The organism is Mesorhizobium sp. M0601 (assembly GCF_040320845.1).
Lineage (GTDB): Bacteria > Pseudomonadota > Alphaproteobacteria > Rhizobiales > Rhizobiaceae > Mesorhizobium.
The window spans coordinates 1-54,414 of record NZ_JAMYQK010000020.1; the positions used below are offsets into that span (position 1 = coordinate 1).

Here is a 54,414-nt window from a genome sequence, read left to right on the forward strand (position 1 = left end):
AACCGCTAATCCTGCAATCCAAAAGCCGCTATCCGCCTCAATCAACATGCCAGATCAACGGCTTGCGGATAGTTCACGGTCGACTGCGGTGCCATCAAAAAAGGCGGCAAGGCGCAATTGCGCGACTGCCTCAACATCGCGCTCGCGCATCGGTTCGACTGTCGGCTGCATCTGCGTCCCCGGGGGGTTGATGGTTCACCGGCGTTTGCCAAAACAAAACCGCCGGGACCACGCCCGGCGGTTCGCAATCAGTGCCGGCGGATCAATACGGGCAGGCATTGTCCGACATGTAGTCGTGCACCTTGATGGTGCCGGCGATGATGTCGGCCTTGGCTTTTTCGACCGCCGCTTTCATCGCATCGTCGACAAGCGCCTTGTTGTTGTCGTCCATGGCGTAGTCGACGCCGCCTTCCTTGAGGCCGAGATCGTTGACGCCCGCCGTGAACTTGTCGTTCTTGGCATCCATGAAGGTGTTGTAGACGGCAACGTCGACGCGCTTGACCATCGAGGTCAGCACCTTGCCGGGCTGCAGGCCGTTCTGGTTGGAATCAACGCCGATGCCGAGCTTGCCGGCGTCGGCCGCTGCCTGCAGCACACCGACACCGGTGCCGCCCGCCGCTGCGTAGATTACGTCGGCGCCCTGGTCGATTTGCGTCTTGGCGATCTCGCCGCCCTTGGCCGGATCGTTCCAGGCTGCCGGCGTATCGCCGGTCATGTTCTGGATGACGTCGGTGGCCCCGGCCGCCTTGGCGCCGCCGACATAGCCGCAGCCGAACCTGCGGATCAGCGGAATATCCATGCCGCCGACGAAGCCGACCTTCTTGGTCTTGGAAGCCATCGCCGCCATCACGCCGACGAGGTACGAGCCTTCCTGCTCCTTATAGACCAGGGAGCGGACATTGGGCTTGTCGACGACCATGTCGATGATGGCGAATTTGGTGTCGGGGAACTCGGTGGCGATCTTGTCAAGCGCGTCAGCCCACGAGAAGCCCGCCATGACGATCGGGTTGCGGCCGTCCTCGGCGAAACGGCGCAGCGCCTGCTCGCGCTGGGTGGCGTTGCTGACCTCGAATTCCACATAGGGGATGCCGGTCTCGGTCTTGAACTTTTCAGCGCCGTGGAAGGATGCCTCGTTGAACGACTTGTCAAACTTGCCGCCGAGATCATAGAGGATCGCGGGTTGAATGTCCGCGGCGAAGGCCGGAAGAACCATTGCAGCTGCGGCCATGAGGCCGAGAACGATACGTTTCATGTGATCCACACCCCTGTCGGTTATTTGTCCATTATGCACCGCATGCCGGCCCGGTTCTCCGGCAGGCATACGGTGTCGGGCAGGAGTGTCTTCCTCCCGCTTCGGGTCAATCTGGCACGGCCCGAAACAAAATTCACGTGGAATTTTGACCCTTTGGAAAAGCATGGCGCCGCATCGCGGCGCCACAGCATATTCCTTGCGTCAGGGGCATAAAATCAGGCGGAGACGGCGGCCGGAATGGCGCAGGTGACGCCGGTTCCGTGCAGGCCGCAATAGCCGTAAGGGTTCTTCGCCAGATATTGCTGGTGGTCTTCCTCGGCGAAGTAGAATTCCGGCGCCGGCGCGATCTCGGTGGTGATCTTGCCGCGTCCGGCACCGCGCAGCGAAGCCTCGTAGGCATCGCGCGAGGCGAGCGCCGCCTGGTACTGCGCGTCGTTGAACGTATAGATCGCCGAACGGTAGGTGGTGCCGACATCATTGCCCTGGCGCATGCCTTGCGTCGGGTCGTGGCTTTCCCAGAACAGCTTCAAGAGCTCGGCATAGGACACGATCTTGGGATCGTAGACGACGAGCACGACTTCGGCATGGCCTGTCAGGCCCGTGCAGGTTTCCTGATAGGTCGGGTTGGGCGTGACGCCGCCGGCATAGCCGGCCGCCGTGACCCATACGCCCTTGACTTGCCAGAACAGGCGCTCGGCGCCCCAGAAGCAGCCCAGCCCGAACATCGCCATTTCCATCCCTTCGGGATAAGGACCCTTGAGCGGCCTGTTCGAGACAAAGTGCTTCGATGCCGTCGGGATCGGCCGGTCGCGGCCGGGCAACGCCTCGGAGGGTTTCGGCAGGTTGAGCTTCTTGTTCAGCATGTCGCTGAGAAACATGTGTGGCTTCCTTTTCTTCTTGGTTGAGCCTTCCTGGTACGGGATCACCGGGTCAGGCTGGAAATGTCAGGTTGCGGCGAACCGCCCGCTGGGGCGCTGCCGCCTGTAACCGATGGCATAAAGAATGAACGCCAGCACCGCGAACACGGCAAAGCCGGGCTGGCTGAGCACCCAGGCGATGGCACCGTCCCACAGCAGCGGGTTGACCTTGTCGCGGACGAAGCTTTCGAAGGCGCTGCGCGTATCCGGCGAAACCGCGAGCCAGCTGGTGTTGAGCGGAGTCATCACCAGCGCCGAAGCCGCCACCGAGCGGGTCGCATCGAGCACGGCCATGATGACCGAAACCGACAGCGCGATCATTGCGGCAAGACGGAAGATAAAGCGGAACATCCGGACCCTTCCTCCCCAGGAGTTTATCAGAATGTCGTGTGGACTGTTAAATAGGATCTGCGTGCTTTATCCGCAATCGCGACACGCGAAGTTGAACCTGCGGCCGCCGGTTCGCCGGGACCGGTGGCGCGCCGGGGACGGCAAGCACACCTCCGCCGCTCCTTTCGATAGGCTCCCAACGGGTGCCCCAGCGGCATGGGCTGAGCATCCGTATCCGGCAAAGCGAATAGACTGCCGTTATGTCTTGGCATTCGGCACCGGATCGACTAGATGAGCCCCGCGCCTGTTGCTTTGACGGCTCAGGTGCGGGGAAAGGGTATCCGCTGGTTGACGGCGCCCACGGCCGGAATTCCGGCACCGGAATCCCAAAGGAGATGCATCTCCCCAACCCGCGCGGCGAAACCGGCCGCGTCGAAAATGCTAAAGAGACGGAGAGGTGGCCGAGTGGTTGAAGGCGCACGCCTGGAAAGTGTGTTTACGGGAAACCGTAACGCGGGTTCGAATCCCGCTCTCTCCGCCAGTTAAATCTCACCGGCTCGCCGAGTCTGAAGGGACGCTGGACGGCGACTGCCGCTGCGATGCAGTATCTTGAGGCAGGCAGGCAGAGGGGGCGCGAAGGCTGCTGAGCGGCTTTCATCTTCGCCGCACCCTTACTTCAGATCAGCCTACAACCAATCGGCCCGCGCTTCACCAGAAGCGCGGGCTTGGTCGACTCGGCACCATCGCCCGCCCCGTCTAGCGCGGGACCGCTTGTATCCCCGAGACTGAGCGCTCTGTTTCGGCGGAGAAAACCACGAAGGCAAAGATAAGCACGGCGACAGCGACGATCATTGAGCCGGTGGCGACGATCGGCTCGAGCGCCGGATTTCCCTGCAGCATCAGGTAAAGAGCCGGCAGCATCACGACCAGGCCGAGATTGTAGACGCCATAGTGGATCATCGCGCTCCTGCGGGCAGCCTTCGCCGGGTTCAGCGCATAATAGCCGCCGAATATTGCACTGGTGACCCACCCCAGCAGGTTGATGTGCGCGTGAGCCGGAAACGCGCCGTGATCGCCTGAAATTGCCATCTGCAGGCCAGCTGCAATTCCCAGAATAAGAAAGATGATGGCTGTCTTGAAAAAGAGTTCCGAAACCTTAGGCATGTCATTCTCCCAAACCCGTTTTGCCGCCGCATCATGCTGTGGTTCCGGCGATCTTGCCAAGGGACCGTCGAGCCTGCGGAGCCATTTGTCGCCGGCCTGACAGCCCGTTGGCGGCCGGCCGCCGGGCCTGGCCGGTTGCGAGTCCAGCCAGCAAAAAAATATGCACTCACGCTAATTTAATTGCAACATTACCGGCCAGGCTTCCATGTCGTTCTCGCCAGGGAAGTGTCCTGCACGATGGTGGTGCCATACGCGCCAAAGGTCTGCCCGTCAGTGTTGCAGCAAGGCCTCGCCGAACTTCTCCCACAGCTGTGCGCAATCTGTTGCTCTGAGGCTGGGGGTTCCGACTGGGCCATATCTGATGACGGCGGCGTGAACATCATAGCCAACGATAGGTGCATTGGCGACAAAGTGGATAGCCTCGCCCAATCGGCGGGGGCCAATTGGCGCATCGGTTTTGTTGGTGATATCGAAGACACCACGAATATCCGCTTCCTGATTCCTGGCTGCCAACGCAGCCGCCATTACCCTTTCTTGCATCATCGAAATCTCTCCTATCGGTCTAAGTCTAAGAACCGCGGCTTGTGCCGGTCCGGCAGCTGACAACCGGCAAATCGAAGTGCCTTTTGCAGCATCTCGATTGGCTCTTGCTGCGAGCCACTCCGCCCGCTCCCGCGGCAAGCCGATAAGGCAACTGCCAGCGAAATCCGCAGGCACATCCACGGTCGCATCAAACACGGCCCACGTGCCAGTCGGCTCCTGAACGGGCAAAAACCTCATAACAGCGCCTGCTAATATACTATGCCGACTGTGAGGACGAGACTTTTTCCTGCATCAACTAAACGAATGAGAGCTGGTGTCGAAGTGCCGGGCGACGCTCGTCGAAAACAAATCGTCGGCGACATCGCCTGGATCGAAGGTGGGCCTGAGCAGCGATCCGGCCGCATTCGAGGTTCGCCGACAGGGACAAGCACAAGACGCAGCGCCGGCACGCCTCGTCAAATGTTACTTTCTGCCCTGCGGATAGATCGTCTCGCCGCGCTTCAGCATCTCCACGAACGCCGCGATCTTCTTCTTGCGTCCGGCTTCGGTTTTCATGTTGTGGATGCGGAAGGCGAGTGCGAAGCGGTTTTGCCCGCTGAGCTTTGCCAGCATCTCTTTCGCCGTGGGCTCGGCGTCTATTGCCGCCTGGAGGTCGTCGGGGATCTTCATCTCCTTGCCGCTCTTGTAGGCGCGCGCCCAGCGGCCGTCGGCCTTGGCCGCATCGACCTGCCTCAGCCCGTGCTCGGTCATCCGGCCCTCCTCGATCAGCCGGGCGACATTGTCGACATTGATCTGGCTCCAGGTGCTCTTCCTGCCGCGCGGGGTGTAGCGCTGCAGGTAGCTTTTGCCGTCCAAGGCCTTGCGCACTGCATCGATCCAGCCCCAGCACAACGCCGCGTCGATGGCTTGCTTCGGCGTGATCGACGGCAGTCCCGAATCGAGCTTATGGATCTTGATCCAGACTTCGTCCTCGCTGTCGTGATGCTCGCCAAGCCAGGCATGGAAGCTTTCGGCATCCCTGAACTCGCGCACCTTGGCGGGGTCGACCTTGACGGGCGCCATCAGCCGGTCCGCCCATGACGCGAGCGCGTAACGACGCCAAACCGCTTGCCGGCCGCGCGCGCGCTCACCTCAGCTCCGAGTTCGCAATCCGCAGGCCTGGTGATTCTCGCCGGCACGCATTCAGCCCGCACGATTGGGCGTTCCGAGGACATGGGATTTCGGCGGCAGCATGACGTTGTCGAATGTCTGCGTGAACATCGCCGCCGCAAAGAAAGCGACGGCGCGCAGGGTTTCGGTGCCGGTGTTGACGAGGTCGTGCCTGACCGGCGTCGGAAGTACCAGGACGCTGCCCGGCCCGACCGGGTGGGTGGTGCCGCCCTCAATGTGTAGCTCGCCGGTGCCGGCGATGATGTATTGCGTCTCTTCGGTGGCGTCGCTGTGCCAGCCGAGCCGCTTGCCGGGCTCGATCTCGTAGACAATGACCGAGGACTGGGTGGTGCCGTGCCCGCCGTAAACCGCGAAAGCGCCGGCCCATTTGACCGACGGATCGTCCTCTGCCCAAACCAGCGAACGTTCGAGCCTGTCCGATGCGACGACTGCTGTCATGGCTTCGTTCCTCTCAGCGAATTGCGAACACGAATCTAGATGATTTTTCTGGTCTGCGTCAGCAAAACTGGCTGCTGACCGTTCCCTCGTGCATTGCGCGTGACGATTTGTCGGGCCGCGATCCGACCTATTCTACTCTCGGGCCGGATCACTGAGCCGATACCCCAATGCAACCAAGCCTTTACCTTTTAGTCAGTTTTGAGTTGCCCCTGCGTTGCGTTCGTGGTCCGGTACAACCAGGGCGCTCAATGCGGCATTCGGCAACGGTCGCCTCACCGACCGTCAGGGCAACACACCGTCGAGCCAATACAGGAGATAGCAATGGGCATTTTCGACAGTATCAAAGGTGCGATTTTCGGAAACGCGGTTGCGGGCGAAGCGCCGCCGGCGCAACCGTCTCCCGCGCCTGCTTCGAGCACGGCCACCCAGCCGACGGCGCCTACTCGATCCGCCCCGGCTGCAACCCCGGCTCCGGCCGCGCCGGCCGCGCCGTCCTCTGCCCCTGACATCGCTGCCATTCTCGACAAGGCGGTGGCCGCGAGGGGGCAGAAACTCAACTGGAAGAATTCGATCGTCGACCTGATGAAGGCTCTGAATATCGACAGCAGCCTCGGCGCCCGCAAGGAGCTTGCCCACGAGCTGAACTACACCGGCGATATGAACGACACTGTAACGATGAATCTGTGGCTGCACGACGCACTGATGAAAAAGCTGGCCGAGAACGGCGGCAAGCTTCCGAGCGACCTGGCCGCCTAGAGTCACAAGACAAGCAATTCCAGGAAAACGTGTGAACGGTTTTCCGTCCGGAATTGCGTCAAACAAAAAAGACAGACCGGTTCTGCCCGCACCGTGGTTCTTGCTGCGCCGGCTTCGGCCGCAACCGAGCAGACGACACTGCCAAGCATCAGACTGCCCGTAAATAAAACTGAGACCGATCCCGGCCGCCGGGATTGGGTCCATGGCGAAGTCGCATGGCACAAAAGCGCTGCCCTCGCGCCCGGATTGCCTCCCGCAAAACCGACGATTTCGGTCGCTGCCCACGCGCTGGTAGGACCACCATTTTGCTGGCGAAACGCGACGTTCGGCGTATCATTCTCTCGGGAGAGGGTTCATGGTGGGAGGAAGCCAATGAACGTGGTGAAGCGGGTGACGGTCGCCGACTTGACAGCCCAAGAGCTTGTTTCATCTGCGCTTTCACGGTTCGGTGCCGGCGACACCATATCGACGAGGGCGATGCTGGACATCGTTCGCAGGACGGCTCCGGCCTGCGGCAACAGTGACGACGATCTGGTCGAGCTTATCGTCATGACGGCGGTTGGTAGGACCATGGGCGTCGTGTTCGACCATCGCTCCCATTAAAACAATCTGGAACGAACATCAGGCTGCGCCCAGGAGCAGTGGCGGGCGGTGGCAGCGCCGCCAAAGAGGCCGGCCTGTTTGTGCGTGAAGGTCGGCCTGGCACCAAGCCATTGCTTTGAGCAAAACCGCTGCTCATGCCGGGTCATGCCCGAAGCCGGTAGTTGGGCGACACGCTCGAAGGAACTCGCTGAAATCTTGCCCGTTATGCTCTCGTTGAGATGAGGAGAGCTGCCATGGCCGACGACAAAACCAAGACCGACAGTCGCGACCGCTCACGAGTGGCGGGCGGCGAAGACTACGAGGTACGTCACTTCGCCGAGGAAGCGGGCATTACCCCTGAGCAGGCGCGCACGCTGATCAAGCGCCACGGCACCGACCGCAAGGTGCTGAACGAAATCGCCGAGAGCATAAGAGCGTCGTAATGGCTGACAAGAAAACCGCAATGGCCGACCGCAAGACGCGCGATCTGGACGAAAAGGAGGCTCTGCGCCTGGCCGAAACCACCGACGTTTCGCCGAAGCAGGCGAAGGATCTGATGCGCAAGCACGGCAAGGACAGCCCGAAGGTCGAGAAGGAAGCCAAGAACTTCAAGGCCGAGGGCTGAGCCGCCCAGCCGGTTGGACGCGCGGCATGGGGCCGCGATCCTGCGGCTTATCGGTTTTCTAACAAATTCGGCCTATCCCTTCCGCTATCGCGGCTCAGGGATGCCATATGCGCGGGATATCTGGTGGGGCGAGGCCGTCGATAGACGACATACGGCATGTGAGGCTGATGTTTTGCCTGGTGGCGGCGGTCGTGATGGCGGCGGCGCTCCTCGCCTTTGCCCACTCCCTCCTGCAGGATCCCGATAGCTGGTGGCACATCAAGGTCGGCATGGATATGCTGGCACGCCGCACATTCCCCACCGTCGACATCTATTCCTATACTTTTGCCGGCCAGCCATGGATCGCCAAGGAATGGCTTAGCCAGGTCCTCCTTGCAATTGCCTTTCAAGCCGGCGGCTGGAACGGCGTGGTGCTGCTGGCGACTGCAGTAATCGCGCTTACGGCCTTCTTGACGTCGTGGTATCTCAGCGCGTGGTTGAAGCCGACGCTGGCGATAGGACTGACGCTGGTTCTCGCGCTCTTGATCGGGCCAATCTATGTCGCCCGGCCGCACATCTTTACCTTGCCCATCATCGTCGTCTGGACCGCCGGTCTTTTCCAGGCCGCACGCAACGAGAAAGCACCGCCCTTATGGCTGCTGGCGCTGCTTTGCCTCTGGGCCAATCTCCATGCCACCTTCACCTTCGGTTTCGTCATCGCCGCCTTCGCCGGCCTCGATCTCGTCATGCGCACACGCTTGTCGAACCCCCGGCTGCTGGCCAAGTGGATCCTTTTCGGGCTGCTTTGCCCACTGGTCAGCCTGCTCAATCCCTATGGCGTCAAGGCCATACTCGCGACATTCACCGTGGCCTATGGCAATGAGGCGGTGCCTTACATTGCGGAGTGGCAGCCCTTCGACGCCGCGCGGCACACCCTCCAGGAGGTGGCCCTGCTGGTGGCGCTTTTCGGGCTGCTCGTGTCGAGATTGCGCATTGGCTGGGCCAAGGCGCTGTTCCTTGTCTTCACGTTGCACGTCTATCTCACCCACATACGGTTCATGTACCTGTTCTTTCTTCTCGTGCCGGTGGTCCTTGCCGTCGAGGTCGCGCAACAATATCCAGCGCTTTCAGCCGAGAAATGGGCGGCGGAAAAGCGTGACGGACTTGAACAATTTTTCACACGGCAATTTTCCAGGATTTGTGCTGGACTTGCCGTTTTGCTGGTTTTGGCGGCTGCCGCCTTCACGAGCTATCCGATCGCGCCGAGCCAGAAGACCTCGGCGAGGGACGCACTGGCCTTTGCCCAAACCCATAATCTGTCGGGCAATCTGCTGAACTCCTACGATTTCGGCGGCACGCTAATTTTTCATGGCATCAGGACGTTTATTGACGGCCGCGCGGATCAGCTCTTCCTGAATGGCTTTACGGAAACGGATGAGCAGACTGGGCACAGCCGGGGCAAGCCGATCCTGAAAGCCCAACTCGACAAATATACGATAGGCTGGGCATTGTTGACCGCCGACGACAGCCGCATTCCGTTCTTCGACCAACTGGGCTGGAAGCGGGCCTATGCGGACGATTACGCGGTGATCTACACCCGCGCGGACTGAGCCCCGGCAGCTTCGCGCGCCGGTGCGCACCTCCCCCCTGAAGCTTCGGCCAGCGCCGAGGCGGCGAAATCCTTATGGGATTTTGATTTCTTTGCTCCGCGTCCCGTCTCGAACCTTTATGGCACTTTGATCCATATTCACGGGAGCGGTGTATCCAGCCGCCGATATGATGCGGCGACGGGTTTGGATAGTTTGTTAAAGTAAACAAACAAATACAACATGAGGAAAACGCGCGGTGGACATAGTTTTTGTCGCGATTGGAATCGCGTTCTTTGCTCTATGCTTCGGCTACATCAAAGCTTGCGACAAGCTGTAAGTTTAGGGGGATCGTAACATGCTTTTCGACTATATCCTCGGCGGCGCCGTGACCTTGTTTCTTCTCGCCTACCTGACATACGCCCTCGTTCGCCCGGAACGCTTCTGATCTCCGCTGGCAAGGAGCCAACCCCATGACAATCAACGGATGGCTGCAGATCCTCGTCTATTGCGGGATCGTCGTTCTGCTGGCCAAGCCGCTCGGCGGCTACATGCATCGCGTTTTCAGCGGCGAGCGCACATTCCTGTCGTCAATTCTGGCCCCGCTCGAGCTCGGGCTCTACCGCATATCAGGGACCAGCGAGCGCGAGGAGCAGCACTGGACCTCCTACGCGGCGGCCCTGCTGTTCTTTAACCTGGCCGGCTTCCTGGTGCTCTATTCGCTGCAACGGCTGCAAGGCGGCCTGCCCTACAATCCGGCCGGCATGACCGCCGTCGAACCTGGGCTGGCCTTCAACACCGCCGCCAGCTTCATGACCAACACCAACTGGCAGAACTACGGCGGCGAAAGCACGATGTCCTATCTCGTGCAGATGGCCGGCTTGACCGTGCAGAATTTTCTGTCGGCGGCGACTGGCGTCGCCATTGCGGTCGCATTGATCCGCGGCTTTGCCAGGGCCTCAGGCAAATCGATCGGCAATTTCTGGGTCGATATGACCCGCGGCACGCTCTACCTGCTTTTGCCCTTTTGCATCGTGTTGACTCTCGTCTATGTCTATCTCGGCATGCCGCAAACGCTCGCTGCCTACGTCAACGCGACGACGCTCGAAGGCGCGCAACAGACTATCGCGGTCGGGCCGGTCGCTTCCCAGGTTGCCATCAAGATGCTCGGCACCAATGGCGGCGGTTTCTTTAACGCCAATGCAGCGCATCCCTTCGAAAATCCCGATGCAATCTCCAACCTGATCCAGATGGTGACGATCTTCGCCCTCGGCGCGGCGTTGACCAATGTCTTCGGCCGCATGGTAGGCAACCAGCGCCAGGGCTGGGCAATTCTGTCGGCTATGGGCGTGCTGTTCATCGCCGGCGTTGCCGTCTGCTACTGGGCGGAAGCCGCCGGCAATCCGCTCGTCCATGCGCTGGGCGTCGACGGCGGCAACATGGAGGGCAAGGAGAGCCGCTTCGGCATCGCCCTGTCGGCACTGTTTGCCGTCATCACCACGGCCGCATCCTGCGGCGCGGTCAACGCCATGCATGACAGCTTCACCGCACTCGGCGGCATGATCCCCATCATCAACATGCAACTCGGCGAGGTTATTGTCGGCGGCGTCGGCGCCGGCTTCTACGGTATCCTGATGTTCATCGTCATTGCCGTTTTCGTCGCCGGGCTGATGGTCGGACGCACGCCCGAATATCTCGGCAAGAAGATCGAGGCCAAGGAGGTCAAGATGGCTATGCTGGGCGTGCTCTGCCTGCCGCTTGCAATGCTGATCTTCACCGCTATCGCGGTGGTGCTGCCGACCGGCGTTGCTTCCATCGCCAATGCCGGCCCGCACGGCTTCTCCGAGGTTCTCTATGCCTACACCTCGGCCGCGGCGAACAATGGCTCCGCCTTTGGCGGCCTCAGCGGCAACACGCCCTGGTACAACGTAACGCTCGGCATCGGCATGCTGATGGGCCGGTTCCTGGTCATTATTCCGGCGTTGGCGATTGCTGGCTCGCTGGTTGCAAAGAAGACCGTCCCTGCCTCCGCCGGCACCTTCCCGACCGACGGTCCGCTGTTCGTCGGGCTGCTGGCCGGTGTCATCCTGATCGTCGGCGGCCTGACCTTCTTCCCGGCCCTGGCGGTCGGACCGATCGTCGAGCACCTGGCGATGATTCACGGTCAGACATTCTGAAACGGCGATGCCCTGGTTCAAGATCATACCTCGAAAGGTCCGGCATCGCCCCGAGCCGGAGGGGGAGAAAACGCCCCCTCCTTTCCCGACGCTGTCCACATTCCTCGCTATTGCGGCAGCCTTGATCATGATCTGGCTGCTGGCTTACGGGCCGCCGCACCTTCGTTCGGCACACGATCGACCGGTCAACAACATCGACACTGGAGCTACCAAATGAGCCCGTCGAAATCCGTGAGCATCATGGATACCCGCATTCTGTGGCCCGCTATCGGCGGTTCCTTCAGAAAACTGAACCCGCGCACCTTGATGCGAAACCCGGTGATGTTCGTCGTCGCCGTCGTCTCGGCGCTCACCACCGTGCTGTTCGTCAAGGATCTCGTTACCAGCGGCGGCGATCTTGGCTTCACGCTGCAGATCATCATCTGGCTGTGGTTCACCGTGCTCTTCGCCAATTTCGCCGAAGCGGTGGCCGAAGGCCGCGGCAAGGCGCAAGCTGACTCGCTGCGTCGGGCGCGAACCGAGACGCAGGCCAAGCTGTTGAACGGTGGCGACCGCAGCAAGTTCAAACTGGTGCCCGGCACCAGCCTGAAGGTCGGCGACATCGTGCTTGTCGAAGCCGGCGACATCATCCCCTCGGACGGCGAGGTGGTCGAAGGCGTGGCGTCGGTCAACGAGGCGGCCATCACCGGCGAATCCGCACCGGTCATCCGCGAATCCGGAGGCGATCGTTCGGCGGTGACCGGCGGCACGCAGGTCTTGTCCGACTGGATCCGCGTGCGCATCATTGCGGCTGCCGGTCATACGTTCCTCGACCGCATGATCTCGCTGGTCGAGGGCGCCGAGCGCCAGAAGACACCCAACGAGATCGCGCTCAACATCCTGCTCGTCGGCATGACGCTGATCTTCGTGCTGGCGACGGCGACGATCCCGAGCTTCGCCTCGTATTCGGGCGGCTATATCTCGGTGACCGTGCTGGTCGCCCTGTTCGTTACCCTGATCCCGACCACAATTGGCGCCCTGCTGTCGGCTATCGGCATTGCCGGCATGGACCGCCTGGTGCGCTTCAACGTGCTCGCCATGTCGGGCCGCGCCGTCGAGGCGGCCGGCGATGTCGACACGCTGCTGCTCGACAAGACCGGAACCATCACGCTGGGCAACCGTCAGGCGACGGCATTTCGTCCGGTCAAGCGCGTCACCGAACAGGAACTGGCCGACGCGGCTCAGCTTGCCTCGCTTGCCGACGAAACGCCGGAAGGCCGCTCGATCGTCGTCCTGGCGAAGGAAAAATACGCTATCCGCGCCCGCGACATGGCAAGCCTGCACGCGACTTTCGTGCCCTTCACCGCGCAAACCCGCATGAGCGGTGTCGATCTGGAAGGCTCCTCGGTCCGCAAGGGCGCAGTCGATGCGGTACTTGCCCACGTCAACCTCTCGACCGTTGCCACAGGCAGTATGCGCCCCGGCAGCGACACCGTCCGCGACCTTCAGGCGATCGCCGACGAGATCGCCAAATCGGGTGGCACTCCACTCGCGGTCGAGCGCGACGGGCGCCTGCTCGGCGTCGTCCATCTGAAGGACATCGTCAAGGGCGGCATCGCAGAACGCTTTGCCGAATTGCGCCGCATGGGCATCCGCACGGTGATGATCACCGGCGATAATCCGATGACCGCGGCGGCGATCGCGGCGGAAGCCGGCGTCGACGACTTCCTTGCCCAGGCGACGCCCGAGGACAAGTTGAAGCTGATCCGCGACGAGCAGGCCAAAGGCAAACTGGTCGCGATGTGCGGCGATGGCACCAACGATGCGCCGGCCCTTGCGCAGGCCGATGTCGGCGTTGCCATGAACACCGGCACGGTCGCGGCGCGCGAGGCCGGCAACATGGTCGATCTCGACAGCGATCCGACCAAGCTGATCGAGATCGTCGAAATCGGCAAGGCGCTGCTGATGACGCGTGGCTCGCTGACCACCTTCTCCATCGCCAACGACGTGGCCAAGTATTTTGCCATCATCCCGGCAATATTCGCCGTCTTCTACATCGCCCCGGGCCAGACCGCCGGGCCGCTGCAAGCGCTCAATGTCATGCATCTGGCGACGCCGCAGAGCGCTATCCTCTCGGCCATCATCTTCAACGCGCTGATCATCATTGCGCTGATCCCGCTGTCGCTGAGGGGCGTCAAATACCGCGCGGTCGGCGCCGGTGCGCTGCTCAGCCGCAATCTCATTGTCTATGGCCTTGGCGGCGTCGTAGTGCCCTTCGTCGGCATCAAGATGATCGACATGGCCATCACCGCTCTCGGTCTCGCCTAAGGAACCACGTCGATGCTCAATCAAATCAGGCCCGCGATCGTCATGATCGTCTTCTTCACCATTCTGACGGGTTTGGTCTATCCGATCGGCATGACCGGCATTGCCCAGGCGCTGTTTTCGCGCCAGGCCAATGGCAGCCTGATCGAGAAGGACGGCAAGCTCGTCGGTTCCGAGCTGATCGGCCAGGCTTTCGAAAGCGACCGCTACTTCCATGGCCGCCCGTCGGCTGCCGGCGACGGCTACAATGCCGCCGCCTCGGGCGGCTCGAATCTCGGCCCGACCAACCCGAAGCTCATCGACAGGATCAAGAGCGACGCCGAAAAGCTGAGAGCCGAAAACCCGAGCCAGCCGGTACCGACGAATCTGGTCACCACGTCCGGCAGCGGCCTCGATCCGCATATCAGCCCCGATGCGGCCTATTTTCAGGTTGCCAGGGTGGCCAAGGCCAGGGGCGTCGATGAATCCAGGATCAAATCGCTTGTCGACAGCCATGTCGAAGATCGCGAATTGGGATTCATCGGCGAGCCGGTAGTCAATGTGCTGGCCCTCAACCTTGCGCTGGACGATGCCATGAAACAGTGAAGGACCGGCGCCGGGATCGACACCGAAGCCGGCGCCGTTCATGATTGACCCGTATGCCAGACGACAGACGCACCGCCGAAACCAGGCCCTCTCCCGACGCGCTGCTCGAGCATGCCGAGCGGGAGGAGCGCGGCCGCCTGAGGATATTTCTCGGCGCCGCCCCCGGTGTCGGCAAGACCTACGAGATGCTGATGTCGGGCCGCGCCAGGCTGGCCGACGGGGTCGACGTGGTGATCGGCATCGTCGAGACGCACGGCCGCAAGGAAACCCAGACGCTGGTCGAAGGCTACGAGGTCATTCCTCGCCTTGAGATCGATTACAAGGGGCGGATCCTTGAGGAGATGAATCTCGACGCCATCCTCGCCCGGCACCCGGCGCTAGTTCTGGTCGACGAACTCGCCCACACCAATGTCGCCGGCAGCCGTCACCCCAAGCGCTATCTCGACGTCCAGGAAATCCTGACGCACGGCATCGATGTCTACACGACGCTGAATATCCAGCACGTCGAGAGCCTGAACGATGTCGTGGCGCAGATCACCCGCGTCAGGGTGCGGGAAACTGTCCCCGACTCCATAATCGACCAGGCCGACGACATCGAGATCATCGACCTCACCCCCGACGATCTGATCAAACGGCTTGAGGAAGGCAAGGTCTACATCCCCAGCACCGCCCAGCGCGCCATCGAGAACTATTTCTCGCCGGGCAATCTGACGGCGCTCCGGGAATTGGCGCTCCGCCGCACTGCCCAGCGGGTCGACGAGCAGTTGCTGACCCACATGCAGGCCCACGCGATACCCGGGCCTTGGGCGGCGGGGGAAAGGGTTCTCGTCTGCGTCGATGCGCGTCCGGGCGGGGCGGCCCGTGTACGTTATGCGCGGAGGTTGGCCGACCGGCTCCGCGCCCCTTGGACGGCGCTTCATGTCGATACCCCTCGTTCAGCTGCCATGCCCGAGGAGGACAAGGATCGGCTGGCGACGCAGCTGCGCCTTGCCGAGCAGCTCGGTGCCGAGGTGACGACCATTCCGGGTCAGAACGTCGCGCAAGACATCGTTCGGCATGCGACGGCGAACAACTTCACCCATATCGTGATCGGCAGGCCGACCCGATCGCGTTGGCGGGAATTGATCGAAGGCTCGCTCACTTACGATCTCATCCGCAATGCCGGCGACATCAGCGTCCATGTCATTTCGGGAAACGAACGCAACGCCGAGGCGACGTCGAGGACCGTCAAGGCGGCGGACGAGCAGTGGCAGTTCGAGATCTGGCCCTATCTCAGGGCCACGGCCTATGTTGTTGGCTCGCTCGCCTTCGCCGTCCTTCTCGACCAGTTTCTCGACGTCCGCAATCTGGCGATCATCTTTCTCATTGGGGTCCTGACGTCGGCGGTGACCGGCGGTCTCTGGCCGGCTTTGTATGCCTGCCTCATCAGCGCCATTGCCTTCAACTATTTCTTCCTGGAACCACGCTACACGCTGACGATCGAGGATCCGGAGAGCATCGTTGCGCTGGCTGTCTTCCTGGTTGTTGCGGTCATTGGCAGCAATCTAACAGCGCGCGTGCAGCGTCAGGCGGTCGCCGCGCGCTCGCGGGCACGCGCCACAGAAGATATTTATCTCTTCTCAAAGAAGCTCGCCGGCGCTGGGACGCTTGATGACGTTCTCTGGGCAACTGCCTTCCAGATCGCCTCGATGCTGAAGCTGCGCGTGGTGCTGCTTCTGCCGGAGAACGGCACGATTGCGGTCAAGGCCGGCTACCCACCCGACGACACGCTGGCCGAGGCCGACATCGCAGCAGCCCGTTGGGCGTGGGAGCATAACCGCGCCGCCGGGCGCGGCGCCGACACGCTGCCCGGAGCAAAGCGCCTCTATCTGCCCCTGCGGACCGGACGCACGGCGGTGGGCGTCGTTGGCCTCGACAACGACAAGCAAGGTCCGCTGCTGACACCCGAGCAGCAGCGTCTGCTCGATGCGCTCGCCGACCAGGCGGCGGTCGCCATCGAACGCATCCAGCTCGTCGCCGATGTTGACCGGGCCAAGCTCGCGGCCGAGGCAGACCGTCTGCGCTCGGCCTTGCTCACCTCCATTTCCCACGATTTGAAAACGCCGCTTGCCGCCATCATGGGCGCAGCCGGAACACTCAGGGACTTCGAGGCCGCACTTCCCGAGCAGGACCGGGCGGAACTGCTGTCGACCGTGCTCGATGAAGCGGAGAGGCTTAACCGCTTCATCGCCAACCTACTCGATATGACCAAGATCGAATCCGGCACTATGGAGCCGAACTATGCGTTTCACTATCTCGGCGACATTGTCGGCTCAGCCCTGCATCGGGCCCGCAAAATCGTCGGCGAGCATAAGACCGAGATCGACATTCCATCGGATCTGCCGATGTTGCGGGTCGACCCCGTTCTGTTCGAACAGGTGCTGTTCAACCTCCTCGACAATGCTGCAAAATACGCGCCGCCAGGTTCGACGATCCGCCTGCAAGCCTGGGCCGACAACGGCTTCGTCATCCTGCAGATCATGGATGAGGGACCAGGCATTCCGCCAGCGGATCTAGAGCGCGTTTTCGACACTTTCTACCGTGTGCGCAAGGGTGACCAGGTGCGTGCCGGCACCGGGCTCGGCCTGTCGATTTGCCGCGGCTTCATCGAAGCGATGGGCGGGACGCTCTTGGCGGCAAACAGGTCCGACCGCTCGGGGGCGGTTTTCACGATCAAGATGCAACTGGTGCCGGCGGAACTGCCCAATCTCGGCGAACCCGAGACGGGCCATCAAAATATGGACGATCTGGCATGACGAGCCTGGACGTCAGGATATTGGTGGTGGACGACGAACCGCCGATCCGGAAACTGCTTCGCGTCGGGCTTGGCAGCCAAGGCTATGCGATCAGCGAGGCGCCGAACGCCAGGGCGGCGATTGAACTCATCGCGACGGAAAAGCCGGACCTTGTGCTGCTCGATCTCGGCCTGCCCGGCATGAGCGGGCATGAGTTGCTCCGCAAATGGCGGGATGATGGCCTGGACATTCCCGTGGTTATTCTTTCCAGCCGCACCGACGAGGCCGGCATCGTCTCGGCCCTCGAACTCGGCGCCGACGATTATGTCACCAAGCCATTCGGTATGAACGAGCTTGTCGCACGCATCCGCGTCGCGCTTCGCCACAAGTTCCAGCAGCAGGGTGAGAGACCGGTGTTCCAGACCGGCGACCTCTCCGTCGATCTGGTGAAGCGCATCGTCAAGGTCGAGGACAAGGAGATAAAGCTCTCGCCGAAGGAATACGACATTCTTCGCACCTTGGTGCAGCACGCCGGCAAGGTTCTCACCCACCAGTTCCTGCTGAAGCAGGTCTGGGGCGATTCCACCGACGTTCAATATCTCAGAGTCTATGTCCGGCAACTCAGGCTAAAGATTGAGAAGACGCCCGACCAGCCCCGCTATATCACGACCGAGACCGGCGTCGGATACCGGCTGCGCGAAGTCGATTGACGGGACGAGCATCCGAAGCGGAAATGCCCCTTCCAATCCGCTTCAAATCAGCGGCGGCCATGGCGTCGCCGGACAAAAGCCCTATATTAAGCGAAGATTGGTTTTGTGCGGGAATGAACGAATGCCACGGCTTCGTCTATTGACGTTTCTAGGGTCGGCAATGCTGACTGCGGCGATGCTGTCGGGCGTAAATCCAGCTGCATCGGCACAGGTCGGCAGTCCCGCCGATCGCAACGTGTTGATCCAGCAAGACCAGTTGCAGATGTTGGAGAACAGGCTGCGGCGGCAGCAATACCAGCAGCAGCAACAGCAGTACCGTGCCCTGGATCGCCAAATCCCAATACCGCAACGGCAGGAGGTGCCGCAGATGAGGCCAACTTGCCAGTTGCTGCCGTCAGGGAGCGGCTTTGTCAGCACCTGCCGCTGACGACCGGTCCCTTTCATTTATTTAGCCGACTTATATACTGGGGAAACCGCTCCGCCTGCGCCCCATTGAAAGCGGGCGAGTTTGCAACGCTGCCCTTGCCGTCTGGGCACCGATTCGACTGGATTATCGAATGGCAGCCAGCAAGAAGAAGGTTGTACGCAAGGCAAGGAAGGGCGACGGGGTTCGCCAGGTCGCGGCGATTCCCTTTCGGCTGAACGAGCATGGCGATGTCGAGGTGATGCTGGTCACATCGCGAACGACGAGGCGCTTCATCGTACCGAAGGGCTGGCCGATGAAGGGCAAGAGCGGCCGCAAGGCAGCCACCATCGAAGCACAGGAAGAAGCCGGTGTTCTCGGCAAGACACTGAAACAGCCTGCCGGCACCTACCACTACTGGAAGCGGCTGGCGAACCGCTTCGTTCGCGTCGATGTCGTCGTCTATTTGCTTGAGGTAACCGAGGAACTTGCCAAGTGGCAAGAAGCCAAGAGACGGCAGCGGGCATGGCTGACGCCGACCGACGCGGCGTTGCTGATCGACGAGCCGGATCTTTCGACGCTGGTGAGGAACATCAGGATTGCCGAACTGGAGCATAATCCCAAAAAGCAGAGTCCGGCGTTCGGAAAAGATCCCGCTCAATAGAAGATGGAGGCATGCCCCGACTGTGTCGGGATGGAATTGGTTTCCAGCGCCCGCCGCCCCCGTCTCTTGAACCGATGCCTCACTGACTGCCATCGTCTTCCTCGGGCAGAGGCCGCGCCGGCGTGCCGGTATAGGCCCACAGCCATTCGCGCGGCAGTGGCCCTTTGTTGCGTTCGCTCTCCTGCGACTGTTCCCATGCATGTGCGAGGATGCCGACGGAGCGCGACAGCACGAAAAGGCCCCGCGTCAGCGGCGGCGGGAAGCCGAGCTCGCCGTAGATGACGGCCGTGGCGCCGTCGATATTGAGCGGGATTTTTTTGCCCTTGCGCCGCGAAAGCTCGGCCTCGACCATCTCGGCGATATCGGCGAAGCGCCCGCTGACGACGCCGCGCGCGGCAAAGTCACGGGTCAGCTCGATGAGGCGGGGCGCCCGCGGGTCGACCGGGTGGAAGCGATGGCCGAGCCCGGGCACATATCCGTCCTCCCCAGCAAGGAAATGATCAACCCGCAGCGACACGGCGCCCGTGAGGGGCACGCCGGCGTCCACTTCAGCGGCGATGTCGCCGTAGAAGGAAAGCGCCTGTTCGCCGGCGCCGCCATGCACATCGCCAAGCACGTTGATGGCAGATGCCATGGCGCTGTTGATGCCGACGCCGCACGTGATCGCCATGCGGGCGATGGCGATCGACGGCGCCTGCGGCCCATGGTCGACGGCAGCACCCAGCGCGATGCCGAGCAGCGCCGCCTGCTCCTCGCTCGGCAGTTCGCCGCGCAGCATGAGCCAGATCATTGCCGGAAAGCTGACGCGACCGATCAGATCCTGGATTTCATAGCCGCGCAGCCGGATGACGCCGGGGCGCATCTCGATGATGCCGGTCTGCCACCATTCCTCGCCGCGCGCGCGGCCAGCCTTGTTTTCCGTGTCGCTCATGGCTTCTTTTCCGTGCCGCTCATGCCTTCGCTCTTTTCTTGGCGCGTGGCGGCAGGTTGGCAAAAACTTCGTCCATATGCTCGCCCAGCCCCGGCGGCGGCCTGCTCGGCAAAGGTGCCTCGCCATCGACCATGAAGCCGCCGCGCACCACGGTCAGCGGCCTAGCCATCCCGGACACGGCCTGGAAGCGTACCGTCATGCCGCGCTCGATCACCTGTCGCTCCTGCAGTACCTGCGGGATTGTCAGCACCCGGCCTGCCGGCACGCCGGCGCGATTGAACGTCTCCTCCCAGGCGGCGGCCGAGCCGCTCGCCAAGGCATCCTCGATCAGCGCTTTCAATGCAATGCGGTTCTGCTTGCGCGTTTCGCGCTCGGCAAAGCGGACATCCGACGCCAACTCCGGCCGACCGATCAACCGGCACAGTGTGACGAACTGCTCTTGCTTGTTGGCGGCGATGTTGAGCAAGCCGTCGCCGGTGCGAAACGCGCCAGACGGTGCGGCCGTCATGTTTTCATTGCCCATCGGCTGCGGCTCGACGTCCGCCGTCAGATAGTTCGACACCGGCCAGCCGAGCGCAGAAAGCGTTCATTCGAGCATCGACACGTCGAGGAACGCGCCCTCGCCAGTCGTCTTCTGCTTGACCAGTGCGGCGGTAATGGCGAAGGCTCCGACCAGCCCGCCAAGCGTATCGGCGACGGGATAGCCGACACGCAGCGGCGCCGTTTCCGGTGTACCGGTGATGCTCATGATGCCGGAAAGACCCTGGATAATCTGGTCGTAGGCTGGATTGTCGCGCATCGGCCCGGTCTGGCCGAAGCCCGATATCGCACAGTAGACAAGGCTTGGCCGGACCTCCTTCAGCCTGGCATGGCCAAGCCCCAGCCGGTCCATTACGCCGGGGCGGAAATTCTCGACCAGCGCGTCGGCCGAAGCGACCAGATCGAGGAAGCGTTCGCGGTCGGCCTCCTGCTTGAGATCGAGCGCCACCGAGCGTTTGCCGGCATTCTGCGCCAGGAACGAAGCGCCCATGCCCGCCCGGTTGAGCTCCGGCGAGGCGCCGAGCTGGCGCGCCAGATCACCACCTTGCGGCGTCTCGACCTTGATGACGTCGGCCCCGAGCAACGCCAGCTGGTAGGCGCAATAGGGGCCGGCCAGCACATTGGTCAGGTCAAGGACGCGGATGCCGGAAAGCAGGTCTGTCATGACGTCACGAACAGCTCAGGCATCGCCCGGCACGTGCTCCGGTCCACGCATGCGCCTGTGCTCGATGTAGGCCCAGATATGCGGTCCAACCAGGCCGATGAAGGCCAGCGTCAGCAGCGTCAGCGACAGCGGATGCTTGTAGAACACCGTCCAATCGCCGTTGGAGATGGTCATCGCGCGGCGGAACTGCGTTTCGGCAAGCGGCCCGAGAATCATGCCGATGATGACCGGCGCGGTCGGGAAATCGAAACGCCTCATCAGGAAGCCGGCGGCACCGAGCAGATAGAGGATGACGAGGTCGATCGGCGATTGCGAGATGCCGTAGGTGCCGACCGTGGCGAACACCAGGATGCCGGCATAGAGCTGCGGCGCCGGGATCTTCAGCAATCGCACCCAGAGCCCGATCAGCGGCAGGTTGAGGACGACGAGGATGACATTGGCGATGAACAGGCTGGCGATCAGCCCCCACACCAGGTCGGCCTGCGTCGTCAGCAGCAGCGGCCCCGGATTGATACCGTAGCTCTGGAACGCCGACAGCATGATCGCGGCCGTCGCCGAGGTCGGCAGGCCGAGCGTCAGCATCGGCACCAGCACGCCGGCCGCGGATGCATTGTTGGCGGCCTCCGGCCCGGCAACGCCCTCGATGGCGCCGACGGTGCCGAACTCCTCCTTGTGTCTGGAGAGTTTCTTCTCGATCGCATAGGAGAGGAAGGTCGGGATTTCGGCGCCGCCGGCCGGCATGGCACCGATCGGGAAGCCGATCAGGGCACCGCGCAGCCATGGCTTCCACGAGCGCGCCCATTCGGCCGCGGTCATGTAGAGCGAGCCCTTCAACGGCACGATATCGTCCTTGCCGGCATAGCGGCGCGAGGCCATGTAAAGCGTCTCGCCAACGGCGAACAGGCCAACGGCGACGACGATGACGTCGACGCCGTCCAACAATTCGCTCATGCCGAAGGTGAAGCGCGGCTGCCCCGTCTGCAGGTCGACGCCAATCATGCCGACGACGAAGCCGACGAACAGACTGGTCAGGCCGCGCACCGACGACGAGCCGAGCACTGCCGAAACCGTGATGAAGGCCAGCACCATCAGCGAGAAATATTCGGCCGGGCCGAAGGCCAGCGCGAATTTGACGACGATCGGCGCCAGGAAGGCAACGCCGATGGTGCCCAGCGTGCCAGCGACGAAGGAGCCGATCGCCGAGGTTGCCAGGGCCGCACCGCCGCGGCCGGAGCGGGCCATCCGGTTGCCTTCCAGCGCGGTGACGATGGTGGCGCTTTCGCCAGGCGTGTTGAGCAGGATCGATGTCGTCGAGCCGCCATACATGGCACCGTAGTAGATGCCGGCAAACAGGATGAACGACGCCTCCGGCGCCACCTGGTAGGTGATCGGCAACAGCAGCGCGATGGTCAGTGCCGGCCCGAGGCCGGGCAGCACGCCGATCGCAGTCCCCAGCGTGGTGCCGACCAGGCACCATATGAGATTGATCGGCGAGAAGGCGACCGAAAATCCGTGCGCGAGATGACCGAGCGTTTCCATGGCGTCAGCCCCTCAGCATGGCGACGACCGAATCGACGATCGCATTCAGCTGGTTTTCGATGAAGCCGGCACCGATATTGACGCCAAGCGCCCTGGCAAAGCCGAAATAGGCGGCCAGCGCCAGGATCAGCCCGAGCAGCACGTCACGCAGCGGACGCCGGCTGCCGAAACCGTGGCAGATGAGAACGAACATGATGACAGATGCAGCGGTAAAGCCGAGCGGCTGGATCAGCACCAGATTGGCGATCAGTCCGAGGGCGACGATGCCCATCGCCTTCCAGTCGGTCGGCGTCTCCTTTTCGTCCTCCGGCTGCCATCCGCCCCGCAAGGCGGCAATGATGAGCAGCAGCGACAGGATCATCATCCCGGTCATGGTGATGTAGGGAAAGACGGTCGGACCGACCTTGGAATAGAGCGGCGAGACCGGGATTGCCAGCGTCTGCCAGGCAACCGCACCCGCACAGGCGAGGAGCCCAACGCCGATCAGCAGTTCGGGCACTGCAAGGCGCGGCGGCGCCTGCTGGTCGCTGGTGCTCATCATCGTCCTCCCAATGCCAGCCCCGATGGCCGGTTCTCCCTGGACCGGTCTCACTCGGCCGATCTCGGCCTAGTTTCACCTCCGGCGCCGCGTATGTCCATGCGGCTGGCGAAAGTCGGCAAGGGTTGGCGCAGGCCGCCCCTTGCCGAGAGCATCACGCCAGGCCGAGGTCCTTGAGGATCGTCCCGATGCGGGCCGTGTCTTCGGCGACGAATTTCGCATAATCGTCACCGGTGAGCAGGATCTGCGTCCAGTTACGGTTCTTGCATTCGGTGGCCCAGGCGTCGCTCTTGGCCATGGTCTCGATCAGCTTGATCATTGCTGCCTTGTCGGCGTCCGAGACGCCGGGCGGTGCGAAGACGCCGCGCCAGTTGAACAGCTCGACATCGATGCCGGCTTCCTTCATCGTCGGCGCATCGATTCCCTCCTGGCGTTTATCTGCGGAGATGGCCAGCAGCCGCAGCGCACCCGCCTTGACCTGTTCGGCGAACTCGCCATAGCCGGAGATGCCGGCCGCGACCTGGTTGCCGAGCAGCGCCGACAGCGCCTCGCCGCCGCCGGCAAACGGCACATAGGAGAGATTGGTGGCCGGAACACCGACGGTCTTGGCGATGAGGCCGAACAAGATGTGGTCCGAGCCGCCAGCCGAACCGCCGGCGACCGGAACCTGCGTCGGGTCGGCTTTGAGGGCGGCAACAAAGTCGGCCGCAGTCTTGAATGGCGAGGCGGCCGGCACCACAAGCGCCTCGAACTCGCCAGTAAGGCGGGCGATTGGCGTGACCTCGGTAAGGTTGTTAGCCGCCTTGTTGGCGATGATCGCGCCGACCATGACCATGCCGGCCACCATCAGCGCATTGCCCTTGCCTTTCCACTGGTTGACGAACTGCGGCAGGCCGACAGTGCCGCCGGCGCCGCCGACATTGGTGATCTGCGAGCCGGAGATCAGCTTTTCGCTGCGCAGCACCTGGTCCATGGCGCGCGCCGTCTGGTCCCAGCCGCCGCCCGGCGCCGCTGGCACGAAAATCTGCAGCTGCGGCGCGTCCTGCGCGAAGGCGGGGATAAAATGCGATGCCGCGAGTCCGGCAGCACCCGCTGCCGCGGTGCTCATCAAGAATCGGCGTCTGTTCAGCATGGGATTCCTCCAAATCGCGACACCTCCTCCGGTGCCTGCCAGAAACGTGGCCTGCCTTCAGACCCGCTCGATAAAATTCATGCAGAGTTTGCGTCTTCCTGTCAAAGACAGAACACGCCGCATGCGGCACAATCGGCCTGAACGATTTTCAGGCTGGCGAACCGGACGCCCGAAGACGACGTGGCAGGCAGTGCCAAACAACATCCGTCAGGGTTGCCGCTCCAGCAGGATGGTCGGCTTGCCTTGGTAGACGGTTCGCAGCACTTCGCCATAACCACCTTTTGCCGCGACGTTCAGCGATCCGGTGTTTTCCGGATCGATGATGCAGACGGTCTTCGCGGCGCCGAACGTCTCGTCGCCCCAGGCAAGCACCCGTGCGACGACTTCGCTGGCCAACCCCTGGCCATGCACGCCCGCAACCAGAGCCCAGCCGGCCTCCGGAATGCCCTCGATCGACGGCGTCATGTCGCGTTTCAGATCGTGAAAGCCGGCCTCGCCGATGAAGCGGCCGGTCGCCTTTTCCTCGATCGCCCAGAAGCCGTAGCCCAGAAGCGACCACAGGCCGGCGTGGCGCAGGAAGCGCATCCAGCTTTCCTCCCGCGTGCGCGGCTTGCCGCCGATAAAGCGGGTGACGACGGGATCGGCCCACATCGCGACATAGGCGTCGAAATCGTCAAGCCGGTGCGGCCGCAGGACCGTGCGCGAGGTCTCAATCACTGGGGCGACAATTGTATGCGGACTGGCCATGGTCATGTCTCGGTTGTGTTGCCGGTGCCTAATGCAGGTCTTCCAAAAGTGGGGACAGCGACACGCCCGAGACGGGAAATCCAAATCCGTTGCGAAAAACAAGAGCCAAGGCTGTGTAGATCATCTTCCAGGCTGATGTGAATCCTGCCAGGCGGTGTTAGTTTTTCTCCAGTACTGGTTCAGGCGCGTTGGGTTTCGGCGCTGCCGTCCGACAGAGGGAAAACAGCATGGACACGACCGACCTTGTGCTTGCCATCTTCCATCATCTGCTGGTGTTTTCGCTGGCAGGCATCATCGGCGCCGAGTTCGTCCTGATCCGCAGCGACTTGTCGGCCGCGACGCTGAAGCGGCTTGTCGGCATCGATCGCCACTACGGCATCATCGCCATGCTGATCATCGTCGCCGGCATCGGCCGCGTCATCTATGGTCTCAAGGGCTGGGAATTCTACGTCTACAATTGGATGTTCTGGGCAAAGATGGCCGCCTTCGCAATTGTCGGCCTGTTGTCGATTATCCCGACCGTCCGATTCCTGTCCTGGAACAGGCAGGCGAGCGCCAGTCCCGGCTTCCAGGTGCCTGCGGCGGAGCTAGCGTCCGTTCGCACCTATGTCCGCACCGAGGCCTTCATCTTCCTCTTGATCCCGGTGTTCGCGGCGGCGATGGCGCGCGGCTACGGTTATTAAGATAGGTCGGAGGAAGGGCATCGCGCGGCCCAACCTTTCCACTCATTTGCGCGGACAAACGTGCAGTTTGCCGTTCGAGGCTGATTGTCATTTGTCGGGTTGCGCTAGTTATTGCTCCATCTACATTCGGTTTTGAGAGGAACTCCGCGCAGCGGTTGGTAATTCGTATCCTGGGAGGAATCACGATGAGAAAATTCGTCGCCGCGCTGGCTGCCGTTGCGGCCGCCATGCTTTACCCACCGGCCGCTGGCGCGCAGACCTACCCCGAACACACGATCAGCATTGTCGTGCCGTTTTCGGCCGGCGGCCCGACTGACACCGTCACGCGTCTTGTCGCGGAAGCCATGTCGAAGGACCTCGGCCAGCAGGTCATCGTCGAGAATGTCGGCGGCGCCGGCGGCACACTGGGCGCGGGCCGCGTCGCAAATGCCGAGCCTGACGGCTACACGCTGCTCCTCCATCACATCGGCATGGCGACAAGTGCTACGCTCTACAGAAAGCTCGCCTACGACACGCTGAACGCATTCGAATATGTCGGCCTCGTCACCGAGGTGCCGATGACCATCGTCGGCCGCAAGGACCTCGAGCCGACCGATCTGAAGGGGCTGGTCGACTACGCCAAGGCTAACAAGGACAGCATCACCGTTGCCAATGCCGGGATCGGTGCCGCCTCGCATCTGTGCGGCATGCTGTTTATGAGCGCCATCGGCACGCCGCTGGTCACCGTACCATATAAGGGCACCGGCCCGGCCATGACCGATCTTCTCGGCGGCCAGGTCGACATCATGTGCGACCAGACGACCAATACCACCAAGCAGATCCAGGGCGGCACGATCAAGGCTTATGCCGTAACCTCGCCGCAACGGCTAGACGTGCTGCCGGACGTGCCGACGACGATAGAGGCCGGTCTTCCCCAGGTGCAGGTCGGCATCTGGCACGGCATCTATGCACCCAAGGGCACGCCGGCCGAGATCACCGAACGCCTGTCGAAATCTCTGCAGGTGGCGCTGAAGGACCAGAACGTCGTCGCCCGATTTGCCGAACTCGGCACCAAGCCGTCGCCCGAGGCCGATGCCACGCCGGCCGCGCTCAAGGCCAAGCTGGAAAGTGAGATTGCGCGCTGGAAGCCGATCATCGAAGCGGCCGGCCAGTACGCCGACTAAAGGTTTTTAACGGGGCGCCGCCAGCGCCCCGTTTTAACACCGGCATCGGCACGCCCGTGAGGCGGGCCGGGAGGACGCCATGAAACCTTTCGCAATCGACAGAACCAACGGTATATGCGCCGCGCTGTTGATCTTTATTGGCGCCTTTTTCGCGCTGCAGTCGCTGGGCCTCGAAATCGGCACCGCCTTTCGCATGGGGCCGGGCTATTTCCCGCTGGTGCTGGCAATTGTGCTGATCTTGCTTGGCGCCGCTATCCTCGTCCAAGCGGTGCGTTTCGAGAGCGAGCCGATCGGTTACATTGCGTGGCGCGGCATGCTGTTCATCCTGCCTGCTCCGATCTTCTTCGGCCTGACGGTGCGCGGCCTCGGCTTCATCCCGTCGATCTTCCTGACGGCGCTGATCGCATCGTTTGCCAGCGGCCGTATGAAGCCGCTGACTGCACTCGTGCTGTCAGCCGGCCTGACGCTGTTCGCATTCGTCGTCTTCAGCTACGCACTCGGCCTGCCGTTTCGGCGTTTCGGCCCGTGGTTGCCAACGTCGTTGTGAGGAGATGAAATGGAACTCCTCAACAACCTCGCACTCGGCTTTTCGACAGCCACATCTTTGGCAAACCTCGGTTTCTGCCTGATCGGCGTCCTTCTCGGCACGCTGATTGGCGTCCTGCCCGGCATCGGTGCCACCGCAACCATCGCCATGCTGTTGCCGATCACCTTCCAGATCGGCGACCCGGTTTCCTCTCTCATCATGCTCGCCGGTATCTATTACGGCGCGCAGTATGGCGGCTCGACCACCGCCATTCTCATCAACATGCCCGGCGAATCCTCGTCGGCCGTCACCGCAATCGATGGCTATCAGATGGCCAGGAACGGCCGCGCCGGAGCAGCCCTGGCGACCGCGGCGATAGGCTCGTTCTTTGCCGGCACGGTGTCGACCTTCCTCGTCGCCATCTTCGCCCCACCGCTGACGGCGATAGCGCTGAGATTCGGCGCGCCCGAGTATTTTTCGCTGATGATCGTCGGCCTGGTCTCGTCCGTCGCGCTCGCCCACGGCTCGATCGTCAAGGCACTGGCCATGGTCGTGCTCGGCCTGCTGCTCGGCCTTGTCGGCACCGATATCTACACCGGCACACCCCGCTTCACGCTCGGCATCCGCGAATATGCCGACGGGCTGAATTTCGTCGCAGTGGCGGTCGGCGTCTTCGGCGTCGCCGAGATACTGCGCAACCTCGAAAACGAGCATGAGCGTTCCGTGCTGATCCGAAAGATCTCCGGCCTTATGCCGACCCGCGAAGATTTTCGGCGCATGGCGGCTCCCATCGTGCGCGGGACAATCATCGGTTCCGCGCTCGGCATCCTGCCGGGAGGCGGCGCGATCCTTGCCGCCTTTGCCTCCTACACCGTCGAAAAACGTGTCTCGAAAAATCCCGGGGAATTCGGCAAGGGCGCCATCGAAGGCGTCGCCGGACCGGAATCGGCCAACAATGCCGGCGCCCAAACCTCCTTCATCCCGATGCTGACGCTCGGCATTCCGGCCAACCCGGTAATGGCGCTGATGATCGGCGCGATGATCATCCAGGGCATCGTGCCCGGCCCCAATGTTGCCATCGAACAGCCTGCGCTGTTTTGGGGTATCATCACCTCGATGTGGATCGGCAATCTGATGCTGATCATCTTGAACCTGCCGCTGATCGGGCTTTGGGTGAAACTTCTTACCATCCCCTACTATGTGCTCTTCCCGATCATCATGGCGTTCTGCTCGATCGGCGTTTACAGCGTCAACACCAACGTCTACGACCTCTATGCCGTCGCCTTCTTCGGCTTGCTTGGCTACCTCCTGACCAAGCTGCGCTGCGAACCTGCGCCGCTGCTGCTCGGCTTCGTGCTCGGCCCGCTGCTCGAGGAAAACCTGCGCCGCGCCATGATCCTCTCGCGCGGCGATCCGAGCACCTTCGTGACGCGGCCGATCAGCGCCAGCCTGCTCCTCATCGCGCTTGCCGTGCTCGTCATCGTGTTTCTCCCCGCGGTCAGGAAGAAGCGCGAGGAGGTGTTCGTCGAGGAGAGTTCCTGAATGTGGACGGCGCCACATAGGAGGAACTTCACAGTCACTTGCCGGGCACTGACTCAGTAGCCGCTTCTACTGGCCCGAGCGGCGCGATCTCGACCAGCGGTGCAGGCACGCTGGTCGTCTTTTCCTTGGCCTTGCAGATATCGGCGATGACGCAGGCCGGGCAATCCGGCTTGCGCGCCTTGCAGAAATAGCGGCCGTGCAGGATCAGCCAATGATGCGCGTGCCGCATATATTCATCCGGAATGATCTTCAGGAAACCTTGCTCGACCTGTTCCGGCGTCTTGCCCGGCGCCAGGCCGAGCCTGTTACCGATGCGGAAGATGTGCGTGTCGACCGCCATCGTATGCTGGCCGAATGCCACGTTGAGCACGACGTTGGCGGTCTTGCGGCCGACACCCGGCAGCTCGACCAGTTGATCGCGATCCTCAGGCACCTCGCCGCCATGGTCGCGGATCAGCGCCTCCGACAGCGCGATGACGTTCTTGGCCTTGTTGCGCCATAGCCCGATGGTGCGGATATGGTCGCCGAGCTTGGCCTCGCCCAGCGCCAGCATCTTTTGCGGCGTGTCGGCGATTTTGAACAGCGCCCGCGTCGCCTTGTTGACGCCGGCGTCCGTCGCCTGAGCCGAAAGCACCACCGCCACCAACAGCGTGAAGGCGTTGATATGTTCGAGCTCGCCCCTCGGTTCCGGCCGCTGAACGGAAAAGCGCCGGAAAATCTCATGCACCTCGGCCGCGCTGTAAAGCGCCCGCGATCTCGCCGGCCGCGGACGCGGCTTGACGTTCGAGCCGTCGCGGCGGCCGGGCAACAGGTCTTTTTTTAGCGCAGAAGAGTTTTTGGGCTTGGGGCTTGTCATTGCCTTCCTATAATATTCCCCAATGAGCGACACAAACGCCTCATTTCAGGCCGACGAGCCATTTTTCCAGGCGCTGCTGACACCGCACCGGTCGCTGGGCAAGACCGGCTTTGCCATCCTGATGGGCGCCCTGCTGTTCGGCTGGCTGGTGACCGGAGCTTTTTTTCTGTCGCGCGGCGCCTGGCCGGTGTTCGGCTTCTTCGGCCTCGACGTGATCGCCGTCTACATCGCCTTCCGCGCCAATTATCGTGCCGCCCGGGCTCGCGAGGAGGTATCGGTGTCGCGCACCAGCCTCGACATCCGCAAGACTGCCCCGTCAGGCAAATCGGAAGCACACCGCTTCAATCCGTTCTGGGCGCGCTTTTCGATCGCCCGCCACGCCGAGATCGGCATCACCAGAATGGCGGTCGAGGCGCAAGGAAAAACCGTCTCGATCGGCGGCTTTCTCAACCCCGCCGACCGCGAGAGTTTTGCCACCGCATTTTCGCGCGCTCTGGCAGCCGCCAAGGCGCGCTGAGCCAGCGTTTCAGAACCGATAGCGCAACAGCCTGCCGATCTTGCGCAATGCTGGAATGTATTTCCAAAGGCGAACAAACAGTTTCGCGAACCAGCGCATGCGAGCGGCATGTTCCGGCTTATAGGCAGGGATGTCCTCGACGAACCGCAGCTTCGGAACGGCTCGCTCCAATTCATGCGGGTTCTCGATGCTCCAATGGACCTCGGCACCGGTGGCGCGGAAGGAGGAATTGAGGCGAATGATCTTCAGGCCCAGGCGACTATAGGCATCGAAAACCAGTTCGCCGCTCGAAAGATATCCCACCAAACGAGAAAACAGTTGCTGCCCCTCCTCGGCGCCCAGGTAGGGAGTCAGGCCTTCCGCCACGACTATGGCCGGGCGATCCCGAGGTACTTCGTTCAGCCATCCCGGTTCGGTGACCGACGAAGCGATCAGGTGGTAGTGATCCCGCACTGGATAGAGCTTGCGCCTGAGGTCGATGACTTCGGGATAGTCGACGTCGAACCAGTCCACGCCGGCTGGCGGGTCGATACGGAATATGCGGGTATCGAGCCCACACCCGAGATGCAGTACGATGGCGTCAGGATTTCGGGCGAGAAAGTCCTGAACGCAGACGTCCAGCGTCTTTGCCCTGATTGCTAGACCGATGCCGAGATTGTTGTCGACCTTGAGCCGTGAGAAATCATAGTCGATGTTGCGCACCACTTCGTCGGCAAAGTAGTCCCTGAGCAGCGAATTGGGCAGCCGGCTCTCCAGCGCCTTGCCGTAAAGTGTCAAAAGCAAAGTCTCCTTTGCCCCGGTCAGGTTTACTTTTTCACCAGCCACGACCGTCCTCCCCATTCAAAGCCCAGCTCTATCTGGGTACATGCCGCGGGAAAGCAAGTTTCGGGTGGTGATCGGCGCCGCGAAGGACGATATTCGCACTCAAGGAGATACTGCCATGAACGCCCAAATGCCTCTCAAAACGACAGCAATCCTTCAGAAAGACATCACGCCTGAAGGTGGAGACTACGAAATCGTCCGTCGTGCCATCGAAAAGATCAGCCTCGACTATCGCGACCAGCCTTCGTTGGAAGTGCTGGCCGAGGAGGTCGGCGAGACACCGACCGGGCTGCAGAAGCTGTTCACCCGCTGGGCCGGCCTGTCGCCCAAGGCTTTTCTGCAGGCCGTCACCCTCGATCATGCGCGCAAGCTGCTCGATGCCGGCATGCCGCTGCTTGAAACCTCGTTCGAACTCGGCATGTCCGGCCCAGGCCGGCTGCACGATCTGTTCGTCACCCACGAAGCGATGTCGCCGGGCGATTACAAGACCCGCGGCGCAGGGCTCACCATCCGCTACGGCTATCATATCTCGCCTTTCGGCATCGCGCTGATCATGGTGACGGACCGCGGCCTTGCCGGCCTCGCCTTCAACGACCCCGGCGGCGAGCGTGCGGCCTTTGCCGACATGTCCAGCCGCTGGCCGAATGCGACCTATGTCGAGGACATGGCGGCGACGGCGCCCTATGCCGCGCGCATCTTCGATCCGTCGCTGTGGCGCGCCGACCAGCCGCTGCGCGTCGTCATGATCGGCACAGACTTCCAGGTCCGTGTCTGGGAGGCCTTGCTGCGTATTCCGATGGGCCAGGCCTGCACCTATTCCTCGATCGCCGCGCGCATCGGCGCACCGAGCGCCAGCCGGGCTGTCGGTGCCGCGGTCGGTGCCAATCCGATGTCCTTCGTCGTGCCGTGCCACCGGGCTCTCGGCAAGTCCGGCGCACTCACCGGCTACCATTGGGGCCTGACCCGAAAACGCGCCATCCTCGGCTGGGAGGCGGGACAGGTCTCTTGAATAGCCAACGAATGGAAACGACACGAGCGATGCAAGGACCGCTAGGGTGACAAGCAGCGATCTTACGGAGTAGCTTCCCGCGCAATTAGAGTGGTATGCGCTAGCGGGAGGCATTTCTTGATCGTCGTCATCGGCTCCATCAATCTCGATCTCATCGCAAGTGTCGACCGCTTGCCCGGTCCCGGCGAGACCGTGCGCGGCTCCGGTTTCGCTACTGCCCCCGGCGGCAAGGGCGCCAACCAGGCGCTGGCCGCCGCCCGCGCCGGCGCCAAGGTGCGCATGGTCGGCGCGGTCGGCAAGGACAGCTTCGCCAGCGACGCTCTGGCGCTGCTGCGCGACGGCAAGATCGACCTGTCCGGCGTCGGCGAGACCTTTGCCTCGACCGGTACCGCGTTGATCATGGTCGGCGCCGACGGCGAGAACGTGATCGCCGTTGTGCCGGGCGCCAATGATTCGGTCGTGCCGGGTGACCTTTCCAAGGCCTTCCTGAAAAACGGCGACATCGTGCTGCTGCAATTGGAGATCCCGCTGCAGACCGTCGAGGCAGCACTCGACGCGGCAAGGACAGCCGGCGCGATCACAGTGCTCAACACCGCACCTTTCCATGGCGGCGCGGCCGGCTTCCTCGGCAAGGCCGACTATCTCGTCGCCAACGAAACCGAGTTCGACCTCTACGGCGAGGCGCTGTCGTTGAATGGCCGCGACCGCCCGGCACGGATGCGCGACTATGCCGCGAGAACCGGCCGCACCATCGTCGTCACGCTTGGCTCGGACGGCGTTCTGGCGGCAACGCCGGACGATCTCCTGATGGTTCCGGCGCTGAAGATCAGTCCGCTCGATACGGTCGGCGCCGGCGACACGTTCTGCGGCTATTTTGCAGCCGGGCTGGCAGCCGGCCTGCCGCTCGACCAGGCGCTTGCCCGCGCTGCCGCAGCCGGTTCGCTGGCCTGCCTGAAGGCCGGTGCACAGCCGGCCATCCCGCTGGCCAGGGACGTCGATGCCGCCCTGCAGAAATCTGCAGGCTAAAGCGGGATGACAGCCATGCGCCCGACGACGAAGCACGCGGTGCCGCCCGCCGGCGACATCTGCCGCCTGTCTGCCGTGGAGCTTGCCGGGAAGATCAGGCGCCGGCAGCTTTCGGTGCGCGAAGTGGTCGCGGCATTCCTCGACAGGATCGAGGCGGTGAACCCGCTGGTCAACGCTATCGTTTCATTGCGTGAGCGTGCCGACATCCTGCGCGAGGCCGACAGCGCTGACGCTCATCTGGCGCGAGGAGGAGATACCGGATCGCTGTTCGGCCTGCCGATCGCGATCAAGGATCTTGCGCTGACAAAAGGCCTGAGAACCGCCTTCGGCTCGCCGATCTTCGCCGATTTTGTGCCTGAGGAAGACGACTTCTTCGTCGAGCGCGTCCGCAAGGCCGGCGCGATCATCATCGGCAAGACCAACGTTCCCGAATTCGGGCTCGGCTCCAACACCTACAACACCGTGTTCGGACAGACGCTCAACGCATTTGACCCGGCGCTGACCGCCGGCGGCTCGAGCGGCGGTGCGGCGGTCGCGCTGGCGCTCGACATGGTTCCCGTTGCCGATGGCAGCGATTTTGGCGGTTCCCTGCGCAATCCCGCTGCCTACAACAATGTCTATGGCTTCCGTCCATCGCAGGGATTGGTGCCGGCCGGCCCTGACCTTGATGTGTTTCTTGCGCAAATGGGCGTCGAAGGGCCGATGGGGCGTAACGTGCGTGACATGGCGTTGCTGCTCGACGTTCAGGCCGGCTATCATCCTCGCGCGCCGCTGTCGCATGATAAGCCAGGCTCGTTCCTCGAAGGGCTGGAAGCACCGGCGGCCGGCGGGCGCATCGCCTGGCTCGGCGATCTCGAAGGCCATCTGCCGGTTGAAGCAGGCATTCTACAGCTTTGCGAGGCAGCACTCGGCCGGTTCGCGGATGTATCCTTCGAGGCCGAGCCGCTGATGCCGGAATTCGACTTCGAAGCGCTGTGGCAAGCCTTTGTAACGCTTCGCCAGGCGAGCAGCGGTTGTGCGCTCAAGGCGCATTACGACGATCCCTCGAAACGCAGCCTGCTGAAGCCGGAGGCCGTGTGGGAGGTGGAACATGCACTGCGCCTCACCGCGCCGCAGATCCACGCCGCCACGGTGAGGCGCTCGTCCTGGCACCGAATGCTGCTATCGCTCTTCGAGCGTTTCGACCTGATTGCGCTGCCAGCCGCACAGGTCTTTCCCTTCGATGTCGTCACCCACTGGCCAAGGCAAGTGGCCGGGCGTGCCATGGACAGCTATCATCGCTGGATGCAGGTTTCAGCGTTCGCCACGCTGGGCGGCTGCCCGGCGATCAATGTGCCGGCGGGCTTCGACGCCAGGGGCAGGCCAATGGGCATGCAATTGATCGGGCGGCCGCGCGGTGACCTCTCCGTGCTGAGGGCGGCTGCCGCCTATGAGACAACGCTGCCATGGCAGGCCGGCGCCTGCTGAAATCAACTCCGCATTGTCGGCGCCTCGCCGGCTTGCACGCAACTCATCGCCATGCATTGATCGCGACAGCGCGCCGCACGAGCGGCATCTGTGGAGGGAAAAAATGTCGTTGGAACTCTACGCCACCTATGTCGTCGCCTGCATCGTCATCATCCTGGTGCCGGGGCCGACGGTGACGCTGATCATTGCCAACAGCATCCGCCACGGCTCGCGCGCAGGGCTCGCCAATGTCGCCGGCACCCAGGCCGGGCTAGCCATCATGATCGCCATCGTCGGCATCGGATTGACTTCGCTGATCGCGGGCATGGGCCACTGGTTCGAGTGGGTCCGGCTGATCGGCGCCGCCTACCTGATCTGGATGGGCGTGCAGATGTTCCGCTCGAAAGGCAAGCTGAACGCCGACGGAACGGCAAAAAGGCCACGTGGCGGCTTCTTCCTGCAGGGCCTGCTGGTGGCGATCAGCAATCCAAAGACGCTAGTGTTCTTCGGCGCCTTCTTTCCGCAGTTCATCGCTCCCGAAGGCAATTACGCACTACAGATCGGCGTCATGGGTCTCACCGCGATGATCTTCGCCGCAGTCTCGGATTCGACCTACGCGCTGGCCGCCGGCCGCGCCGGACGCCTGCTGTCGGCCGGCCGCCTCAAGCTCTTGTCGAGGATCAGCGGCAGCTTCCTGGTCGGCGGCGGCCTGTGGCTGGCCTTTTCCAAGGCGAAGTAACGGCCGCGAGCCCGGCGACGCCAACAGCAACATCCTGGAATAGGAAAGCCGATTGAAAGTCGGCCTTCAGGCCACCACATGGATCAACAGTTGGGGATTCATGTCTATGCCGTGGAGTTACGCGGATTTGAAAAGGAACGCGTTTGGCGTGATCCTGTTCATCGCTTTGTTCGCGGCGATGGTTCCGTCGGCTCTGAACAAATGGGCGAATGACGCAAGTCCGATCCGATCGGTCGACCCGGTCGATGCGACGATCAAAAGTGGACAGGGTAAAGGGCGCAATATCCAATATCTGCTGGTCCTTGAGAACGGTTCGACGGTCCTCGTTTACGACGACCTCCCGCATCTGATCGGCTCGCGCGTAGGCATCGAGCGCGTCACGCGCGACAATGGCTTCGTCTTTTACCGGTTTGCAAATTGAACGACGATCGATCGATAAGCTGTTTTCAAAGGTGACGCGAGTGACATGGCTTTTTCGGGGAATCGCTCTTGAACAAAGCCCCTATGCTACTCAACTCTAAGGTATGGGGCCGGCAAATCTTTCTCTTAGAACCCGCATTCTTTTGCTTCGGGAAGAGTTTCGCGACAGAGTTGTTGGCATCACAATCTTGTGTGCGCTCGCTCTCGCGATCGCTGTGCCGATTGTAACCAGGCAGAACAGTCCGATCACTGGCACACAACTCGTAGGAGGCACCGTCGAAGATGTTGCGACGATGCCTCTAAATCCGAGGGGTTCCGTCGGACATGGACTTTATTATAGATATGAAGTCCGCCTCTATGAGGGCAACGCTCGGATATTTGTCGATGGTGAGGTGGAAACACCCCACATGATTGGATCGGAAGTCTCGATCGAAGAACAACAACGCCAGGACGGTACCACCACCTACCGCCTGCTCAACTACTGAGCAGCCCTAAAGCCGCCCCAGCCGTTCCAGCAACAGCGCGAAAAACGCATCATGGTCGATGTCGCGCATCACCATGGCGTTCTTCGGCCGCTTGGTCACCCCCCACCAGTCGATCACCGTCATGCCCATGGTGAGCTCCGAGGCGGTTTCCACGCTGACATTGCAGTTGCGCCCCTTGAACAGCTTCGGCTTCAGCAGATACGCGATCACGCAAGGATCGTGCAGCGGGCCGCCGTCGGTACCGTATTTCTCCTCGTCGAAACGTTCGAAGAATTCCAGCATGTCCGCGGTGGCCGTGCCGACCCTGGTGCCGAGCTTGCGGAAGGCCTTCGTACGCTTGGCGGTGGTCAGCGCCTTGTGGGTGACGTCGAGCGGCATCATCACGATCGGAATGCCGGATTTGAACACGACATCGGCAGCATGCGGATCGACATAGATGTTGAACTCGGCGGTCGGCGTGACGTTGCCGCCCTCGAAGAAGCCGCCGCCCATCAGCACGATTTCCTTGATGCGCGGCGCGATTTTCGGCTCGCGGATCAGCGCCAGCGCAACGTTGGTGAGCGGCCCGAGCGCGCACAGCGTGATCGTGCCGCTCTCCTCGTTCATCAGCGTCTCAACGATGAAATCAACCGCATACTCGTCCTGCAGTTTCATCTTTGGTTCGGGCAGTTGCGGCCCGTTGAGGCCGGTCTTGCCATGCACTTCCTCGGCGGTGACGAGTTCGCGCGCCAGCGGCCGGATGGCGCCTGCATAGACCTTGACGTCCGGCCGGCCGGCCAGCTCGCAGATCTTGCGGGCGTTTTTTTCGGTAAGTTTCAGCGGCACGTTGCCGGCCACCGCGGTGATGCCGACGATCTCCAGCTCGGCGCTGCCCAGCGCCAGCAATATGGCGACGGCATCGTCCTGGCCGGGGTCAGTGTCGATGATGATCCTGCGGGATTGGGGCATTTCAATTCCTTGTTTTGGCAAGTCTTTTTGGGCGGGACGTGTGACGGCTTGAAGTCTGCCGGGCGGCGGACCATATCAAGACCATCGGGAAAAATGCCATCCGGGTTTTTCCACTTTATGTCGCTCTTGAGAGGACACTGTAACATGAGCCGAATGACGCCTTTTTCCAGCCCGCTTCTCCTCGGTTTCGATTCCATGGAAAAGACGCTGGAGCGGTTGGCAAAGTCCGGTGACAGCTATCCTCCCTACAACATCGAGCGCCTCAGCGGTGCCGACGGCAAAACCGAAAGGCTGCGTATCACGCTCGCCGTCGCCGGTTTCGCGGAAAGCGATCTCGATGTCACAACGGAGGAGAACCAGTTGGTCGTGCGCGGCCGTCAGAACGACGACACCGAGCGCGAATTCCTCCACCGCGGCATCGCCGCGCGCCAGTTTCAGCGCTGTTTCGTGCTGGCCGACGGCATGCGGGTGATTGCGGCGGAATTGAAGAACGGCCTTCTGTCGATCGATCTCGATCGGCCGGAATCCGAACGGCTGGTACGAAAAATAAACATATCGGTGAAAGACTGATTTTTGCCGATAGCTCTCATGCGGGATGGCCTTGAGCGGCATCTCGCGGCAAGGAGGCTTGAAATGACCAGAACTAACGAAAATATCATCATGACCAGCGGCGAATTCGCCCATCTCGGCGAAGGTTCTGTCGCCTATCTCAGGAAAGTGTCGAGCGACGATCTGCGCGGCCGTTTCCCGGGCCTCGGCGAAATCGCGCCCGGGCTGGAACTGTGGGCCCTGTTTGCCGCCAATGGCCAGCCGATCCTGCTTTCGGACGCTCGCGACCGGGCACTGGCTGGCGCGCTGGAAAACGATCTGACCCCGGTCGCTATCCACTAACGTCGTTATCCACTGACAAATACGGCGCAGCGATCTGGTTGGAAACGGACAGGGCCGCTCACGGCGGCCCTTCAACGGATTTAATCAAAACCTCAGGCGGCGTGCGAGGCCTGTGTGTCCGACAGCAGCGCGTGGATGGCTACGGCGTCGCGCGTGCCCCTGATCTTGGCAACCGTGTCGGCGTCGCGCAGCACCCGCGCAATGCGCGACAGCGCCTTGAGGTGGTCGGCGCCGGCGCCTTCGGGAGCCAAAAGCAGAAACACCAGGTCGACCGGCTGATCATCGAGGGCCTCGAAGTCCACCGGTGTCTCCAGCCGGGCAAAAACGCCGGCGATCCGCTTCACCCCGGCCAGCTTGCCGTGCGGAATGGCGATGCCGTTGCCGACGCCGGTGGAGCCGAGCCGCTCGCGCTGCAGGATGGTGTCGAACACCTCTCGCTCCGGAATGCCGGAAATCGCCGCCGCCCTTTCGGACAGCAATTGCAGCAGCTGCTTTTTGGAGTTCGCCTTCAACGCCGGCATGATTGCCGGAACGCTGACGAGATCGCTCAGATCCATGCTTGAAATCCCTTGTTCGCCTGCCGTCGCCAGTCCCCACGCTCGCGTGCGGCTGGTTTTTACCCCTGCGCGACCTTGGCCGTGGACGGGTCGATCCAGCCAATATTCCCGTCCGGCCGGCGATAGACGATGTTGAGATGGTCGTTTCCGGCATTGCGGAAGACCAGGACCGGGCTGTCCTTGGTGTCGAGTTCGATCACCGCTGACGCCACCGACATGGTCCGCAGCGTCATGGTCGATTCGGCGACGATGGCCGGCGCGAAATTCTCCGGTATGTCCTCCTCGTCGTCGGCAAGCGGCGCCATCACCGTATAGGCGACGTCGGTGAGCTCGCCGTTGCTATTGCCTGAATTGTGCGACTTCAGCCGGCGCTTGTAGCGCCTGAGGCGTGTTTCCAGACGGTCCGCCGCGGTATCGAAGGCAAGCGTTGGATCCTGGGCATCGCCGGTCGCCTGCAGCGAAGCACCGGAGTCCAGCCGGATCATGCAATCGGCCGTGTAGCGCGACCCCGATTTGACGACTACGATTTGCCCTGAAAAGCCCCGATCGAAATATTTCCCGATCACTTCCCCGACACGGTCGTTGATGCGCGTACGGAACGCATCGCCGATATCCATGTGTTTTCCCGATATGCGCAGTGTCATCTGAAAACTGACCTTCCTTGCTCAGGCTTCAAACTGTCCCGAGTTTATACTCGTGGTCCGCGCGCACAAGCTTTTGCGGCGTCACTTGCGCCGATTTTAGATCCGAACTTTCCGGTTGATCACAAGCCGCCTTCTTGGCCGTCCCGTGGCCTACATCGTGACGGACCATCTCTCGTGCGGGCATCGGCGAACTCAAATCCACTCGCCAGCCCGTCCCATGCGGGCGGGCTTCTAGCCACTTCGTCGCCGCTTGTCAATGAAGGGCGAAAGCTGTGGAAATTCCGCCGGAGATCAACGGCCGGCGCTGGCCAAAGCGCGTTTTTCACGCCGCCGCTGCACCGAAGAGGGTATGTTCATGCCTTCCCGGTATTTGGCCACCGTGCGCCTGGCGATGTCGACGCCGCTTTCCCGCAGCATGTCCACGATGGCATCGTCGGAAAGCACATCGATGGCTTTCTCCTCGTCGATCAGCTGCTTTATGCGGTCGCGCACCGCTTCCGACGAATGCGCATCGCCGCCACCTGACGAAGCGATCGAGGCGGTGAAGAAATAGCGCAGCTCGAACACGCCGCGCGGCGTCAGCATGTATTTGTTTGCCGTGACCCGGCTGACCGTTGATTCGTGCATGCCGATGGCGTCCGCCACCGTGCGCAGGTTGAGCGGCTTCAGGTGCCGCACGCCGTGGACGAGAAAAGCGTCCTGCTGGCGCACGATCTCAGAGGCCACCTTGAGAATGGTCTTCGCCCGCTGGTCGAGGCTGCGCGTGAGCCAGTTGGCGTTCTGCAGGCATTCGGCAAGGAAATCCTTTTCCGCCTGGTTTTTCGCATGTGGCGTGACCTGGGCGAAATAGATGTGATCGACCAGCACGCGCGGCAGCGTCTCGGCATTGAGCTCGACCGTCCAGCTGCCGTCATTGGCTGCACGCACCTCGATGTCGGCCACGATCGCATCGCTGGCACCGCGCGAAAACGCCATTCCCGGCCGTGGGTCGAGCGCCCGGATCTCGGCCAGCATGTCGAGCAGATCCTCTTCGTCGACGCCGCAAATCCGCTTCAGCGTCTGGAAATCGCGCCGTGCCAGGAGTTCGAGATTGGCGATCAGCGCCTTCATCGCCGGATCGAGCCGGTCGCGCACGGCCAGCTGCAGCAACAGGCATTCGGCGAGGTCGCGGGCGAATATGCCGGCGGGCTCGAATGTCTGGCAGACCGCCAGGACCGTTGCCATCGCCGTGGCGTCCGCGCCGAGGCGGGCGGCGATCTCGGCCATATCGGCACGCATGTAGCCGGCCTCGTCGAGGCCGTCGGCAAGCTCGCCGGCGATCAGGCGCGCCGCCGGATCGGCAAAAGCGAGCGCCACCTGCTCGCCGACATGGTCGCGCAGCGTGATGGCCGCCGCCGCCATATCCGCGACGTCGAAGCCGTCGGAGGAAGAGGTGGAACCGTTGCCGGACGCCGATTTCCATTGTGCCGTCAGGTCGGGCCCGAGCCGCTCGCTCGTACCAGGATCGTCAGGAAACAGGTTTTCCAGCGACGTATCGAGCTTTTCCGAGATCGCCTCGGCGCTCCATGCCGTTTCCGCCTCGAACCAGTCGCCGTCGGCAGCCGGTTCCGATGCGGCGTCGCCCTTCTGCGCCTGGTCGCTGGCGGCGTCCTCCTGCGGTTCGGCGCGTTCCAGCAAGGGATTGCGTTCGATCTCGTCGTCGATGAAGCGTTCCAACTCGAGATGGGTGAACTGCAGCAGGCGGATCGACTGCATCAGCTGCGGCGTCATCACCAGCGACTGCGACTGTCGTAGCTGTAGTTTTGCCGCCAACGCCATGGTTCGGTTTCAAACGCCCCGTCTACGCACCCGCACTGCTGGAAGGAATTTTCCAGGCCAGCATAGAAACTGGCCCGGCTTTTGCTTGTCAAGGCGAGGAGCGGTAAAACTCGCCTGCCGACGCGTTTTCAGGCAGAAAATTGAAGAAAAAGCTGTTGGACTACGCCGGAAATCCCGTTCGAACCGGAATTTCGCATTTAGAGTGTAAATCCCTCGCCGAGATAAAGCCGCCGCACGTCGGCATTTGCGACCACTTCGTCGGCTCGACCATGGGTCAGCACCTGGCCGGCATGGATGATGTAGGCGCGGTCGATCAGGCCAAGTGTCTCGCGGACATTGTGGTCGGTGATCAGAACGCCGATGCCACGTGCCGTCAAGTGGCGCACGAGTTGCTGGATGTCGGCGACGGCGATCGGATCGATGCCGGCGAAAGGTTCGTCGAGCAGCATATAGGCGGGGCGGGTTGCCAAGGCGCGGGCAATTTCGAGGCGTCGCCGCTCACCGCCGGAGAGCGACAGCGACGGAGCCTTGCGCAGATGGCTGATGTGAAATTCCTCGAGCAATTCGTCGAGCAGGCGCTCACGCTCCTTGCGGCTCTTTTCGACGACCTCGAGCACGGCCCGGATGTTTTGCTCGACATTCAGGCCGCGAAAAATCGACGCTTCCTGCGGCAGATAGCCGATGCCGAGACGGGCGCGGCGATACATCGGCATCGACGTGACGTCGAAACCGTCGATTTCGATCGTGCCTTCATCGACCGGCACCAGGCCGGTTACCATGTAGAAACAGGTCGTCTTGCCGGCGCCGTTGGGGCCGAGCAGCCCAACCGCCTCGCCGGCGCGCACGCCCAGCGTCACGCCGCTGACGACTTTGCGGCCCTTGTAGCTTTTGGTCAGGCCCTTGGCGATCAAGGTTCCCTTGAACTTTGCCGCTTCGACGGTGACCCTGGCCGGTGCCGCAAGTTTGCTGGCGGCGCGCCCTGGAAGACGCGCCAGCAGCGACGATATACCGGCCATCAGGGTTTCGCTGCTCCAGACTTCGCCGGCGGCGTGATCGACATCATGACGCGGCCGCCGCAAGCGTCGACCTGGGCAAGGCCGCTCTTCATCTGCACGGTAAGCTTGCAGCCGACAAGCACGTTATCGCCTTGCGAGAGCACGACCTTGCTGCCCGAAAGCACCAGCACTTCGGTCTTCATGTCGAAGGTGCCGCGGTCGCCGGTGGCAACCTGATTGTCCGATTTGATGTAGACCTTATCGTCGACCTCGAGATGGTCGATGTTGGCGGATCCGGTCATCGCCGCGGCACCCGCGGGCTGGGCGCCTTTAGCGGCGCCTGCATCCCTGACGTAATAGACCGTCATTTTGCCGGCCTTGAGCACGGTTGGACCCTGGACGACGTTGACGTTGCCGGTGAAGACGGCGACGCTTTCCGCCTGGCGCACCTCGAGCTTGTCGCTTTCGATCTGGATAGGCTTGTCGCCCGACAGCCTGAGGCCGGACATTTGGCTGGTGGCACTGGATTGCGCCAGCGACGGCGCCGTCCCGAAGGTCAGCCCCAAGGGCAACCCGAGCGTCAACGCCGAAATCGCGGCGAGGCGCCGTGCCGAACTACTGAACCGCATTGGTCTCTCCGCTCTTTGCCTCTGCCGCCTTCAAACTGGCGGGATCGATGTCGACGCGCACCTTGTTCTCGAAAACCAGGACCTTGCCATTGTCCTGGACTGACATCGAATCCGCCCTGATCCGCGACCCGCCGCGGCTGACATCGACGGGCTCGCTTGTCTTCATAGTGCCTTCGCCCATGTCGAGATAGACTGATTTGAATTTTGCCACCACACCATCCGTGGTCGACACGGTCACATCGCTGGTCAGGCTGAGCGTGTTGCCGTCGCGATCATAGGTGCCGTGCGTGGCATCGATGGCGGCCGTGTTGTCGGTCGCAATCGGCAGCTTGGCCTTGATGCCCTCCAGATCGATGATGCCTTGTTTGCTGACATCCTGTATGGCGCGCAGGGCTGTCATCGAATAGGGCAGGTTCTGTTTGGTGAAGCCGTTGAGCTTGGGGTTCGCCATCACCAGCTTGCCATCGGCAAAGGCGCCGCCGTCGGCCTGCACCTCGATTGCAGCGGGAGCCATGAGATAGGAATAGACGGGAAACGCGACCGCAATCACGGCAGCGACCAGCGGCACGGCCAGCTTGAGGACACGGACCCGGCGCGAATGACGCTGCGCAACGTCAAACGCGTCGACCCGCGCCCGGCCTGCGGCCTTGGGAGCCAACTCCGTCTCGGTGTTGGTCGGTTCGATTGGTCCCGCTAACATGACTGCTTCTTCTAAACCCCTGCCCGCCAGGCCGCCCTATAGGTGGGGTGCCGGCGCCCTCAAGCAAGCACAAGCCGAGGAAAACCGCAAAAATGTGACAGCCGCCCCTGTACAATGAAAATGGCCCCAGCGCAGCCTGTACCTCATACCAGATATGGGCGCACAGTGTTAGAGCCTGTGGAACGTGACAGGTTGAGGCTTGCCGCGAATGCCTAACGGCCTTTGGCGCAAGGCCGTCAGGAAACGGTAGCCGGGCGCGAATGGTTGCTTTAAAAGCATCTGCTCCCACCGACTACGAGGCTGACCATGGTATTGAGAGCCGACGACCTGATCGACCGCCGCCGCTTGCGCCGCAAGCTGACATTCTGGCGTGTTGCGGCGATTATCGTCGCAGCAGCCGGACTGATCGCCTTCTCGGCATGGATCTATGGTGACGACTTCACCGGCGCGGCTGTCGACCACATCGCCAAGGTCAAGATCGAAGGTACCATCACCGAAGACGAAGAACTGATCAAGCGGCTGGAGGCAATCCGTCAGTCGCCGCGCGTCAAGGCTGTGATCCTGTCGATCGATTCACCCGGCGGCACCACCGTCGGTGGCGAATCGATCTATGAGGCAGTGCGCAAGCTCGCCGCCGACAAGCCGGTGGTGGCCGAGGTCGGCACGCTCGCGGCTTCGGCAGGCTATATGATCGCCACCGCGGCCGACCATATTGTCGCACGCAAATCCTCAATCGTCGGCTCGATCGGCGTGCTGATTCAGTACCCGGACGTCAGCGGCCTCATGGACAAGCTCGGCGTCAAGCTGGAGGAGGTGAAATCCTCGCCCTTGAAGGCCTCGCCTTCTCCCTTCAAGCCGACCAATGACGATGAGCGCGCCATGGTCCGCAAGCTCATCCTCGACAGCTACGACTGGTTCGTCGGCATCGTCGCCGAGCGCCGCAACATGACCAAGCCGGAGGTGCTGGCGCTCGCAGACGGGTCGATCTTCACCGGCCGGCAGGCGGTCACCAACAGATTGATCGACGCGGTCGGCGGCGAGGCCGAAGCGATCGACTGGCTTGCAGGCAAGGGCGTCGATGCCAAGCTCAAGGTGGTGGAATGGAAGGACACGGAAAAACGCGGCGGTTTCCTGTTCTCCAAAGCGATGGCGCAGACCGTCGGTGCTGCGCTTGGCCTGGCCGGCCATGACGGCGACGTCCTTCACGAAATTGGAGCGGACCGCTTGTTTCTTGACGGTCTCGTTTCCGTCTGGCACCCTTGAGGAACCGCTTGGGACGAGTGAAAAACCAAATAAAATCATTCTGATAATTTCGGCGGCACTGCTTTTACGGGGAGCCTTTTCATGATCAAATCCGAACTTGTGCAGATCATCGCCACGCGTAATCCGCATCTTTTCCTGCGCGACGTCGAAAACATTGTCAGCGCCATCTTCGATGAAATCACCGACGCGCTTGCCGAGGGCAACCGGGTCGAGTTGCGCGGCTTCGGCGCGTTTTCGGTGAAAAATCGCCCTGCCCGCACCGGCCGCAACCCGCGCACCGGCGAATCCGTAGAGGTCGAGGAGAAATGGGTACCGTTCTTCAAGACCGGCAAGGAATTGCGTGAAAGGCTGAACGGAGGCAAATAGGCGCCGCGCCCGCCGTCCCGCTCCGACAGCAGTCCCTACGGAAAAACATGTTCAATCGCTTAATCCTCATCGTGGTCTTCGTGCCGCTGGCCATCACCCTGATCGCGCTGGCCGTTGCCAACCGCGAACCGGTCGCCTTCACGCTCGACCCGTTCAATCCGGGCAACCCGGCGCTGACACTGACCTTGCCGCTGTTCATATTCCTGTTCCTTGCCCTTGCCATCGGCATGATCGTCGGCAGCCTGGCGACCTGGATCAAGCAAGGGCGCTATCGCAAGCTGGCGCGCCAGCGCGGTGCCGAGGCCGAGAATCTGCGCCAGGCGGTAAGCCGCGCGCCTGCCGCGCCTCGGGGCCCGGCTTTGCCGAAGCCGACAAACTGAAGCGTCGCTGACATATCTTTCGCGGAGCCTTTCATGCTGACCATTTCGGCCGCCGAGGTCGACAGCGCGCTGACCTTTCCCGGACTGATCGAGACGCTGCGCGCCGCGTTTCGCGATGGCGCCATACAGCCGGTCAGGCACCATCATACGATAGAGCGGCCCGACGGCGCCGCTTCAACGCTGCTTTTGATGCCGGCCTGGACCGACTTCAACACGGCTGGCACCTCCGCCGGCGGTCACATCGGCATCAAGATCGTCACCGTGTCGCCCGACAACAACGCTGTCGGAAAACCCGCGGTGATGGGCCTTTACCTCTTGCTCGACGGCGCCACTGGCGAGCCGCAGGCCATGATCGACGGCCAGCGGCTGACGCAGTGGCGCACGGCCTGCGCCTCGGCGCTGGCCGCCTCCTACCTGGCCCGCGAGGACGCCTCGCGGCTGCTCGTGGTAGGCGCCGGCGCGCTGTCGCCGTTCCTGGCGAAGGCGCATTCGGCTGTGCGGCCGATCACCAGCATCCGCATCTGGAACCGCACGCCGGCCAATGCCGAAAAGGTCGCTGCAAGATTGCGTGCGGAAGGTTTTGCGGCCGAAGCCGCAGGCGATCTCGACGCCGAACTCGGCCAGGCCGACATCATTTCCTCGGCGACAATCACCACCGAGCCGCTGGTCAAGGGCGCCTTGTTGCGACCCGGAACGCATGTCGACCTCGTCGGCGGCTTCACTCCGGCGATGCGCGAAAGCGACGACGACACGGTTGCGCGGGCCCGCGTCTATGTCGACACCCGCGCCGGCGCCGCCAAAGAGGCGGGCGACATCGTCCAGCCACTGGCCTCCGGCGTGTTGAAGCCGGAAGCCATCGTCGCCGACCTTTATGAACTCACGCGCGGCCAGAAAAAAGGCCGGCAGAACGACGACGAGATCACGCTGTTCAAGTCGGTCGGCGCAGCCCTCGAGGACCTCGCCGCCAGCATTGGCGTGTATCGCGCAAGCGTAGGGCAGTAGGGCAGTAGGGCAGTAGGGCAGTAGGAAACCGCACTGATCGTGCGGCGCCGCGCCAGCTATATTTCCTGTCACGTACTCCCCTACTGCCCTACTGCCTTACTCCCTTTGCCAATAAACCCGCAGCCGATGATTGTCGGGATCGAGCGCGACGAAGGTCCGGCCGAAATCCATGTCGGTCGGGCTCTGCAGGATTTTCAGACCCCGTCCGGCCCAATCGGTGTAGGTGGCATCGACCGCCTCCGGCGTGTCCAGCGCAAAGACGATCTCGGCGCCACCGCCTGCTGCCGCGGCGGCCGGTTCCACGGTGTGACGCGACCAGAGGCCGAGCTTGAAGCCGTTGTCGAGCACGAACAGCACGAAGGTCGGCGAGGTCTCGACCGGCTGCCGCCCAAGCAGCGCGCTATAGAAGGCGCCGCTTTGCTCAGGCTTGTCGACATAGAGGATGACGAAATTGGGCGGTGTCATGAATTGCTCTCCAGATCGTTTCGACTGGAGGAGCATACCGTACGCCCACTGCCAGATTCTGGCAGCAGTCTCAACTGAGCAGCAGCCTTAGCTTGGCGTGTCGAGCGTCGCCCGCCATTCTTTGAGCAGCACCTGACGGCGGCGCGGATAGCGCATCTCGGTGGCATTGAGGCCGGATATCCGGTCGGCGCGAAAGTGCCTGAAATCCTGGCGCATCTCGCACCAGGCCGCGACGACGCGCACCTTGTCGAAGAAGCCGAGTGCGAACGGCCAGACGGTGCGCTCGGAGGCAGCGCCGCCGGCGTCGCGATAGACAAAGCTCAGCTTACGCTCCTCGCGGATGGCCTGCCGCACCACGCCGAGATCGATGCCTTCGGTGACCTCGGTGCGCGACCCGACCAGCAGCGTCGAGGCGTCGAGCTCTTCGCGCAAATCGTTCGGCAGCACCGCCGCGATCTTGGCCAGCGCGTCGGTGGCGGCGTTCGCAAGCCGCCAGTCCGGCTGCTTGGCCACCCAGCGCGAACCGAGCACGATCGCCTCGATCTCCTCATCGGTGAACATCAAGGGCGGCAGCATGAAACCGGGCCTGAGCACGTAACCCAACCCCGCCTCACCCTCGATCGGCGCGCCCTGCCCCTGCAGCGTGGCGATATCGCGATAGAGCGTGCGGATCGACACACCCATTTCGCCCGCAAGGCTGCGGCCGCTGACTGGCCGGCGATGCCGGCGCAGGATCTGGATCAGGTCGAGCAGGCGTTCAGCACGGGACATGAATCATGACCTGGTTTCAATCACGATAGAGCCCCAGCGCTTTCGGCGGCAAGCGACATGGGTGGCGGACGGGAACGTCTGCGTCCTGACGCCGTTGTCTGGCCACTATGGATATGCGCGGGTTCCTGTTGTTCTGGTCGGTTTTGACCGCCATCGTCGCTGCGCTCAGCCTCGGACCATCGTTCGCCCATGTGCTGGAATCGGTGCCGCGGCTGACCAGTTGGCCGCCTTCGCTCTGGCGTGAAACCACTGTCTTCAACGCTCAGTTCCAATTCTTCGCGATTGTCGGCGCACCGCTGGACGTGGCCGCGATCCCCTGTCCGGGGCTTCTCGCCTGGATGCTGCGCAGTGACCGCCCGGCATTCTGGTGGATTTTGGCCGCCACCGTGCTTTATCTGATGGCCCTCGTGGCGTGGTTTACCCTGGTCAAACCGGCAAACGATGTCCTGGCCACCTGGGTGCCTGGACCGATCCCGGACAATTTCGAAAGTATCCGGAGCAGTTGGGAAACCGGCCATATGGTCGTCACCGGCTTCAAGGCCGTTGGTTTCATAGCGCTCGCAGTCGGCCTGCTGTCGATCAGGCGCGGCTGATCCGGTTGCACACGTCGGCAGCCCTTTTGTTGCGCCGGTCAATGTGCTGTGGCAGAAGCGGCGAGCCGCCGTCCGGAGATGCGCCTTCTTGAAACCTTTTCGCGACAAACGCCGCGACAGCCGCCCGCCCCCGAAGGGCGGGGCGGAGCAGCCGCGGCGGCGCGACGCCGGCCTGACCGCCGGTTCGGAGCCTAAACTGCAGGACCGGTCCGAGCCGAAAGCCGCGCCGCGCCCTCTATCCCGTCGCGATGGCGCGCTGCCTGCCGAACATCTGCCGCTGATCCTCGAGGTCGGCCCCAATCAGGACTACGCGTTGCTCGACAGCGGCGCCGGAGAAAAACTCGAGCAATACGGCCCCTACCGCATCGTTCGGCCGGAGGGCCAGGCGATCTGGCAAAAGGCTTTGCCGGCCAGGGACTGGGAGCGCGCCGACGCCATTTTCACCGGCGATACCGACGAGGAAGGCATCGGCCGCTGGCGCTTCCCCAAGACGCCGCTCGGCGAGACCTGGCCGATGAAGCATGACGGCATAGATTATCTCGGCCGCTTCACTTCGTTTCGCCATGTCGGCGTCTTTCCCGAGCAGGCCTCGCACTGGGACCACATGGCCGGACTGATCGCGGCGGCAAAACGGCCGGTGAAGGTGTTGAACCTGTTCGGTTACACCGGCCTTGCCTCCTTGGTGGCGGCGCGTGCCGGCGCCGAGGTCACCCACGTGGATGCTTCCAAGAAGGCGATCGGCTGGGCGCGCGAAAACCAGGAAATGGCGGGCTTGTCGCAAAAGCCGATCCGCTGGATCGTCGACGATGCCGTGAAATTCGCCGAACGCGAGGAGCGCCGCGGCAGCCGCTACGACATCATCCTGTTCGACCCGCCCGCCTATGGCCGCGGACCGAAAGGCGAGGTCTGGCAGCTGTTCGAGGACCTGCCGGCGCTGACCGATATCTGCCGCACGATCCTGACGCCGAAGCCGCTCGCCGTGGTACTGACCGCCTATTCGATCCGCGCCTCTTTTTTCGCCATCCATGCCCTGGTGCGCGACACCTTCGCCGGCATGGGCGGCACGGTCGAGTCGGGTGAATTGATCATCCGCGAGAAATCTGCCGGTCGGGCGCTTTCGACCTCGCTGTTCTCGCGCTGGGTGGCCTGAATGAGTGCGTACGAACGGCACGCGGGCGCGCCAGGGCAGGTGAAGGAAGTCACCAGCCTCGCCAACCCGCTGGTCAAGGACATCAAGGCGCTCGCGCTGAAGAAATTCCGTGACCAGCAGAATTCCTTCATGGCCGAGGGCCTGAAGCTGGTCATCGACGCGCTCGATCTCGGCTGGTCGATCAGGACACTGGTCTTCGCCAAGGCCGGACGTGGCAATACGGCGGTTGAAAAGGTCGCGGCGCGCACGGTCGCCGCCGGCGGCACCGTCCTTGAAGTTTCGGAAAAAGTGCTGGTCGCCATCACCCGCCGCGACAATCCGCAAATGGTCGTCGGCGTGTTCTCGCAGAAATACCTGCCGTTGAAGGACATCCGCGCCCGTGACGGCGACGTCTGGGTGGCGCTCGACCGCGTCCGCGACCCCGGCAATCTCGGCACCGTCATCCGCACGGTCGACGCTGTCGGGGCCAGGGGCGTCATCTTGGTCGGCGAGACCACCGATCCCTTTTCGGTCGAAACGGTGCGCGCCACCATGGGCTCGATTTTCGCCGTGCCGGTCGCCAAGGCGTCGCCCGAAGCTTTTCTCGCCTGGCGAACGAGCTTCCCCGGCCTCGTCGCCGGCACCCACCTGAAGGGTGCGGTCGACTACCGCTCGGTCGATTTTTCAAAGGGCCCGGTGCTTTTGATGATGGGTAACGAGCAGCAAGGCCTGCCTGACGAGCTTGCCGCAAGCTGCGACAAACTGCTGCGGATACCGCAGGCCGGCCGCGCCGATTCGCTCAACCTTGCAGTGGCCACCGGCGTCATGCTGTTCGAGATCCGGCGCGGCGCGCTGAAGCTCGGCCCGGAGGACGCCAGATCGTGACATCTCAAACCGTGAAACTGCAAACCATGAAGTCCTGGAGGCCGTATGCTCTTCTGGTCGTCGCCGCGATAGCGCTCGACCAGTGGGTGAAATACCTAGTCGAAACCGGTCTTGCCTTTCAGGAACGGCTCGACCTGCTTCCGTTCCTGGCGCTGTACCGCACCTACAACACCGGCATCGCGTTCTCGCTGTTTTCGTCCTTCGGCGACACCGGCCTGGTGGTCGTCGCGGTTCTGGTGGTCGCTTTCGTGCTCTATCTTGCGGCCCGCACGCCGCCCGGCCACCTGCTTGCCCGCATCGGCTTCGCACTGATCGTCGGCGGCGCGCTCGGCAACCTGATTGATCGCGCAATCTACGGTCATGTCATCGACTATGTCCTGTTCCATACGCCGGTCTGGTCCTTCGCGATCTTCAACCTCGCCGACGCCTTCATTTCGGTTGGTGCGGTGCTGGTCGTCTTCGACGAACTCATTGGCTGGCGGCGCGGAGCGTCGAGCGATTGACCTCACTCGCCTGGCGCCACACATTCTGATCTGCAAGCCCGAGGAGAAAAAATGCCCGAAACCTTCAAAGCCATCCTCGTTTCGCGTGACGCCGAGAAAAACCAGTCGGTCGCGGTGACCGAGCTTACCGAGGCAGACCTGATGGAGGGCGACGTCACCGTCGCGGTCGAGGCGACGACGGTGAACTACAAGGACGGTCTTGCAATTACCGGCAAGGCGCCGGTGATCCGCCGCTGGCCGCTGGTGCCGGGCATCGATTTCGCCGGCACCGTCATCTCGTCTTCCAATCCTGACTGGCGCAAGGGTGACAAGGTCATATTGAACGGCTGGGGCGTCGGCGAGACGCATTTCGGCGCCTTTGCAGGGCGCGCCCGCGTCAAGGGCGACTGGCTGGTGCCGTTGCCGGACGGCATGAGCCCGCATGATGCGATGGCGGTCGGCACCGCCGGCTACACCGCCATGCTTTGCGTCATCGCGCTGGAGCGCCACGGCATCGTGCCCGATCGCGGCCCGGTGGCGGTGACCGGCGCTGCCGGTGGCGTCGGCTCGGTCGCGGTCTCGATCCTGTCCAGCCTCGGCTATCACGTCATCGCCTCGACCGGCCGTGCTGCCGAAAGCCCCTATCTGATCGACCTCGGCGCCGCGGAAGTGATTTCACGCGACGAGCTTGCCCAGCCCGCAAAACCACTCGCCAAGGAACGCTGGGCCGGCGGCGTCGATGCGGTCGGCAGCCACACGCTGGCCAACGTTCTATCGATGACCTCCTATGGCGGCGCCGTTGCCGCTTGCGGCCTCGCCGGCGGCATGGACCTGCCGGCAAGCGTCGCGCCCTTCATCCTGCGCGGCGTCTCGCTGCTCGGCATCGATTCGGTGATGGCGCCGAAGGCGGTCCGCCTCGAGGCCTGGCGCCGTATCGGCGCCGATCTCGACCACGCAAAGCTTGCCAGCCTTTCGACGAGCATCGGCTTCGACGGCATCATCGGCGCCGCGCATGACATCGTCGAGGGTAAGATCCGCGGCCGCGTGGTGGTGGATATGTGAGCCCCCAAGGGAAAAAAAGAGCGCGACCGGTAAAATTCGAGCGATCAACCACAACCTTCGATAAGCTCTGTCTGGCAGGATTTCCGTATGATTGCGGAACCCGGCATCAGAGAGGCGGAACCAGCCGAACGGGCCGACGGGACGGCCCCCGCGGCGCCAGGACGGCAGCTTGTCGCCGCGCCACCGCTGGCGCCGGAACTGCCGGCCTCCAACCGCGAAGGCCTGCCCTTCCTGACGCTCGTCGCCATTGTCGTGCTGGCAGGCTTTTCGCATCTGACCGGGGCGCCGATCTTCATCACTATCGGCCTTTTGGCGACAGCCATCGCCGGGCTCGCCATGCATCTGCGCAACAGGCGCACCGAGCGCCGCGCGGTGGCCCTGCTCGATGCCACGACCGCCCGCAGCCGCGCCGAAATAGAGACGCTGGCCGACCGCATGTGGGAGATGCAGGAGAGCGAGGAGCGCTTTCGCGGGCTGATCGATGCACTCGGCGATCTCGTCGTCCATCGTGACCGCGACGGCCACATTGTCTACGCCAACAAGGTTTTCGCCGACCTTGTCGAAACCGACCAGCGCGACCTTGCCGGCAAGACCCTGGCCGAACTAGGCATCGATGTCGGCATCGTCCCCGACGCCGCGTTTTCCGACCATGAATGCCTGAGTTCCACCGACGTCGCCATTCGCACGCCGGACGGCCCACGCTGGTTCTCTTGGATCGAGCTGTCGGTGCGCGACAAGGACAGCGGCGCCGTTTCGCATCGCGCCATCGCCCGCGACATCACCGCTCGCAAGCGCGCCGAATCCTCGCTGATCACCGCCCGCGAGCGGGCCGAATATGCGAGCCAGGCCAAATCGCGCTTCCTCGCCACCGTCAGCCACGAGATCCGCACGCCGATGAACGGCATCATGGGCATGGCCCGGCTTCTCGCCGACACCAGCCTTTCGCCCGAGCAGCGGACCTATGTCGGCGCCATTTCGACCTCGGCCAGCGCGCTGCTGGCGCTGATCGAGGACCTGCTCGACTACTCCAAGATCGAGGCCGGCCGCTTCGATCCCGAACCGCAGCCGATGTCGGTGCGCGAGATCGCCGACAATGTCATCGAGCTTTTGGCGGCGCGGGCTTTTGCCAAGGATATCGGCCTCGGCTGTCATGTCGAACCCGACGTGCCGCAGCTGATCACCGCCGACCCCGGCAGGGTCAGGCAGGTGCTGCTCAATCTCATCGGCAACGCCGTCAAGTTCACCGACAGCGGCGGCGTCCTGGCAAGCATCGCCCGCGTCCGCACCGAAACCACCGACCGCATCCGCTTCACCATCACCGACACCGGCCCCGGTCTGCGCGAGGAGGACATGGAGCGCATATTCGAGGACTTCGAACAGGCTGACGGCACCTCGACCCGTGCGCATGGCGGTGCCGGCCTCGGTCTCGCCATTTCCAAGCGCCTGGTGACCGCCATGGGCGGCACTATCTCTGTGTCAAGCCGGCTTGGCCAGGGGTCCGAATTCGTCTTCGAGATTCCCGCTATTTCCGCCGTCGAGGCGCCGCAGATCCGCCAGGACGCGCTGTCGGGCCGGCATGCCGTGATCGTGTCGAAGAACCTGGTCGAGGCCGAAGCCCTCGCCCGCACCATTCGCGCCAATGGCGGCACGGTCGATCTGGCCACCGCCGCCGCCCAGGCCACCCCTTTCGCCGAGAGCTGCGACGTGCTGCTGATCGATGCTGCCATGGAGCAAAGCGACGGCAGGCTGCTCAGGCGCCTGCGCCAGAGCGGATTTGCCGATTGCGAGGCAGTGACGCTGATTGCACCGACCGACCGTGGCATGCTTGGCGAGTTCCGTGCCAATGGTTACGCCACCTTCCTTGCGAGGCCGGTGCGCGGCGAGACATTGCTGCGCGTGCTTTTGACCAGCCACGCGCCGGTCATCGCCGAGCCGCAACTGCAAAGGCGCGGCGCGCAGGCGGGGCACGCCATTGGCGCCCGCCAGCAGGGCCTGTCGGTGCTGATCGCCGAGGACAACGACATCAACGCCATGCTGGCCCGCGCCACGCTGCTGAAGGCCGGGCATCGCGTGAAAGTGGTCGGCAACGGCAAGGCCGCCGTCGAGGCGGTCATCAGCACCGGCCACAAGCACCGTTACGACGTGGTGCTGATGGACTTGCATATGCCTGTCATGGACGGCCTGGACGCCATCGCCGCCATCCGCCGCCATGAGGAGGAGACCGCGGTGCCGCCAGTGCCGATCATGGTGCTGTCGGCCGACAGCCAGGAAAAGACCCGCCACGCCGTGCTCGCTCACGGTGCCAGCGGCTTCGTCACCAAGCCGCTCGACCCCGATGCCCTGGTTCATGCGGTCGAAGGGCAAGCGGCCGCCTGAGGCACAACATAGACGGTTGATAGATTGCCCAGCCGACGAAGTATTGCCCGCAGAGCCGTATCACGGTACTGTCACAATCCTGTTGCACCTACACCGTATCCCCGTGCCAAGAGGGATGGCTCGAAGGAGAATCACTCGTGCATACAGTCATGCCGGAATGTGATGCTCGGCCGA

The 54,414-nt window shown here is 62.8% G+C and carries 59 protein-coding genes, 1 tRNA gene and 1 pseudogene (1 of these 61 only partly in view); 37 read left to right on the forward strand and 24 right to left on the reverse strand.

Annotated features, from left to right (window positions below; all coding sequences use genetic code 11):
* Positions 1-262 precede the first annotated feature (262 nt).
* From NKI41_RS18555 to NKI41_RS18565, 3 genes are all read right to left on the reverse strand, one after another.
* Positions 263-1,252, reverse strand: a complete 990-nt coding sequence (locus tag NKI41_RS18555; protein ID WP_352469466.1) for a BMP family lipoprotein — start codon at positions 1,250-1,252, stop codon at positions 263-265.
* 215 nt (positions 1,253-1,467) lie between these two features.
* Positions 1,468-2,130 carry a peptide-methionine (S)-S-oxide reductase MsrA gene (msrA, locus tag NKI41_RS18560; RefSeq protein ID WP_352684455.1) on the reverse strand — a complete coding sequence of 221 codons (663 nt, stop codon included), beginning with the start codon at positions 2,128-2,130 and terminating at the stop codon, positions 1,468-1,470.
* A 66-nt stretch (positions 2,131-2,196) separates the two neighbouring features.
* Positions 2,197-2,520: a hypothetical protein gene (locus tag NKI41_RS18565; protein ID WP_352469464.1), complete on the reverse strand. Its 324-nt coding sequence runs from the start codon at positions 2,518-2,520 to the stop codon at positions 2,197-2,199.
* Between the two features lie 430 nt (positions 2,521-2,950).
* Between NKI41_RS18565 and NKI41_RS18570 the strand changes: the two genes are divergently transcribed.
* Positions 2,951-3,040, forward strand: a tRNA-Ser gene (locus NKI41_RS18570).
* A 215-nt stretch (positions 3,041-3,255) separates the two neighbouring features.
* Here NKI41_RS18570 and NKI41_RS18575 read toward each other — a convergent pair.
* The 4 genes from NKI41_RS18575 to NKI41_RS18590 form a co-directional block, all read right to left on the reverse strand.
* Entirely contained in the window at positions 3,256-3,663 is a 408-nt protein-coding gene (locus NKI41_RS18575; protein ID WP_023675307.1) for a hypothetical protein, read from the reverse strand.
* A gap of 270 nt (positions 3,664-3,933) precedes the next feature.
* Complete coding sequence (locus NKI41_RS18580) at positions 3,934-4,206, reverse strand: hypothetical protein (RefSeq protein ID WP_352469463.1); 273 nt, start codon at positions 4,204-4,206, stop codon at positions 3,934-3,936.
* A gap of 462 nt (positions 4,207-4,668) precedes the next feature.
* Complete coding sequence (locus NKI41_RS18585) at positions 4,669-5,268, reverse strand: YdeI/OmpD-associated family protein (RefSeq protein ID WP_352501935.1); 600 nt, start codon at positions 5,266-5,268, stop codon at positions 4,669-4,671.
* 120 nt (positions 5,269-5,388) lie between these two features.
* Positions 5,389-5,814: a cupin domain-containing protein gene (locus NKI41_RS18590; protein WP_352465923.1), complete on the reverse strand. Its 426-nt coding sequence runs from the start codon at positions 5,812-5,814 to the stop codon at positions 5,389-5,391.
* Between the two features lie 321 nt (positions 5,815-6,135).
* On the opposite strand from NKI41_RS18590, the gene NKI41_RS18595 reads away from it, so the two are divergent.
* The 13 genes from NKI41_RS18595 (at position 6,136) to NKI41_RS18655 (ending at position 18,959) form a co-directional block, all read left to right on the forward strand.
* On the forward strand, positions 6,136-6,570 hold the full coding sequence (locus NKI41_RS18595; RefSeq protein ID WP_352539401.1) for a DUF3597 domain-containing protein: 435 nt from the start codon (positions 6,136-6,138) through the stop codon (positions 6,568-6,570).
* 372 nt (positions 6,571-6,942) lie between these two features.
* The gene (locus tag NKI41_RS18600; protein ID WP_352469460.1) at positions 6,943-7,173 is read left to right on the forward strand and encodes a hypothetical protein; all 231 of its coding nucleotides are present in this window, start codon (positions 6,943-6,945) and stop codon (positions 7,171-7,173) included.
* 233 nt (positions 7,174-7,406) lie between these two features.
* Positions 7,407-7,595 carry a DUF3606 domain-containing protein gene (locus NKI41_RS18605; RefSeq protein ID WP_352502669.1) on the forward strand — a complete coding sequence of 63 codons (189 nt, stop codon included), beginning with the start codon at positions 7,407-7,409 and terminating at the stop codon, positions 7,593-7,595.
* Positions 7,595-7,777 carry a hypothetical protein gene (locus tag NKI41_RS18610; RefSeq protein WP_352469832.1) on the forward strand — a complete coding sequence of 61 codons (183 nt, stop codon included), beginning with the start codon at positions 7,595-7,597 and terminating at the stop codon, positions 7,775-7,777. Before NKI41_RS18605 ends, NKI41_RS18610 begins: the two co-directional genes overlap by 1 nt.
* 107 nt (positions 7,778-7,884) lie before the next feature.
* Positions 7,885-9,366, forward strand: a complete 1,482-nt coding sequence (locus NKI41_RS18615) for a hypothetical protein (RefSeq protein WP_352684457.1) — start codon at positions 7,885-7,887, stop codon at positions 9,364-9,366.
* A 334-nt stretch (positions 9,367-9,700) separates the two neighbouring features.
* Positions 9,701-9,790, forward strand: a complete 90-nt coding sequence (locus NKI41_RS18620; protein ID WP_023675300.1) for a K(+)-transporting ATPase subunit F — start codon at positions 9,701-9,703, stop codon at positions 9,788-9,790.
* Between the two features lie 25 nt (positions 9,791-9,815).
* Positions 9,816-11,519: a potassium-transporting ATPase subunit KdpA gene (gene kdpA / locus NKI41_RS18625; RefSeq protein ID WP_352684459.1), complete on the forward strand. Its 1,704-nt coding sequence runs from the start codon at positions 9,816-9,818 to the stop codon at positions 11,517-11,519.
* A gap of 213 nt (positions 11,520-11,732) precedes the next feature.
* Entirely contained in the window at positions 11,733-13,826 is a 2,094-nt protein-coding gene (gene kdpB, locus NKI41_RS18630) for a potassium-transporting ATPase subunit KdpB (RefSeq protein ID WP_352684461.1), read from the forward strand.
* Positions 13,827-13,838: 12 nt separating this feature from the next.
* On the forward strand, positions 13,839-14,408 hold the full coding sequence (gene kdpC, locus NKI41_RS18635; RefSeq protein ID WP_352684463.1) for a potassium-transporting ATPase subunit KdpC: 570 nt from the start codon (positions 13,839-13,841) through the stop codon (positions 14,406-14,408).
* Between the two features lie 53 nt (positions 14,409-14,461).
* A complete protein-coding gene (locus tag NKI41_RS18640) occupies positions 14,462-17,203 on the forward strand; it encodes a DUF4118 domain-containing protein (protein WP_352502663.1) in 2,742 nt (913 codons plus the stop codon).
* Positions 17,200-17,892, forward strand: coding sequence for a response regulator transcription factor (locus NKI41_RS18645; protein WP_352448298.1), 693 nt, complete (start codon positions 17,200-17,202; stop codon positions 17,890-17,892). The genes NKI41_RS18640 and NKI41_RS18645 overlap by 4 nt, the downstream gene beginning before the upstream one ends.
* Positions 17,893-18,052: 160 nt before the next feature.
* Positions 18,053-18,319 (forward strand): hypothetical protein, encoded by a 267-nt coding sequence (locus NKI41_RS18650; protein WP_352539406.1) that lies wholly within the window; start codon positions 18,053-18,055, stop codon positions 18,317-18,319.
* 130 nt (positions 18,320-18,449) lie between these two features.
* Positions 18,450-18,959, forward strand: a complete 510-nt coding sequence (locus tag NKI41_RS18655) for an NUDIX hydrolase (protein WP_352469451.1) — start codon at positions 18,450-18,452, stop codon at positions 18,957-18,959.
* Between the two features lie 79 nt (positions 18,960-19,038).
* Here NKI41_RS18655 and NKI41_RS18660 read toward each other — a convergent pair whose 3' ends face one another.
* The 6 genes and pseudogenes from NKI41_RS18660 to NKI41_RS18685 form a co-directional block, all read right to left on the reverse strand.
* On the reverse strand, positions 19,039-19,890 hold the full coding sequence (locus NKI41_RS18660; RefSeq protein ID WP_352684468.1) for a citryl-CoA lyase: 852 nt from the start codon (positions 19,888-19,890) through the stop codon (positions 19,039-19,041).
* Positions 19,891-19,909: 19 nt separating this feature from the next.
* A pseudogene (locus NKI41_RS18665) lies at positions 19,910-21,094 on the reverse strand (CaiB/BaiF CoA transferase family protein).
* A 15-nt stretch (positions 21,095-21,109) separates the two neighbouring features.
* Entirely contained in the window at positions 21,110-22,633 is a 1,524-nt protein-coding gene (locus NKI41_RS18670; protein ID WP_352469448.1) for a tripartite tricarboxylate transporter permease, read from the reverse strand.
* Between the two features lie 4 nt (positions 22,634-22,637).
* Positions 22,638-23,171 carry a tripartite tricarboxylate transporter TctB family protein gene (locus NKI41_RS18675; RefSeq protein WP_352502673.1) on the reverse strand — a complete coding sequence of 178 codons (534 nt, stop codon included), beginning with the start codon at positions 23,169-23,171 and terminating at the stop codon, positions 22,638-22,640.
* A gap of 154 nt (positions 23,172-23,325) precedes the next feature.
* Complete coding sequence (locus NKI41_RS18680; RefSeq protein ID WP_352453995.1) at positions 23,326-24,303, reverse strand: Bug family tripartite tricarboxylate transporter substrate binding protein; 978 nt, start codon at positions 24,301-24,303, stop codon at positions 23,326-23,328.
* A gap of 207 nt (positions 24,304-24,510) precedes the next feature.
* A complete protein-coding gene (locus NKI41_RS18685) occupies positions 24,511-25,050 on the reverse strand; it encodes a GNAT family N-acetyltransferase (protein WP_352684470.1) in 540 nt (179 codons plus the stop codon).
* 227 nt (positions 25,051-25,277) lie between these two features.
* On the opposite strand from NKI41_RS18685, the gene NKI41_RS18690 reads away from it, so the two are divergent.
* The 4 genes from NKI41_RS18690 (at position 25,278) to NKI41_RS18705 (ending at position 28,964) form a co-directional block, all read left to right on the forward strand.
* A complete protein-coding gene (locus tag NKI41_RS18690; protein ID WP_352684472.1) occupies positions 25,278-25,733 on the forward strand; it encodes a DUF2214 family protein in 456 nt (151 codons plus the stop codon).
* Between the two features lie 185 nt (positions 25,734-25,918).
* Positions 25,919-26,896: a tripartite tricarboxylate transporter substrate-binding protein gene (locus NKI41_RS18695; protein ID WP_352684474.1), complete on the forward strand. Its 978-nt coding sequence runs from the start codon at positions 25,919-25,921 to the stop codon at positions 26,894-26,896.
* Between the two features lie 79 nt (positions 26,897-26,975).
* Positions 26,976-27,443, forward strand: a complete 468-nt coding sequence (locus tag NKI41_RS18700) for a tripartite tricarboxylate transporter TctB family protein (protein ID WP_352616461.1) — start codon at positions 26,976-26,978, stop codon at positions 27,441-27,443.
* A gap of 9 nt (positions 27,444-27,452) precedes the next feature.
* Positions 27,453-28,964 carry a tripartite tricarboxylate transporter permease gene (locus tag NKI41_RS18705; protein WP_023675283.1) on the forward strand — a complete coding sequence of 504 codons (1,512 nt, stop codon included), beginning with the start codon at positions 27,453-27,455 and terminating at the stop codon, positions 28,962-28,964.
* A 34-nt stretch (positions 28,965-28,998) separates the two neighbouring features.
* Here NKI41_RS18705 and nth read toward each other — a convergent pair whose 3' ends face one another.
* Positions 28,999-29,820 (reverse strand): endonuclease III, encoded by an 822-nt coding sequence (nth, locus tag NKI41_RS18710; RefSeq protein ID WP_352684477.1) that lies wholly within the window; start codon positions 29,818-29,820, stop codon positions 28,999-29,001.
* A gap of 22 nt (positions 29,821-29,842) precedes the next feature.
* Between nth and NKI41_RS18715 the strand changes: the two genes are divergently transcribed.
* A complete protein-coding gene (locus NKI41_RS18715; protein WP_023675281.1) occupies positions 29,843-30,337 on the forward strand; it encodes a DUF2244 domain-containing protein in 495 nt (164 codons plus the stop codon).
* 9 nt (positions 30,338-30,346) lie between these two features.
* On the opposite strand, the gene NKI41_RS18720 is transcribed toward NKI41_RS18715, so the two are convergent.
* Entirely contained in the window at positions 30,347-31,162 is an 816-nt protein-coding gene (locus NKI41_RS18720; RefSeq protein WP_352620281.1) for a class I SAM-dependent methyltransferase, read from the reverse strand.
* Positions 31,163-31,277: 115 nt separating this feature from the next.
* Here NKI41_RS18720 and NKI41_RS18725 point away from each other — a divergent pair, with 115 nt between their 5' ends.
* The 5 genes from NKI41_RS18725 (at position 31,278) to NKI41_RS18745 (ending at position 35,800) form a co-directional block, all read left to right on the forward strand.
* Positions 31,278-32,168, forward strand: a complete 891-nt coding sequence (locus NKI41_RS18725; RefSeq protein ID WP_031211349.1) for a methylated-DNA--[protein]-cysteine S-methyltransferase — start codon at positions 31,278-31,280, stop codon at positions 32,166-32,168.
* Positions 32,169-32,285: 117 nt separating this feature from the next.
* Entirely contained in the window at positions 32,286-33,194 is a 909-nt protein-coding gene (locus NKI41_RS18730) for a ribokinase (RefSeq protein WP_352684479.1), read from the forward strand.
* A gap of 6 nt (positions 33,195-33,200) precedes the next feature.
* Positions 33,201-34,661 carry an amidase gene (locus tag NKI41_RS18735; protein WP_352684481.1) on the forward strand — a complete coding sequence of 487 codons (1,461 nt, stop codon included), beginning with the start codon at positions 33,201-33,203 and terminating at the stop codon, positions 34,659-34,661.
* A gap of 103 nt (positions 34,662-34,764) precedes the next feature.
* A complete protein-coding gene (locus NKI41_RS18740; protein ID WP_352469436.1) occupies positions 34,765-35,379 on the forward strand; it encodes a LysE family translocator in 615 nt (204 codons plus the stop codon).
* A gap of 52 nt (positions 35,380-35,431) precedes the next feature.
* Positions 35,432-35,800 carry a hypothetical protein gene (locus NKI41_RS18745; RefSeq protein WP_352469435.1) on the forward strand — a complete coding sequence of 123 codons (369 nt, stop codon included), beginning with the start codon at positions 35,432-35,434 and terminating at the stop codon, positions 35,798-35,800.
* Between the two features lie 490 nt (positions 35,801-36,290).
* Here the strand turns inward: NKI41_RS18745 and NKI41_RS18750 are convergent, their stop codons facing one another.
* Entirely contained in the window at positions 36,291-37,232 is a 942-nt protein-coding gene (locus tag NKI41_RS18750) for a nucleoside hydrolase (protein ID WP_352469434.1), read from the reverse strand.
* 144 nt (positions 37,233-37,376) lie between these two features.
* Here NKI41_RS18750 and NKI41_RS18755 point away from each other — a divergent pair, with 144 nt between their 5' ends.
* Together NKI41_RS18755 and NKI41_RS18760 are read left to right on the forward strand one after the other, a co-directional pair.
* A complete protein-coding gene (locus tag NKI41_RS18755) occupies positions 37,377-37,802 on the forward strand; it encodes an Hsp20 family protein (RefSeq protein WP_023675270.1) in 426 nt (141 codons plus the stop codon).
* Between the two features lie 63 nt (positions 37,803-37,865).
* A complete protein-coding gene (locus NKI41_RS18760; protein WP_023675269.1) occupies positions 37,866-38,123 on the forward strand; it encodes a BQ00720 family protein in 258 nt (85 codons plus the stop codon).
* A gap of 92 nt (positions 38,124-38,215) precedes the next feature.
* Here the strand turns inward: NKI41_RS18760 and ptsN are convergent, their stop codons facing one another.
* The 6 genes from ptsN to lptC all read right to left on the reverse strand — a co-directional run bounded on the left by ptsN (position 38,216) and on the right by lptC (position 43,466).
* Positions 38,216-38,680, reverse strand: coding sequence for a PTS IIA-like nitrogen regulatory protein PtsN (ptsN, locus tag NKI41_RS18765; RefSeq protein ID WP_023675268.1), 465 nt, complete (start codon positions 38,678-38,680; stop codon positions 38,216-38,218).
* Positions 38,681-38,739: 59 nt separating this feature from the next.
* Positions 38,740-39,324 carry a ribosome hibernation-promoting factor, HPF/YfiA family gene (gene hpf / locus NKI41_RS18770; protein WP_023675267.1) on the reverse strand — a complete coding sequence of 195 codons (585 nt, stop codon included), beginning with the start codon at positions 39,322-39,324 and terminating at the stop codon, positions 38,740-38,742.
* 291 nt (positions 39,325-39,615) lie between these two features.
* Entirely contained in the window at positions 39,616-41,142 is a 1,527-nt protein-coding gene (rpoN, locus tag NKI41_RS18775; protein WP_352469431.1) for an RNA polymerase factor sigma-54, read from the reverse strand.
* Positions 41,143-41,339: 197 nt separating this feature from the next.
* Positions 41,340-42,158 carry an LPS export ABC transporter ATP-binding protein gene (gene lptB, locus NKI41_RS18780; RefSeq protein WP_352684484.1) on the reverse strand — a complete coding sequence of 273 codons (819 nt, stop codon included), beginning with the start codon at positions 42,156-42,158 and terminating at the stop codon, positions 41,340-41,342.
* Complete coding sequence (locus tag NKI41_RS18785; protein WP_292664963.1) at positions 42,158-42,766, reverse strand: LptA/OstA family protein; 609 nt, start codon at positions 42,764-42,766, stop codon at positions 42,158-42,160. The genes lptB and NKI41_RS18785 overlap by 1 nt, the downstream gene beginning before the upstream one ends.
* Positions 42,753-43,466 carry an LPS export ABC transporter periplasmic protein LptC gene (gene lptC / locus NKI41_RS18790; RefSeq protein ID WP_352502649.1) on the reverse strand — a complete coding sequence of 238 codons (714 nt, stop codon included), beginning with the start codon at positions 43,464-43,466 and terminating at the stop codon, positions 42,753-42,755. Before lptC ends, NKI41_RS18785 begins: the two co-directional genes overlap by 14 nt.
* Before the next feature lie 306 nt (positions 43,467-43,772).
* Here lptC and sppA point away from each other — a divergent pair, with 306 nt between their 5' ends.
* The 4 genes from sppA (at position 43,773) to lhpI (ending at position 46,477) form a co-directional block, all read left to right on the forward strand.
* Positions 43,773-44,729 (forward strand): signal peptide peptidase SppA, encoded by a 957-nt coding sequence (sppA, locus tag NKI41_RS18795; protein WP_352469429.1) that lies wholly within the window; start codon positions 43,773-43,775, stop codon positions 44,727-44,729.
* A gap of 81 nt (positions 44,730-44,810) precedes the next feature.
* Positions 44,811-45,095, forward strand: coding sequence for an integration host factor subunit beta (locus tag NKI41_RS18800; protein ID WP_023675261.1), 285 nt, complete (start codon positions 44,811-44,813; stop codon positions 45,093-45,095).
* Positions 45,096-45,142: 47 nt separating this feature from the next.
* The gene (locus NKI41_RS18805; RefSeq protein ID WP_352469428.1) at positions 45,143-45,475 is read left to right on the forward strand and encodes a LapA family protein; all 333 of its coding nucleotides are present in this window, start codon (positions 45,143-45,145) and stop codon (positions 45,473-45,475) included.
* Between the two features lie 33 nt (positions 45,476-45,508).
* Entirely contained in the window at positions 45,509-46,477 is a 969-nt protein-coding gene (gene lhpI, locus NKI41_RS18810) for a bifunctional Delta(1)-pyrroline-2-carboxylate/Delta(1)-piperideine-2-carboxylate reductase (RefSeq protein ID WP_352684486.1), read from the forward strand.
* A 96-nt stretch (positions 46,478-46,573) separates the two neighbouring features.
* On the opposite strand, the gene NKI41_RS18815 is transcribed toward lhpI, so the two are convergent.
* Both NKI41_RS18815 and NKI41_RS18820 read right to left on the reverse strand, forming a co-directional pair.
* A complete protein-coding gene (locus NKI41_RS18815; protein WP_352469426.1) occupies positions 46,574-46,942 on the reverse strand; it encodes a VOC family protein in 369 nt (122 codons plus the stop codon).
* A gap of 87 nt (positions 46,943-47,029) precedes the next feature.
* Positions 47,030-47,713: a helix-turn-helix transcriptional regulator gene (locus NKI41_RS18820; RefSeq protein ID WP_352684488.1), complete on the reverse strand. Its 684-nt coding sequence runs from the start codon at positions 47,711-47,713 to the stop codon at positions 47,030-47,032.
* Between the two features lie 107 nt (positions 47,714-47,820).
* Between NKI41_RS18820 and NKI41_RS18825 the strand changes: the two genes are divergently transcribed.
* The 7 genes from NKI41_RS18825 to olsB all read left to right on the forward strand — a co-directional run.
* A complete protein-coding gene (locus tag NKI41_RS18825) occupies positions 47,821-48,306 on the forward strand; it encodes a DUF1772 domain-containing protein (protein ID WP_352684490.1) in 486 nt (161 codons plus the stop codon).
* Between the two features lie 88 nt (positions 48,307-48,394).
* Positions 48,395-49,456 carry an RsmD family RNA methyltransferase gene (locus NKI41_RS18830; protein ID WP_352684492.1) on the forward strand — a complete coding sequence of 354 codons (1,062 nt, stop codon included), beginning with the start codon at positions 48,395-48,397 and terminating at the stop codon, positions 49,454-49,456.
* Entirely contained in the window at positions 49,457-50,320 is an 864-nt protein-coding gene (locus NKI41_RS18835) for a TrmH family RNA methyltransferase (protein WP_352684494.1), read from the forward strand.
* Between the two features lie 26 nt (positions 50,321-50,346).
* Complete coding sequence (lspA, locus tag NKI41_RS18840) at positions 50,347-50,823, forward strand: signal peptidase II (RefSeq protein ID WP_352454178.1); 477 nt, start codon at positions 50,347-50,349, stop codon at positions 50,821-50,823.
* A gap of 51 nt (positions 50,824-50,874) precedes the next feature.
* Entirely contained in the window at positions 50,875-51,864 is a 990-nt protein-coding gene (gene acuI, locus NKI41_RS18845; RefSeq protein ID WP_352469422.1) for an acrylyl-CoA reductase (NADPH), read from the forward strand.
* An 87-nt stretch (positions 51,865-51,951) separates the two neighbouring features.
* Positions 51,952-54,240 carry a PAS domain-containing hybrid sensor histidine kinase/response regulator gene (locus NKI41_RS18850; RefSeq protein ID WP_352684496.1) on the forward strand — a complete coding sequence of 763 codons (2,289 nt, stop codon included), beginning with the start codon at positions 51,952-51,954 and terminating at the stop codon, positions 54,238-54,240.
* 149 nt (positions 54,241-54,389) lie between these two features.
* Positions 54,390-54,414 carry the 5' portion of a l-ornithine N(alpha)-acyltransferase gene (gene olsB / locus NKI41_RS18855; RefSeq protein WP_023675251.1) on the forward strand. Its footprint extends 851 nt past the window's final position, so the window shows 25 of its 876 coding nt (coding positions 1-25); it begins with the start codon at positions 54,390-54,392; the stop codon falls past the right edge of the window.

Excerpts from the sequence above, each read along its gene's own strand:
- NKI41_RS18735 (WP_352684481.1), top strand. The coding sequence starts at position 33,201 with ATGACAGCCATGCGCCCGACGACGAAGCACGCGGTGCCGCCCGCCGGC.
- NKI41_RS18695 (WP_352684474.1), top strand. The coding sequence starts at position 25,919 with ATGAGAAAATTCGTCGCCGCGCTGGCTGCCGTTGCGGCCGCCATGCTT.
- NKI41_RS18620 (WP_023675300.1), top strand. The coding sequence starts at position 9,701 with ATGCTTTTCGACTATATCCTCGGCGGCGCCGTGACCTTGTTTCTTCTC.
- NKI41_RS18675 (WP_352502673.1), bottom strand. The coding sequence starts at position 23,171 with ATGAGCACCAGCGACCAGCAGGCGCCGCCGCGCCTTGCAGTGCCCGAA.
- NKI41_RS18600 (WP_352469460.1), top strand. The coding sequence starts at position 6,943 with ATGAACGTGGTGAAGCGGGTGACGGTCGCCGACTTGACAGCCCAAGAG.
- NKI41_RS18670 (WP_352469448.1), bottom strand. The coding sequence starts at position 22,633 with ATGGAAACGCTCGGTCATCTCGCGCACGGATTTTCGGTCGCCTTCTCG.
- NKI41_RS18835 (WP_352684494.1), top strand. The coding sequence starts at position 49,457 with ATGAGTGCGTACGAACGGCACGCGGGCGCGCCAGGGCAGGTGAAGGAA.
- NKI41_RS18650 (WP_352539406.1), top strand. The coding sequence starts at position 18,053 with ATGCTGACTGCGGCGATGCTGTCGGGCGTAAATCCAGCTGCATCGGCA.
- NKI41_RS18750 (WP_352469434.1), bottom strand. The coding sequence starts at position 37,232 with ATGCCCCAATCCCGCAGGATCATCATCGACACTGACCCCGGCCAGGAC.
- NKI41_RS18555 (WP_352469466.1), bottom strand. The coding sequence starts at position 1,252 with ATGAAACGTATCGTTCTCGGCCTCATGGCCGCAGCTGCAATGGTTCTT.
- hpf (WP_023675267.1), bottom strand. The coding sequence starts at position 39,324 with ATGACACTGCGCATATCGGGAAAACACATGGATATCGGCGATGCGTTC.
- NKI41_RS18565 (WP_352469464.1), bottom strand. The coding sequence starts at position 2,520 with ATGTTCCGCTTTATCTTCCGTCTTGCCGCAATGATCGCGCTGTCGGTT.
- NKI41_RS18690 (WP_352684472.1), top strand. The coding sequence starts at position 25,278 with ATGGACACGACCGACCTTGTGCTTGCCATCTTCCATCATCTGCTGGTG.
- NKI41_RS18700 (WP_352616461.1), top strand. The coding sequence starts at position 26,976 with ATGAAACCTTTCGCAATCGACAGAACCAACGGTATATGCGCCGCGCTG.
- NKI41_RS18615 (WP_352684457.1), top strand. The coding sequence starts at position 7,885 with ATGCGCGGGATATCTGGTGGGGCGAGGCCGTCGATAGACGACATACGG.
- NKI41_RS18640 (WP_352502663.1), top strand. The coding sequence starts at position 14,462 with ATGCCAGACGACAGACGCACCGCCGAAACCAGGCCCTCTCCCGACGCG.
- nth (WP_352684477.1), bottom strand. The coding sequence starts at position 29,820 with ATGACAAGCCCCAAGCCCAAAAACTCTTCTGCGCTAAAAAAAGACCTG.
- kdpC (WP_352684463.1), top strand. The coding sequence starts at position 13,839 with ATGCTCAATCAAATCAGGCCCGCGATCGTCATGATCGTCTTCTTCACC.
- NKI41_RS18850 (WP_352684496.1), top strand. The coding sequence starts at position 51,952 with ATGATTGCGGAACCCGGCATCAGAGAGGCGGAACCAGCCGAACGGGCC.
- NKI41_RS18580 (WP_352469463.1), bottom strand. The coding sequence starts at position 4,206 with ATGATGCAAGAAAGGGTAATGGCGGCTGCGTTGGCAGCCAGGAATCAG.
- NKI41_RS18590 (WP_352465923.1), bottom strand. The coding sequence starts at position 5,814 with ATGACAGCAGTCGTCGCATCGGACAGGCTCGAACGTTCGCTGGTTTGG.
- NKI41_RS18715 (WP_023675281.1), top strand. The coding sequence starts at position 29,843 with ATGAGCGACACAAACGCCTCATTTCAGGCCGACGAGCCATTTTTCCAG.
- NKI41_RS18705 (WP_023675283.1), top strand. The coding sequence starts at position 27,453 with ATGGAACTCCTCAACAACCTCGCACTCGGCTTTTCGACAGCCACATCT.
- NKI41_RS18760 (WP_023675269.1), top strand. The coding sequence starts at position 37,866 with ATGACCAGAACTAACGAAAATATCATCATGACCAGCGGCGAATTCGCC.
- NKI41_RS18595 (WP_352539401.1), top strand. The coding sequence starts at position 6,136 with ATGGGCATTTTCGACAGTATCAAAGGTGCGATTTTCGGAAACGCGGTT.
- NKI41_RS18680 (WP_352453995.1), bottom strand. The coding sequence starts at position 24,303 with ATGCTGAACAGACGCCGATTCTTGATGAGCACCGCGGCAGCGGGTGCT.
- lptB (WP_352684484.1), bottom strand. The coding sequence starts at position 42,158 with ATGGCCGGTATATCGTCGCTGCTGGCGCGTCTTCCAGGGCGCGCCGCC.
- NKI41_RS18575 (WP_023675307.1), bottom strand. The coding sequence starts at position 3,663 with ATGCCTAAGGTTTCGGAACTCTTTTTCAAGACAGCCATCATCTTTCTT.
- sppA (WP_352469429.1), top strand. The coding sequence starts at position 43,773 with ATGGTATTGAGAGCCGACGACCTGATCGACCGCCGCCGCTTGCGCCGC.
- msrA (WP_352684455.1), bottom strand. The coding sequence starts at position 2,130 with ATGTTTCTCAGCGACATGCTGAACAAGAAGCTCAACCTGCCGAAACCC.
- NKI41_RS18740 (WP_352469436.1), top strand. The coding sequence starts at position 34,765 with ATGTCGTTGGAACTCTACGCCACCTATGTCGTCGCCTGCATCGTCATC.
- NKI41_RS18655 (WP_352469451.1), top strand. The coding sequence starts at position 18,450 with ATGGCAGCCAGCAAGAAGAAGGTTGTACGCAAGGCAAGGAAGGGCGAC.
- NKI41_RS18685 (WP_352684470.1), bottom strand. The coding sequence starts at position 25,050 with ATGGCCAGTCCGCATACAATTGTCGCCCCAGTGATTGAGACCTCGCGC.
- NKI41_RS18800 (WP_023675261.1), top strand. The coding sequence starts at position 44,811 with ATGATCAAATCCGAACTTGTGCAGATCATCGCCACGCGTAATCCGCAT.
- NKI41_RS18605 (WP_352502669.1), top strand. The coding sequence starts at position 7,407 with ATGGCCGACGACAAAACCAAGACCGACAGTCGCGACCGCTCACGAGTG.
- kdpB (WP_352684461.1), top strand. The coding sequence starts at position 11,733 with ATGAGCCCGTCGAAATCCGTGAGCATCATGGATACCCGCATTCTGTGG.
- lhpI (WP_352684486.1), top strand. The coding sequence starts at position 45,509 with ATGCTGACCATTTCGGCCGCCGAGGTCGACAGCGCGCTGACCTTTCCC.
- lspA (WP_352454178.1), top strand. The coding sequence starts at position 50,347 with ATGAAGTCCTGGAGGCCGTATGCTCTTCTGGTCGTCGCCGCGATAGCG.
- NKI41_RS18825 (WP_352684490.1), top strand. The coding sequence starts at position 47,821 with ATGGATATGCGCGGGTTCCTGTTGTTCTGGTCGGTTTTGACCGCCATC.
- NKI41_RS18585 (WP_352501935.1), bottom strand. The coding sequence starts at position 5,268 with ATGGCGCCCGTCAAGGTCGACCCCGCCAAGGTGCGCGAGTTCAGGGAT.
- NKI41_RS18805 (WP_352469428.1), top strand. The coding sequence starts at position 45,143 with ATGTTCAATCGCTTAATCCTCATCGTGGTCTTCGTGCCGCTGGCCATC.
- NKI41_RS18820 (WP_352684488.1), bottom strand. The coding sequence starts at position 47,713 with ATGTCCCGTGCTGAACGCCTGCTCGACCTGATCCAGATCCTGCGCCGG.
- NKI41_RS18755 (WP_023675270.1), top strand. The coding sequence starts at position 37,377 with ATGAGCCGAATGACGCCTTTTTCCAGCCCGCTTCTCCTCGGTTTCGAT.
- ptsN (WP_023675268.1), bottom strand. The coding sequence starts at position 38,680 with ATGGATCTGAGCGATCTCGTCAGCGTTCCGGCAATCATGCCGGCGTTG.
- rpoN (WP_352469431.1), bottom strand. The coding sequence starts at position 41,142 with ATGGCGTTGGCGGCAAAACTACAGCTACGACAGTCGCAGTCGCTGGTG.
- NKI41_RS18660 (WP_352684468.1), bottom strand. The coding sequence starts at position 19,890 with ATGAGCGACACGGAAAACAAGGCTGGCCGCGCGCGCGGCGAGGAATGG.
- NKI41_RS18785 (WP_292664963.1), bottom strand. The coding sequence starts at position 42,766 with ATGCGGTTCAGTAGTTCGGCACGGCGCCTCGCCGCGATTTCGGCGTTG.
- NKI41_RS18725 (WP_031211349.1), top strand. The coding sequence starts at position 31,278 with ATGAACGCCCAAATGCCTCTCAAAACGACAGCAATCCTTCAGAAAGAC.
- NKI41_RS18815 (WP_352469426.1), bottom strand. The coding sequence starts at position 46,942 with ATGACACCGCCCAATTTCGTCATCCTCTATGTCGACAAGCCTGAGCAA.
- NKI41_RS18645 (WP_352448298.1), top strand. The coding sequence starts at position 17,200 with ATGACGAGCCTGGACGTCAGGATATTGGTGGTGGACGACGAACCGCCG.
- NKI41_RS18610 (WP_352469832.1), top strand. The coding sequence starts at position 7,595 with ATGGCTGACAAGAAAACCGCAATGGCCGACCGCAAGACGCGCGATCTG.
- lptC (WP_352502649.1), bottom strand. The coding sequence starts at position 43,466 with ATGTTAGCGGGACCAATCGAACCGACCAACACCGAGACGGAGTTGGCT.
- acuI (WP_352469422.1), top strand. The coding sequence starts at position 50,875 with ATGCCCGAAACCTTCAAAGCCATCCTCGTTTCGCGTGACGCCGAGAAA.
- kdpA (WP_352684459.1), top strand. The coding sequence starts at position 9,816 with ATGACAATCAACGGATGGCTGCAGATCCTCGTCTATTGCGGGATCGTC.